Genomic DNA, 53,758 nt, shown 5'->3' on the forward strand with positions numbered 1-53,758 from the left:
GCGTGGAAGCACCGTGAGGTGTGGAGCTTACCGGTACTAATCGGCCGAGAACAACACAAACAAACACCCACCACGCGACTTGTCGTGGACGGGGAACAACAATGAAACGAGACATTGCGAAACCTGCATGTCGCAGATACTCGCTACCGCTATACGAAAACAAACCAACCAGCCAAAGTATACGGCTGGGTTGCTCAACTCAAACTAAATATTGATGGTTTGACGGCCCGCTTTTGTGGCGGCGGTCATAGTAGCAGGGAAACGCCCGGTCCCATCCCGAACCCGGAAGCTAAGCCTGCCCGCGCCGATGGTACTGCACACGCCGGTGTGTGGGAGAGTAGGAAACCGCCGCACTAAAACCTGCAAGCGCCCCGAACCCTTCGGTTCGGGGCGCCATCACTTTTAACCCCGAAAGACAACCGGGAATTTAGCGCCTCCGAACAGATTGCCGCCCCCGCAAGCCTCCTCGGATTTGGTTTTGAAATTATTTTTAAAAATTTGTCTGCACAAATCTCTAATATTTGAATCCAAACTGACGATGACGTTAGATGTAATGGGGACTCTCCATGTACAGACGGGATGAGAACATGAAACTGACAAAGACGTTAGCGGCGGTCTCCGCAACCATATTGACGACGACTTTGCTGTCGGCGATTCCAGCTGTGGCAACTCCGGCTCTGGCTTTTCCGACCTTGCCGAATCGCTCTCACCCTGCGGTTTCGACAGCGCAACCCGCCGAGATTTCCCTCAGCGCCACGGCGCAAACGGCAACTTCCGCTGTCAGTTCCGTCGCGAAAAGCGTCGTGACGTATGACCTGGCGACCAATTCGGGCTGCCGGGCGACTGTGGTGGACTCCAGTGTTTGCGATCCGAACAGCAATACGCTCGTTCCATCCGACGCTAAGGACTTCCCCTCTGTTGCCCAGTATGTCTCCGGCACTGTTTTCAAACACGTCGGCGGCAAACGCGGCGTCTTGGAGAAGTCCTGGTCTTGGGGTGGATGGAAAGACGATAAAGTGCCGGGAGAAGACGGCATTCCCGGTCTAACCGTTTTCGCCCGCTGGTATGACGGTACGACGCGAGCCGGCGCCTGGTCCCCGCGTTTCTATGCCACCAGCGATAGCGAAGGTAACTACAAGATTGCCCTGCGTGACTTCGTGGACTCCAAGGGAATCACTCACCACTTCACCGGGAGTGGTTCAAGCAGCTCCTCCTCGAAAGATCAGTTAGTTCGCGTCGGGGTGCAGACCGATCAGTATCGTCTCGTGTGGTCTCCCAATAACGGCAATTCTTTGTCGAAGGCGGTCGTCAGCAATGGTTTAGCTAATAACGTCAAGTGGGGCAGTGGTCAAGTTACCGGCTACAACTTCGCCCTGGCAGATAAGGTCTTCATCGGCCCAGCCAATCGCGGGGTCAAAGTGACGCAGAAGAACAGTGGGGAAACCCCCGGTTCCTGTAACCCCGCAAGGGCGGCAAACTGGTATAAGATCACCGGAACCGTTTTTTGGGACTACGCGCAAAACAAATTCCGGAACTACGACCCCAGCCCCTATGACGGGAGGACATACTCCTCCGATCTGGACTGGCAGCCGACCATGCAATCGAAAATGGGAGACCAACCCGCCAGAGGCGATGATCTGAACTACTACGTCATCGCCTGGATTCCGGAAACCGAAGGAACCATGGGGCCGGATTACCCGGATCCAGATAATGCCGTTGTGGGCTGGGGCAAAGTGAAGAACGACGGCACCTACGAGTTCTTAGTTGATGGTGGCGGAAAGTTCTCGATTATCACCCGCAACAATCGCATGAACCACGTTATGGTGCAGCTGGTGCAAACTACAGGCGGGGAACCTGTCTTGAACGGCTCCGAAATCGAGAATGCCCAGACCATTGATGCCCAGTATGGTTTTTGGAACCCGACAGCCGAACAGTTCCGTTCCTGGGTGGATTCCGGTGGCACCGGCACCGGCACCGGCATCAAACAGAAACCAGAAGGGCTGTGTGGCAAAGACGCCTACTCCACCATCTACAACGTGAACTTCGCCATGTTCCCCTGGCAGGCTTTCTTGCGAACCAGCCTCGATGGCGCCAGCTGGTCTCAGCGCACCACCGTCATCAAGGACGACATGGTGCACGTGAAGGTCTCGGGTCTCGCCCCGCTGGGAACCTACCGGCTCTTCGCCGACAGCTCCACTCTCTTGGTGGATAGTTTCACCACCGACAAAAACGGTGACTGGATCGGTCAGTTGGACACCTCCGGGATGAGCGAACCCACCTGGGACGATACCCAACACCAACTGAACGTGGTTCTCCCCGGAGTTGATTCCGTTGATCTCACGAAGTCTCCTATCGTCGCCAACGGCATGTTGGAAGTCGTGCCGTATCGCGTGAATGAAGACCCCATCGAACTCACCGTCAACGAGGATCAACCCGGAGTTCATGGTTTAGAGGTGGAAGGCGCGAGGATTCAATCCTGTGAGTGGTCAGGGGGTCAGCCCGAAGGTTTGACTATCAGCGCGGATCCGGCGACGAACTCCTGTAAGGTGAGCGGAACCGCCACCCAGTCCGGGGCGTTCCGCAGCAGCGTCAAGATCTTGACCGACGAGGACAACGGCACTCCGACGACTTGGAACGTTTTGGTGCAGGTTCACCCGAAGGTTCTTCCGCAGCAAACCGGAGATACTGTCGGAGCCGGAGAATCGGCGGTGGCGAGGTTCGCCGGGGTCGGGGAGCAGTTCTTCGGTCAGGTGACGGTCGACAAAGATAAAACCAACAATCCATTTACCTTCGCGCTGACCGACTCGGCGGGAAGACCGATTCCCGAGATCAACGGGGTTTTCGATCTCGGTCACGGACTAAAGTTCCATCAAGGCAACGGGCAGATCCTCGGAACCCCGACCTTGGCGGCGTCTGAGCAAAGCGCCACGGTGAGTTTCCAGGTGAGCGCGACTGATTCCACGGGATTAGCCGCCTGGGAAAACAACCAACCGCAAGCCCCGGTTCCTTTCAACATCAGTATCGCCGCCCCGATCCGGCTCGTCGATCCGATTCTGCCGACGGTGATCGCTGGTCAGGAGATTGTGAATCCGGATGGGAGTCCGATTCAGATTTGGGTTCAAGGCGGAGAGGCTTCGGGAACAACGAATCCGGGCGGGTTCAACACCTATCAGTCGATGGAACTGGCTGGAGACAACACCATTGCCGATCGTCAAACTTTCCAGAATCTGGGATTCAACGCGGCGCCGGATCAGGCGGGGGCGGCTGCGGGGCAGATCTTGAAGATAACCGGCAGCTCGACGGCTGAGGTCAACACACCTACCGTTTTGTACCTTCCGGTCAAAGTGACCGATCGGAGCGGTCGAGTTTTCGACGGCTCTAAAAAATTCACTTTGCCGCAGATCAAGGCTAGAACCTCCGCCCTGAACGGCTCCGAAGGCTGGCTCAGGATGATTGTCCTCCCGAAGATCAGCGCCGGCACCCTGCAAGACGGAACGGTCGGAACAAAATATCCGGCTAATAGCATCGCCGATACCTTGAAATCCGGAGCCGGAGCGGACGGCATCGGGGCGCGGGTCACGGTCTCGGGACAAACCTTCACCTATGACTGGAACAATTTCACCTTTGCGGCTCAGGGGCTGCCCGCCGGTCTCAGCATGGGGTCGGACGGAACCATCACCGGAACCCCGCAGGTGGCGACTCCCTTGGACGGAACTTTAATCAGCATCACCTTGACCGGTAAGGACGGGACTGCGGCGGCGAAGACGAAACTGACCGTCCAGGTTCCGCTGAAGATCGGCAGCAGTTTCAAGGTCGCCACCGAAACTGTTGCGGCTAAAGCGATCGGCGGAACCGCCTACACCGCCGGAACCTCGCTGCAAACCAGTCAAGGAAAGACGCTATCCGCCACCATCAACCCCACCGGGGGGCAGGCGCCTTACACCTACAAACTCCAGGTGAAGCAGGGCGGCACCTGGATCGAGGCGACAACCGAATCCGGGCGTTACCTGATCCCGAACGAGGATGGCTCTCCTTCGGGACTGAAGATTGACTCGAACGGAAACATTATCGGGGAAACTCTGGGCAACTCTCCGTTCCCGGAGCTGCGGCTTGTGGTTAGTGACTCCGACACGGTCAGCTGCGTCAACAGCGGCGCCGCCGCTGCTCCGTGTGCCCGGACGGTCACCTTGAACCTCACTCGCGAAGACACGCGGAAACCGGTTTTCGACACCGATAGAGTGGTTTTGGATTTGAAGTCCAACTCGAGCGGTGCCGTGCCGATTACGGAAGGTTCGGGACAATACACGCAGCTGAGTCTGACCCCGAACGGTAGTTTCCCCGCGGGGCTGAACTTGAAGGTCACCAGCACCACCGCCACCGGCGGCACGGAGGAAATCACCTTGAACAGCTCCACTGTCGGAACTCAAATTCTCGGTGACGGAGTCACTCCCGCCACTTTCCAGTTCGTCGCCACCTACGACTCGGATAAGCCTGAGGTCGGGGATTATCCGGCGGCGTTTAGCGCGGTCGTGAAAGACTTGAACGGGAATGATGGCGATTCGACCGACATCACTGTCGAGATCACCGACACCCGGATGCCCACACAGGTCACTCCCAATCCCGGCGTCGTCACCGGACTTGAAGAGGGGGTTTCTCACGTTCAGAAGCCGGCGAACCGCAGCCTCGCGGATTACTTCGACCAGGACAGCGCCGAGATTGAGTGCTATGTTTCGTTACAGTGGGATTCCTCCAATGGATGCCCCTCCGAGGATGAAGCGAAGGGGATCTCCTTGGTGAATCTTCCGGGGATGTCGATTCTCCCCGACGGCACTTTGAGCGGCACCCCCAATCGGGGGGTGACGGGAACCCAGGCGGTGAGCGTCCGTGCCATCACCTCCACCGGCGCGGTTTCGAACCCGGTTGTTGTCCAGGTTGAAGTGGCGCCTTCCACTCTTGACTTCCGTCCGGGAACTCCGGTCGGGGTTGTTCGCAACGAGCCGCAATACAGTTGGGCTTTCTACCCCGCCACCGGCGGAGCGGACAATAAGACCTATCGCCTGTTGGATTCCAGCGGACAGCCGCTTCCCGGCTGTGAGGTTCATCCCGGAGAGGGCTCCAATGCTGGGAAACAGGTTTTGACCTGCGGAACCGCCGTGCTGATTGACAGAACCGGGCTGGTTTTGGAAGTCTCGACTCAAGACGGTGGAACCGGGAGCCGGATCACCCGCACCTCGGCGGTTGACTTCACTTTCGTGGCTCCGGTTTCAATCGTGAAGAAGCAGCTTCTCCCCGCTTCGGTTGGCGTGAACTACGCGAATACGGACGGATCTACCTTCCGTTTCGCGGTGGACGGGGGACTCGGCCCCTACACCTTCGGTTTCGCGGCGGGTTCTCCTCACGAGAAAGCCTCGGCTCCCGATGTTTGCGCAGGTGGGTGGAGACTGAAGGTGGCTTCCACAGACCCCTCGCAACTCGGCACTTCTCCAACCTTGAGTGATTCCGGGCTGTGCCTGATGCCGGATGGCTCCATCACCGGCAAAGCCACAACTCCCGGGGAAATCGATCTCACCAAGTTGCAGGTCACCGATTCGATGGGGAGAAGCGACGGCATCGACGATTTCACTGACCCGGATTATCCGAAGACCATTAGGATCTCGAGTGAACTCGCTATCGAGAGTCACTTCGGGGACTCGAGCCACGCGTTGCAAAGAGAGAAGAACCAGGTTTTGGCAGACTCCCCGGACTGCACTAATCCGGCGAGCTGCGCGGTGAAAGTCGCCACGATCAGCGGCGGGGCGCGCCTGTTCTCGGAAGTGACGATTCTCGGTTTGGGACAGTTCATGAACCTCGCTGACGGGGCGGATTCCGCCTTGGCTCTGACCCCCAGCGGCGACGCCCTCGGCACCACCGGGTCGTGGAGCGGAACTTTGAGGGATAAGGACGGCAAAACCTTGAAGGTCACTATCGCGCAACCCGATGCCCCCGGGTTACCTCTGGAAGTCAAGTTCTCCGGCGCTTTCACCAAGATCACCTCATCGAATCTTTTCGCCACGTTGAAGGTGAAGGATAAAGCTGGACAGGAGAAAACCGCCTATATCCACATTCAGGTGGACACGGATCTGAAGTTCGTGGAGCCGCAGAGCCCGCCGACGGGTTCAGCGGTTGCGGTGCAGGATCCCCCCGCGAGCCCCTCCGATCCGATCGAGAAACCGGATAGTTTGACGGATCTCAGCGGCGACGAGTGGGATGACATCAAGGATAACTTGGATCCCACTTTGCCGACGATCGGTTTAGGTCTCGACAAGGATTCGGTTGAAGGTGCCCAGACGAACCCGATCACGATTCCGAAACTCGTTGACGGCGGAACTCCCCCGTACCACTTCACGACCGAGCCTTGTAACGCCAAGGCTAATAACCGGGCTGCCGAGCACGCCACGGAACAAGTGGACTGTGCGATCGGGGACACAGGGCTCTATCTGGATTACTACACGGGTGAGATTTACGGCACCCCGAAAGAAGGCGTGGACACCACGGCGATTGTTATCGTCGTGGATTCGGATCAGCCTCCCCAGCATAAGCGCTCCAACCTGGTGGTGAGCATAGCCGACCCGCGCAAACCCAATGTGACGGCGGGGCAGACTGTTAATGCAGATAAGAAGACTCCCAGCGGGACGAGTGCGATCGCGTTGCAGGACGGTTCGGGACAGTACGCTGCCTGTGCCGTGGCGGCGACCAGACCGGAGATAACTGCTCCCGCTTGGCTCTCCACCGAGTTCACGGGAGGAGTGTGCAGCCTGAAGTGGACGAATCTTCCCGAGGACGCTGCCGGGAGCTACACCGTTTCTTTGCGGGTTCAAGACAAGAACGGCAACTGGAACACCGTTGACGGTCAAAAGACCGGCGAGGTTCTGTCCGATCCGGCACAGACCGTCACTTTGAAAGTCGCCGATACTCGCGAAGCCTCGTGGCCGGCGCCTTTCAACGGTCCCGGACCGTTCTCGGTTAACGCCACCGAAGGCAAAAACCTGGGGGAGAATGATTTCCCGACCCTGAAAGCCGGGGCGCAGGCGGATGGACCGACCGTGACAAAGTGGACGGTGGAGGGACTTCCTCAAGGTCTCAGTTTCGATGAGAATACCGGGAAGATCACCGGTTATCCGGAAAACGACCAGGTGGGGCACTTCGGTGTGACGATCACGGCGGAGACGGCGAACGGCGTCAAAACCACGAAGCGAGTCAACCTGGAAGTGGCGGATTCGGGGATGACGATTGTGCTTCCCCACACCGCGAAACCGGTGCAGGGAAGCGCCTACACCGTCGATCAACCTTTGACGGCGGAGATTGATGGTTCTAACTGCTCGGATTGCACCTTCACTTTCACTTCCACCAACAAGATTTTGACGGTTGACTCCAGCGGCAATGTGAGTCTTGCCAGCGGGGCAACTTGGCCGACAGGAGGCGACAAGGTCAGTGACACGTTGACGGTGACCGTCACTAACGGGCGAGGCATCACCGCGCAAACCAGCTTCACGGTTTCCGCCAGTGACGTCATCGATCTGAGCCCGAAGGCTCTCCCGGCGGTGTTCGACGGCGAAACCTTGACCCAGTGTTTCTCGATCAGCAGCGGGGACGGCTCCCAGGGCTATCAGCTTGTCTCCATCAACTCTGCGGAGCCGGGATTCAGCGCCAGCATCGATCCGACGCGGAACAGTCAGGACGCCGGATACTGCGCCACTTTCACCACCCCATCCGGAGCGAGCCCGACGGTGCACACGTTCACGGCGGTGGTGAGAGACGTGGCTACACGAGCCAACTCAGTCGACATCACCTTGAAACTGCCGGTGCGAAACCACATTGTGATGACACTCAACCCCGAACAGGTGATCGTCAAGAAGGGGCAGCAGATGGAGGAGATCACGGCGAGTGTCCCGCAAACGACGTGTTTCCCGGTCTACAGCGGCGACGACGTGACCTGTGAAAATTCCAGCGGATACGACTGGGAGGTGGTGAGCGGACCTGCCGGGATTGATTTCTCGGGACAATCACGTACGGAAGCCACGATTGGCGGCAGCTTCGATGAGCTATATTCCGGGGATGTGACGGTGCGCCTCACCCGAAATCGGGACGGGGTGGATTTGCGACCGACCGCGACTGCGACCTTCCACCTGAAAGTCGTAACCGACCTTGCGGTGCAGGCTCCGACAGACGCGACCGTGGATACCCAGAAGGATGGCACCGGTAAGGTCAGCGGTAGCGCGACCGATAATCCCACGCAATTGCTGCCCGATAAGACTAAAGCACCTGCGGACAATCCGACCGCGTCTACCGGCAAGTATTCGATTCCGAGAGTCACGCCGGACGGGAACGGGAACTATCCGATTACAGTCACGATTGGCGGAGAAGGCAAGCCGACCGGTTTCGCGCTCACCCCGGACGGGAAGATTGTCGGCACCTTGCTGCCCGGAATCGTCACCAGCGACGCCGGAACCAACGTCACTTTCCCGGTGGTGCTGACGGAGACGGATGCGGACGGGAGGACCAGCTCGACGGATCCTGTCGACGTGTCTTTCACCTTGACTGACACTCGTCCGCCCGCCATGGCGAACATGAAGATTTCCGGTCAAGTCGGTCAAAAAGCCACCGGCACCCTGTCCGGGGTGGATCCCTCCAGCAGCACCGGGAAACCGAAGTATCAAGGATTCACCTGTGCCTCCCCGCAGCCGAGCGGCGCGGGAGCCGTGAGTGTGAACGGGACAGATGCGGGTATCGCCATCGATAAAGACACCGGCACCTGGACGGTTTCCGAGAACTTTGTTCCCGCCGCGACGGATGCTTCCGGAAAAGCGACTTGGGAATGCAGCGGAACCGTGGTGGCAGCCAACGGGCAAACCACGACCGGCACCTTCACTCTCGAGGCGAATGACCGCCGCGTCCCGACTTTCCCGAGCGACCGCGAACGCTACGTGTGGGAGGGACGCAACCTGCCGCCGTTCTCGATTGTGGGAACGTGGGTGACGAGCCCGGACGGCAACCCGGCCGTGCCGCCTATCAAATCCATCACGGTTTCGAATCTTCCCGAGGGAATGAAAGTTGTGCGGGCAGACGGCTCTGAATGGCCGGAAGCTATGGTTTCGAACGGAACCAAAGAGGTGAAGAGCTGGACTTGTGCTCTGAACGGCTCTACGGCTGAGGCTTGTAATATCACCGGCTGGCCGGTGCAAGGCAGCGCCGGGAGCTACGTGGTTTCCCTCGACGTCACCGGGACGAACGGGGTCAGTGCCACCACCAACCCGACTGTTGTCAACTACACTGCGGCGCTGCGCTTGGCTCCTTCCGGAGACGCGATTCGTCGCGGGACGGTGGGAGAGAACTACGACCGGGTGGTGGCTTTGGCGGACTACGCCCGTCCCCTGAGTCTCACCGATGACACGGTTTATAACGGTTCAGGACCGGGAAGTCCCGCCCAGAACAACTTCGCAGCCTGGAAGAACACCTATGCTCTCGATGCTGGGGCGAGCGTCACCGTGAGCGGTGAAGACGGCTGGAGTGCCGCGCTTGTTGACCGGAGCGACTCCGCTGTGATTTCAGGATGTGATTCCTCCACATCCAACTATCTGAGCGGTAGCCTCGCGGGGTGTGATGGGCTGGTTCAAAAAGATATTAAGCTCACTCGTAACGGCGCGTTTGGCTCCGGTGATATCGGGGCGCACAGCCTCACTCTTACCTTGACTGACGGTCATGGGGTGAAGCGGACGCTGCCGGTGACGGTTGATGTGTATGCGCCGCTGGCGTGGGCGCGCCAACCGTTCCAGACCGCCGATGCCAACTCGGATGCCGTGTTGAACCCGAACAAGGGCGTGACAGCAGGTAAACCGTTCGTGGATGAATCTGGCGGCGTGATTTACGCCGAAGTGACCGGCGGAAACTCCGCAGACTACACCACGATTATGGCTCCTCACGGAACCTCTCTCACCTATGCGCAAACTCTTGCCGGGCCAGATTATGCCGGAGTGGAACCGATTTGGTGTAAAGCGCAATTCGACGCCAATTTGAAGCCCTCTCGCGCCAAGTGCTATCCGATTCCCGGATTGGTTCCGGTGGGAGCCACTGGAACCAAGGAAGCTCCCTACGAGGGTGAAGGGGTGTTCTTGCTTTCCAACGCGAAGTTCGTCGGAACTGTACCGGTCGGTACAAGCGCTGGGGAATATCGCGGTGCGGTTGTTGTCACGGATGCCAACCAGGATGTTCTCGCCAAGAACTTCTCGGTTAGGGTTTATGCCCCACTCACGGCAGGCTCTGTCAATCAGAGTATCCCGAGTGGGACGCGGATGAGCCCCTACACTGCCGACGGGACTGAACACGGCGGCTCGGTGGAACTCTTCACGGTAACCGGCGGAGCCGGTGCGGGCTACTCCTGCAGTTTCGAACCGGTCATCCCCGGCATGAGCTGCAGTGTTAATCCTGACGGGAAAGTGATTCTCACCGGAACTCCGGAATCGACCTATTCCGGGCCGATTCAAGTCAAGGTGACAGATAACGCCGACCCGACTCGAATCCTCACTCAGGAAGTCGAACTCGAGATAAAGACCGATTTGGCCTTCGTGCCGCCGGATCCGTCCGCCGTTCCGGAGGGGAGCTCGGTGGTTCCGAATACTGATCCCAATGGTGAACAAACCTTGGAGATCACCACTCAAGGTACCGGGAAGCCCCTGACCGACACGATTCCGCTCGACGTCACCGGCGGTGATGTCACGGCGGGCGCGAAACCAGGAACTCCGGAAGGATACGTTTTCCATCTGACTGATGCGCTGGGGAACCCGATTATCGGCTCGGTGTGCCCCGACGATCCGGCGACTCCTAACATAGATGAGAGCAAGATCGTGGACGGCGCTGACGTTTACCAGCGGATGTGCTATCCGATCGGAAACACCGGTCTGTTCCTCACCTCCGATGGGAAGATGATTGGAACGCCCATTCCAGGAACTACCTCGAATGATTTCACTGTGGTTGCCGATCATGCGGTTCCGCCCAATCAGAAGAGCGCGCAGCTCGACATCACGATTAAGGACTTCCGCCAACCCACGGCCTATCCGGTGGCGCTGAACACGACTGTCGGGACGACGGCAGCGAGCTCTCCGGCTTTGAGCGGTTACGTGATCCACAGCAACTTCACTAACCCGACTGGGGTCACGCCAGCGGTGACTTTTGATCAAGATCAGCGACAAGCGGCAACCGACGGGCAAGGCTTCTACAGTTCCTTCGACAGTTTGCATGTGTGGACTCAGGGCAAGGCTCCTGAATCCGCCAAAGCCCAAGCCTGCAGCGCGGAACCGATGCCGAGCTGGCTGGAACTCAACCATGCCACTGGCGAGATCACCGTCAAAACCGGCGAGACCGTGCCGTATCATGAAACCTTGAAACCGGACAAGAGCGGCGCAATGACTCCGGTTGCGGACGCAAGCTGGCCCTATCAGTTCTGTGTCTGGTATGTAGGGGAAAACGGCATGGTTTCCGATCCGGTGACGGTCACGGTCACTGTCGCCGACAAGCGTGAACCAGCCGCAGATCCCGCCAATGCCTCTCACGCTTTGGATCAACTCACGCCGGGAACTCCCGTGGTTGCAGACGACACCAAGATGGGTTGGAGTATCCCGAAGAATCTGCTTTCCAACACCGGAGCGAATATCGCGAAGGTCGGAGGAGACAGCGCGAAATTCGACCCGAATTACGGCACCGGCTTCAGGGACACCTCCATTCCCGGAGTGGAAGCGATTGTAACCTGCGACCGCTCGGGCGACCCGGTGACCTGCGACTTCAAGCTGCAGGGAACCCCCACCCCGGAAGCGGCAGGGAACACTTACAACCTCTCCTATGTCCTGGATCTGGCTAACGGTGAGCAACTGACCATCCATAAGGAAGTTCAGGTCGGCACCTATGACTTGAAGATTTCTACGGCTGCGATGCCGGTGGCGTGGGTGGGTGAGCCCTATACTCCCGGACCGGTGACGGTCACCGGTGGCGGAGCTGCCAACGAAGTGTCCGTGAAAGCGCCGGGTGGAAGCACCCTGGAAGGTTACGATGCGGGTCAGTTCACCACAGCGGGCGGCGACCCGTGGCAGCCCACCGAGGCAGATGCTGCGGCAGCGACCGGAGGGTATCTGCCGGTGACACTCACCGTTACCGACATGGTGGCTTGCGGCACTTGGAGCGGAGCGCAAGGAGCACAAGATTGCCCCTACAAGCGGTCTAATGCGGTGGAAATCCCGGTAGCGAAGCGACCGAGTGAAGCCAATATGACGGTGCCTGACGTGACGGAAGGTGCTGCGGCAACGAGTGGTCCGCTGGTGGATTCCCCGAACCTGGTCAACCAGCCGGGGACAAGCCAGAAGATTGTTTCGGCGCAAAGCGACAGCGGCGAGCCGATCCCCACCGGAGCTATCTCGGTGGACGGCAACAAACTCAAGATTGGACCGAACGTTCCACCGGGGAACTACACCGTCACCGTTGAAACGACCGTTCCAGGTTTCGGGACGTTCTATCGGGTGGTGAAGTTCGAGGTGAAGCCGAAACCGAATGCGGTGCTGAACCCCGGATCTAGCCCCAATCCCAGCCCCAGCGCCACTGACAATTCCGGAGGTTTCCGGTACTTCCCGCGCAATATCGTGACAGAAGACAGTCTCATCGTGCGTCACCCCGGTGCGAATCGAGAGGCAACAGCGCTTTCAGTGCTGGACTTCTTCGATAGGGGCACAGCCGGGGGAGCTGTGAACGGACAGATCGTGGCAGCCTACCCGGAGTATGCGCAACGCGCCAACGCCGACTGGTCGCAAACCGCCGTCTTGGTCAGAGACGATGAATACGCCGACTCTCTGGTCTCCGGTCCTCTGGTCGCCCAGCTCAACGCGCCGATTCTCCTGACCCCCACGCCGGCAATGAATATTGCGACCCTGAATCAGCTCGTGGAGCGTTCGTTTACGAAAGTCATCATCGTTGGCAATGAGGCGGCAGTAAGCGAGAACGTGGCTCAGACCTTGCGAGAAGTCGGCTTCAATGTCGAGCGCATCGGTGGGGCGGATCGGTACTCTACCGCTACCGCTGTGGCTGATCGGGTGTTGGCTGAGCGAGGAGAGGGATCTTCGATGGTCTTTATGGCAACAGGAGAGAACTATCCCGACGCGCTGACGGCTTCCTCAGCGGCCATCAAGCAGCGCGGAGTCGTGTTGTTGACTCCTAATGTTGGAGACCAGGCGGATACCGCCGCGTGGGTGCAGTCAACCAAGCAATCTTCGCAGGTGGCGATTGGTGGCCCGGCATCACGAGCGATCGATTCCTACGGAATGACGGTGGCGGATCGAGTGATGGGAGCCAATCGCTACCAGACTGCTTCGGCAGTGGCGAGGGAATTCTTCCCGGCGGAACCGGCGCGTGTGGTGGTCGCCACGGGAATGGATTTCCCGGATGCGACTATTGCGACGGCGATTACGGCTCGGACGGGAGCCCCGGTCACTTTGACTCCGCCGACAGCCTTAGCGCCGGTCACTAAGGAATATCTCTCCGACTCTCGGGCTAGCCTGAGGAAGGTGGATATCCTGGGTGGTCAGCAGGCAGTCTCCTCCCGGGTTGAGTCTGAGATCGTGGCGGCTGTCTCCGGCAAGTAGCTCCTCGGTGCCAGCCTTGCTAGGCGCCGAGGAGGTCGGCGAGGCGGGTCAGCGTTTCTGAGGCACCGGCCTCGATGCGGAGGTCTGCAGAGCGGTCATACATGGTGCGACCTCGGTTGATGATGACGAGCGGCGCGCCTTTGGCCAAGCCCGCTTGCATCGCGTAGGCCGCTGTTCCCACGACGAGGGAACTTCCCACCACGAGGACAAGGTCTGCTTTTGCTGATGCGGCCCGGGCTTGGCTCATCACGTCCGGCGGGAGTATCTGGCCAAAAAACACGACCGCCGGTTTCAAAAGCCCCCCGCAGTTCTCACACGGCACCGTCTTGAAGTCACAGGCCTCGGCGGCCTTCCGGTCTGCCACCGCGAGAATTGCGACATGCGCGGGGTCGAGATCGAGGGGATAATCCGGGTTGGCTTTGGTGAGCCGTTCATGGAGGGGCTGGCGGTCGGTGACTTGCCCGCAGATGACGCACTCGACTTTGAGGAACGTCCCGTGCATTTCGAAAACATTCTGGCAACCCGCCTTGAGATCAAGGCCGTCCACGTTCTGGGTGGCGATACCGGTCAGGAGGCCGGCGCGTTCGAGTCTGGCCTCGGCTTCGTGGGCGGGGGCGGGCTTGAGGCGGAGCATCGTCTGCCAGGTCTGGTGATTTCGCGCCCACACCCAGCGCTGCCAGACTGGGTCGGAGACGAACTGGTCGTATTCGACAGAAGGAATCTCCGTGTTGCCCTTCCCGCGATAGTCAGGAATTCCCGTATCCGTCGACATTCCTGCGCCCGTCACCATGATGGTCTTCTTGTTCTGCATCCATTCGGCGAGGGTCTGTAACTGCTTTTCGGTGGTTGTATCTAGTGGCTCCATACCCTCAGTCTAGGTCGAGGAATGAGAAATTAGTATTGATTGATGCGGTTAAGTGTGGTTTAATTAGGAGAAAGGGAAGCATTTGCCGCCCTTGCTGTGGAATCACAGAAGCGCTATAACCAGCGCTACTGCGATTAGTAATTCGGCGATGGCTCGGAACATAGCGGTCAGCTCCTTTATCCGCTGGTTCCGAGCCAAAGCTTTATCCACTCTCGCAGCTTTACGCTTTGACATGCGGTCCACCTCCTTTCCGTCTCTTCGTGCCCGGTAACAAATTGCTGTGGCGGCAGAGAGATGGCTTAGGAGCCTGGGATAAGGTTACGTCATTTTTGATTACGTTGTCTAGTGTTTTTAGCGTCCTGTGGATAACTTTTGTTATCGCAGGGCGGTGGTCATTTCGTCGGCAATATCAGTGAAAACGCCGTCTGCGCCGAGGTCTTTGAGCTCGCGGGTGCGGGTGGGGTCATTGACAGTCCAAACGTTAATGGTAAGATTGGCTTGCTTTAGGTGCTTGATGATTTCTGGAGTGAGGCCTTCGTTCTGTGGGTGAATCGTTTTTGCGCCCACGAGTTCGCAAACGCTTAGTGCATCCGGCCAAAGATTATCCTTCGTGTAAAGACAGGCAGTGGCGATTTCGGGGTGCCTTTGGTGAATAATGTAGAGGAGAACGTGGTTGAAAGAACTCACGAGGAGGCGCTCGGGGCTCCGGTCCTTGAGCCGCTGGAAACAGCGTTCTTCCACGGCCTCAAGGAGATTTAAAGACATCTCTCCGCCCGCTTCATTGGATTTGATTTCCAAGTTGCAGCCCATGCCGGTTTCGTTTAGGAAATCGACCAGGTCATCAAGGGTGGGGATGGGTTCCTGGGCGTATTGTTCGGAGTTTGGGCCGTCGAAGTGTACGCCGGCGGAGATTTTCGAAAGATCAGCGGCGGTGAGGTTGTAGATTGAGCCGGTTCGGTTGGTGGTCCGATCGAGAGTCGAATCGTGGAGGATGACAGGCGTGCCATCGCCGAGAATATCAACATCGGTTTCAATCCAGTCAAGACCGCTCTCGTGGGCAAGACGGAAAGCCGTCATCGTGTTTTCCGGGGCTTGGTGATTGAGTCCGCGATGAGCAAAGATTTCCATGTCTTCAGCCTATTATAGAAGTGAAGTCTGGGGGCGGAAATCCTGCGTGCTGCCCGCTACAACCTCCGGGCGGCGACCGGTGGGCTAGGTGGCTGCGCAAATGCGGGGAGGTCGTCGATTCCTCGGTTGTGCGCTCCGCCGAGCGGATTTCCGTTTAGCCGCCAGTCTCCCGTGAGGAAGAATAGCATGATTGCGAAGTATTGGAAGACCCTCGATGACGGGCGGGTGAAGTGTGAACTGTGTCCACGCGGGTGCGCGTTGCGGGACGGGCAAAAGGGATTTTGCTTCGTGCGTTCGGCGCACGATGGTGCGCTGCATTTGGATACGTACGGGCGGTCTTCCGGTTTTGCCATGGATCCCATTGAAAAGAAGCCCTTATTCCATTTTTTACCGTCCAGTCAAATCTTGTCTTTTGGGACGGCCGGTTGCAACTTGAACTGTAGATTTTGCCAAAACTGGGATATCTCCAAGGCGCGGGAGTTTGACCGGCTGGCGGTGGAGGCCTCACCTTCGGAAATCGCCGCGTTTGCGGCGGCGCGCGGGGCGAAATCAGTAGCCTTCACCTATAACGATCCGGTGATTTTCGCGGAATACGCCATTGATACGGCCCTGGCTTGTCGGGAAGTTGGGATTCGCGCAGTGGCAGTAACGGCGGGCTATATCAGCCCCGGCGCACGCGAGGATTTCTTCCGAGTAATGGACGGCGCCAACATTGACTTGAAGGGGTTTTCGGAGGATTTTTATTGGCATCAAACCGGAGCGCATTTAAAGGATGTCCTGGAGACAATTGCTTATGTTGCGGGCGAAACCTCTTGCTGGACTGAGTTGACGACTTTGCTGATTCCCGGACTAAATGATTCCACCGAAGAAATTACCGAGTTGACTCGCTGGGTTAGGCGCGAAATTGGACCGGACGTTCCAATCCATTTTTCAGCGTTCCATCCCGACTGGAAGCTGCGCAACATCCCGCGGACGCCGCCAGAAACATTGGCGCGGGCGCGGGAGATTGCTCTCGGCCAAGGCCTGCATTTCGTCTACACCGGCAACGTGCGGAATTTGGAGGGCGGCGCGACAATCTGTCCGAATTGCGGGGAGATGCTTGTGGCGCGCGACTGGTTCGAAGTGCTGTCTAACAGGGTAAACGTCACCAATGGTGTTGGTTTCTGTTCATCCTGTAATGCCCCCATTCCTGGCGTTTGGTGAATTTTGGTATTGCTTGTATCGGTGCGATGTGAGATAAATAGGAGCGTCGGCAATGCCAGCGCTGTGGGGCTGGAATTAGCAGCGCTACCAAAAGCGCCGCTGCAATAAGCAGTTCGGTTGTGGCTTGGAGCAAAGCGGTGAGTAGCTTTATCCGCTCGTTCCGCTCCCCACCGGTAAGCCAGCGAAAACCCCGAAAATAATGTCCCCAGACGTACAAATTGTCCTCTAACTTTACATTTAGCTTAGATTGCTTTGTATGATTTTCTAAAATGAGATTTATTTACCTACGGATAACTTTAGGTGCGTTTCGTAAAGTTGCTTTGCGGATGAGTCGAACCAGTCGGCGAGAAGTTTGGCGGCAGTTTTGGCCCGCAGACCGTTTTGGACCAGTTGTTCAAGTTTGTCGAGAAGTGCGGGGGGAACGTCTTCGTTTCCGGATAATTCCTTGTTGAACCCGCCAACTACAATGACGATTTCTCCGAGGACTTCGCCTCTATTTTCGAGCGTTTCCCTGACCGACCTCAAAGATCCGCGCAGAACTTCCTCGTGGGTTTTAGTGAGCTCGCGGGCGACAGCAGCGGGACGGTCAGGGCCAAAAACCGTCTCAAGTGAAGCGAGAGTCTCTAAGGTGCGACGCGGAGATTCCAGGACAATTAGAGTTTCCGGCTCGCGCACCATAGATTGTAACGTTTGTTCCAAAGTTATGGTCTTGCGGGGGAGAAACCCGAGAAAACGGAAAGAATCTGTGGGGAGGCCAGAAGCGACCAGCGCCAAGAGAGGTGCAGAAGGACCGGGAAGAACTGTGAAGGGGATGCCGGCGGCGCTCGCCTCGCGGGCTAAGCGGAACCCCGGATCGGAAATGCCCGGCATCCCAGCGTCAGACACCTGGAGAACCTTCGTTCCGTTGCTTGCCACCTCGAGGAGCCTTGCCGTAAGTTCTGACTCATTGTGTTCGTGGTAGGCCAGCAATTTTGCCGAAACCTCGACCTTGAGGCGTCGCGCGAGATCCCGCAGTCGGCGAGTGTCTTCGCAGGCCACCAGCTCCGCTTCGGTCAAGGCTACCCGCAGGCGCGGGGTTGAGTCTCCGACGTTACCAATCGGAGTGGCGGCGAGGACGAGGTTTAGCTTGTCGAAAGGACTTGGTAAATCCATGTTCTAATCTTCTTATGTGTGAGGTTTTTTTGCTAGTCGCTACGCCGTCGGGGTCTGACCCGCCGGCTTCGCTTGACCGCTTCGGCTGCGTCTGACTTGCCGGCTTCGCGCCGGGTGTTTTAGCGACTCACAGAAAACCCACTAGACTGAGAAGGTGCTTTTGAAGAACCCGCCGGTGTTTTTGACCCCGCGGTTTGTGACGCGCCCCGAAATGAAGTCGCCGGAAGCCAAGTGGGCACTATTTGGCCCGCTCGCGGTCATGGTTCTGGCTTTCATCTCTCGCGCGATTCGGCTCGGCTCAATAAAGACCCTCGTCTTTGACGAAACCTACTACGTCAAGGACGCTTATGGCCTCATCAAACGCGGCTACGAAGTCCAATGGCCCAAAGACTACGATGAAGTCTTCCTCTCCGGTCAATTTACGCTCCCTACTCAAGGCTCATTCGTCGTCCATCCCACCGTCGGGAAATGGCTCATCGGGGCGGGGATGGAGCTTTTCGGGAACAATCCCTGGGGCTGGCGCATTGCAGTCTGCCTCGCCGGAGCCGTCAGCGTTTTCCTCTTGGGTCGCATCGTCTGGCACCTTTTTGGAAGCGGCAAAATGGCGACTCTGGCGAGCTTCCTACTGGCCATTGATGGAGTCCAAATCGCCCTGTCCCGCACCGCGATTCTAGACATCATTTTGGAGATGTTTATCCTTCTTGGCGTGCTGTTCTTCGTCCGCGACCAGCTCAGTTACCGACCGAAGCTCCTCGCGGCCCTGCAAGAGATTGATGAACTTCGCCACACTAAAAAGCTCCAGAGCGCAACGCTACAGACCAAGCCCCAGAAACCCGCAAGCTTCCGCGAAAAATTCGGTCCAGTTTTCTGGTGGCGACCCTGGCTAATGGCAGCGGGAATCGCCTGGGGGCTCGCCATGAGCGTGAAATGGTCGGGGCTCTATCTCGTGGCGGTTTTCGGGATTTTCGCTTTCATTCGCGAGCTGACTGCCCGCTGGGCCACCGAACCCAAGTGGCTGGCCTCCTCTATCATCACCGGCGGGATTCCCGCCTTCATCAACCTCGTCCCTATTAGCGGCGTGGTCTACTTGCTTTCTTGGGCGAGCTGGTTTGTCCATCCGCAAGGTTGGGGCCACACTCCGGGCGGGAATGTCCTTAGTGACTGGTGGAAATACCACGAGCAAATCCTCAATTTCCACACAACTCTTGAATCCGACCACCCCTATAAATCAAACCCTTGGGGCTGGCTCCTGCAACTGCGTCCCACCTCCTTCTACTACGAGAAAGTCGCGGGGGATTGCGGTAAGGATCAATGTATCCAGTCCGTGACTTCGCTCGGAAATCCGCTCCTGTGGTGGCTCGGTTTCTTGGCTTTCCTCGCGGTCATGGTCGCGGCTTTCGCCTTCCTAGATTGGCGGGCAGGGCTCATCCTGGCCGGATATTTTGCAACTTACGGGCCGTGGCTGATTTACTCCAACCGGACAATCTTCACCTTCTATACCGTGGTTATCTCCCCGTTTGTGGTGCTGTCGCTGATTTACGTTCTCGGAATCATGATGGGGGCGTGGCGGGTGGCCGCCGACAAAAATTGGACCGGACGTTACAATCTTGTGCCGGCACCCTATCCAGTCAATCAGGGGCTTATCTGGGGAGGGCTCGCTATCGTGGCGGTTATCCTCCTGGCTGCGGTCTTCTTCTTCCCGATTTGGACCGGTATGACGATTCCGCAGGGGCAGTTCTATTGGCGAATGTGGCTCCCCTCCTGGATTTAAGCATAAGATTGAAGCATGACTCATATTCTTTCAGCCGTGGCATGGCCTTATGCAAATGGTCCGCGTCACATTGGACATGTGGCCGGTTTTGGGATTCCTTCGGATGTTTTTTCGCGCTATATGCGAATGTGCGGCCACAACGTTTTGATGGTTTCCGGAACTGACGAGCATGGCACACCGATTCTCGTGGCCGCGGAAGCCGAGGGAGTCACTCCGCGTGAACTCGCGAACAAGAACAACCGCCTCATTGTGGAAGATCTATGCCAACTGGGGCTGTCCTATGACCTCTTCACCCGCACCACTACTGGAAACCACTATGCGGTCGTGCGCTCCATGTTCGAGGTCGTGCGCGACAATGGCTATATGAAAGTCCAGACCACGCGCGGGGCGATTTCACCTTCCACCGGACGCACCCTGCCAGATCGCTATATAGAGGGGATTTGTCCGATTTGTGGCGCGGAAGGCGCACGAGGCGATCAGTGTGACACTTGCGGGAACCAACTTGACCCGACAGATCTCATCAAACCGCGTTCGAAGATAAACGGCGAGACCCCAAAGTTTATTGAGACGGAACATTACTTCCTGGATTTGCCCGCGCTTGCTGACGCTTTGACGAAGTGGCTTGATGACCGCGAGGCGAACGGGAACTGGCGGCCCAACGTCATCAAGTTCTCCAAGAACTTCTTGAAAGACATCAAGCCGCGAGCCATGACCCGTGACATCGATTGGGGGATTCCGATTCCCGGATGGGAAGACCAGCCAAAACGGCTCTATGTGTGGTTCGATGCGGTGGTCGGATACCTCTCAGCCTCGATTGAATGGGCGCGGCGTTTTGGCTCCACGCCGGAGGATTGGCGTCAGTGGTGGAATGACCCCGAGGCTTTGTCCTATTACTTCATGGGCAAGGACAACATCGTGTTCCACTCCCAGATTTGGCCAGCAGAGCTGCTCGGTTACAACGGCGAGGGGGATTTTGGCGGTGAACCCGGGGACATGGGACGGTTGAACCTTCCGACCGAGGTGGTGTCCTCGGAGTTCTTGACGATGGAAGGTAAGAAGTTCGCTTCGTCGCGAGGGATTGTGATCTATGTTCGCGATATGCTTTCGCGCTACCAGGTCGATGCCTTGCGGTATTTCATCAGCGCGGCCGGGCCGGAGAACCAGGACGCGGACTTCACCTGGGGTGAGTTTGTGCGGCGCACCAACGGAGAGCTCGTGGCGGCGTGGGGAAACCTCGTCAACCGGACGGCTTCGATGATTGCCAAACGGTTCGGGGAGATTCCGGCTGCGGGTGACTTGGAGGCTGTTGACCAAGAGCTGCTCGACATGGTCGACGCCGGTTTTGGAACGGTCGGTTCAATGATTGAGTCTCACCATCAAAAGGCAGCCATTGCGGAAGTGATGCGGCTTGTGGGTGAGGCGAACCGATATGTGGCGGTAACCGAGCCCTTCAAGTTGAAAGACGAGTCCGAGCGGGAACGCCTGGGGACGATTCTTCACGTTTTGGCGCAGGTAGTTTCGGACTTGAACCTAATGATGTCCCCGTTCTTGCCGACTTCAGCAAATGCTATAGATCGCGTTTTGGGCGGAGAAGGCCGGATTGCGCCGATGCCGCGAATCGAGGAAGTCGTCGATTTGGATGTCAAGAATGAAGACGGTTCTGAGAGGGCTTATCCCGTGATTACCGGAGACTACACCGGTGCCCCAACCTGGGAGCGCCATCCTGTAACGGTCGGTCAAAAAGTGGAGAAGCCGACTCCCGTGTTCGAGAAACTCGATGAATCCGTGGTAGACGAGGAAATCGCCCGCTACGCCGATCTGTTGAATAAGTGAAACGATGGGGGCGTGCTTTTTCGTCCCACTTTTGGGACGAAAAAGCACGCCCCCATCGTCCCAGGGAGAGAAGATGGGGAAGCATAAGCCGAGGTTGTGGCCACCGGTGCCGGTGGTAGGTTCCGCACTGGAGAAGGGGATGGCTTCGGAGCGAGGGTTCACGCTGGAGGAGGGGGTTGTTCCGGGGCGAGAGCTTTCAACCGAAGAAGAGGGGACTCGCGGGAGTGGGCCGCTGTTTGATAACCACACGCATTTGCCCTTGTTGCCCGGGGAGTTTATCTCCGATTCATCCGGGAAGCGGTTGAGTGCGGAGGAGCAAATATCCCGCGCAGCCCTAGCCGGAGTGGAGCGGATTGTGGTTTCGCAATGTTCACTCCCGGAGGTGCAAACTCTGAGCGAGCAGCGAGAACGCTTTTCAGGAGCGGCATTTGCGACCGTGTATTTTGCGGTAGCCATCCACCCCAACGATGCGCCGCGGCACTTGGGGATTCTAGAAACAGGCCCGGACGGGGTCGCGCAAACTCGCGAATCTTGGCAAGAAACCCCGCTGGAGGAAGCTATTGCCGCAGTGGAATCGGCAGCGCGCCAGAGCGCGGCGCGAGGTAGCGGGAAGGTAGTAGCAATCGGAGAGACGGGGCTGGATTATTTCCGGACTGCGGAAGCAGGAAAAGACGCACAAAAACAGGCTTTTGAAGCCCATGTTGAACTCGCGAAGATGCTGGATTTACCCCTGCAGATTCATGACCGCGAGGCCCATGCCGATTGTGTAGCGCTTTTGAAACGAGTTGGTGCGCCGCGCCGCACCGTGTTTCACTGTTTTTCCGGGGATGCGGAGCTTGCGGGGATCTTAGCCGAAAACGGATGGTACGCGAGTTTTGCGGGAAACGTGACCTATCCGGCAAACACGGATATTCAAGCGGGGGTTCTGGAGATGCCAGCGGAGTTGCGACTTATAGAAACTGACGCTCCGTATTTGACTCCCGCGCCGTATCGGGGGAGGCCGAATGCCTCGTATTTGATAGGATATACGGCCGATTTTTTGGCGGACCTGGTCGGGATTGAACCGGACGAGTTGCGGGCGCAGACTTTTGCCAATGCGCGAGAGGTCTATGGGATTTAGGGTGATATGGCTTCGCCGGCGGGTCAGACCCTTCCGGCTTCGTTCGCTTCGCTCACTACTCCGGAGAGGTCTGACCCGCCGGCTGCGCGTTTCGTCAAGAGGTCTGACCCGCCGGCTGCGCCTGACCCGTGTTGGCTGTGTATCGGAGCTTTCCAGGTCCTAACCCAGGAGAGTATCGCACTGTCACTATTTCCAGTGCGTGCGATATTCTCCTGGGTTAGGACCAGACCGCAGATTGCCACCGATGCTGTCCCAACCGAAAACTATGAATTTTTGTGAAAGATGTGACAACTGTTAACTGATGTGACAGAATATATAACGAATTGGACAACTTTATAACGTTTCGATAACATTTTCACCTATGGGGAAGTTGACTCAATTGATGAAGAAAATCACGCATCGCGCGCCGCGACATGCAGCATCTGTAGAGGTAGCCGTGGATTCGCGGCGTTTCCTGGTTCCACTAGCGGCGGTAATTATCGCCATTGCCATGGTTGCGACCGGCATTGGAACCGCTTTTGCGCTGGCTTACAAGACCGCTGACGTGACCTTTGACGGGAAAACCCGCACCATCTCATCCTGGGGAGCAACAGTATCTGACCTCTTGAAAGATAATGCGATAACCCTTGATGACAAGGACAAAGTCACCCCCGGACTTTCCACCGAGTTGAAAACCGGCATGGACATCGAGATTCTGTCCTCCCGCGAGGTAACCGTGATTCTAAATGGTCAGGAAATCACTGTTGACACGACCGAATTGAGCGCGGCGGCGGCCATCAAGAACAACTGGCCAGACCAGTCGGTACTGTTCAAGAATACTTTCGGAAAAGATCATTACGGGGTGGAACTTCCGCTTTTTGCTCCGGGAGATGAATTCCAGCTCGTGCACGATGGGGTTACCGATTTGGCAAAGGCCCAGAAGGGCGAGGTGGCTGAGGATATCCTTGAGCGAGTCAACCTCAAGATGGGGGATAAAGACCTCCTCAACATTACTTTCAATCCCGGCGCGCTTCCCATCATGCAGGTTCAGCGCGTGACCGAGGAAGACGTCACCTCTCAAGAAGTCATTCCTTTTGAGACGGAAACAACCAATGATGCCAATAAGTACCAGGATGAAAAAACCGTGACCCAGGCTGGCGTCAACGGTTTGAAAGAAATCGTGAAGACAATCCGCAAGGTTGACGGTCAAATCCAATCCGAGAACGTGAAGAGCGAAAACGTCATCACCCAGCCGGTGACAAAGAAAGTCACAGTAGGAACAAAGGCACGTCCCGCCGGAGCTGCCATCGCGGCTACTGGAGATGTGTGGAGCAAGCTCGCCTTCTGTGAGTCGGGCGGTCGTCCGGGCACCAACACCGGTAACGGCTTCTACGGAATGTACCAGTTCACCTTGTCTACCTGGCGTTCAGTGGGTGGAACCGGGCTTCCGAGTGATGCCAGCGCCGAAGAACAGACTAAGCGGGCGCAGATCCTGCAGGCACGCGCGGGATGGGGGCAATGGCCAGCCTGCTCGCGGAAACTCGGCCTGCGGTAAACCCACAACTGTTTATCATCTGTCGCGCGTTGCCGCGCTCAGTTCTGTTAAACTTTGCGGTTTTACAGGCGAGTAGTTTAAGAGGTAAGAATTAGGCTAAATTTCAAATGTGAACTTGTTGGGAACAAGAGATATTCGCCAATTGTGCGGGGAGCTGGGGATAAGGCCGTCGAAAAAGCGGGGTCAGAATTTTGTGACTGACCCGGGGACGGTGCGCCGGATTGCCGCTTTGGGGGTTGTAGAAGGCGAGGAATCCCCGACAGTGCTTGAAATTGGGCCCGGTTTAGGGTCTCTCACTTTGGCGCTGTTGGAGCGTGGCGCAAAGGTTGCTGCTGTGGAGATTGATCGACTTTTGGCTCAGTCTTTACCGGAAACTGTGCGCGCCCACGGGGGAAACGTGGAGAGCCTTCGGGTGATTCAGCAAGATGCTCTGCAGACTGCTTCCGGGGCGCAACTTGTCGAGGGAACCGGATGGGAAGAGCCGCGGCTTCTCGTGGCCAATTTGCCCTACAATGTCGCCACACCTCTGCTTCTGCACGCTTTGGAGGTGATGCCGAAGCTGCGTCGCGCAGTGGTTATGGTGCAAGCCGAGGTGGCAGACCGCTGGGTGGCGAAAGCAACCGATGAGGCCTACGGGGCGCCAAGCGCGAAACTGGCTTGGTGGGGCAGAGCCCAACGCGCTTTTGCGGTGTCTCGGCAAGTGTTTATCCCGGTTCCGAACGTGGATTCGACCGTATTGGAGTTTGAACGAGAAGACATTTTGGACCGACTGATTCAAAATGGTTTGAGTGGCTTAGAAGACGCTTCTAAAGGTCAGGTAGAGCGGTTACGCCAGGAGACCTTTGACGTGATTGCCCAGGCTTTTGGACAGCGGCGCAAAACGCTGCGCCAAGCGCTAGCTCTTTATGCTGGTTCACCCAATGAGGCGGCCTCACTGGTAGAGAAAGCGGGACTCGATCCCAGCCTTCGCGCCGAGAGACTAGAGGTGGTTGATTTTGCCAAAATCGCTGGGGTAAAAATGAATCGTGACGGAGAATGGCAGTGAGAATTACCCAACATCGAGACGGCCAGTGGCGGCGGGTGGAAGTTAGCGCTCCGGCGAAAGTGAACCTGTTCCTAGCGGTTGGAGGCGTGCCAGAAGGGGAAGCTCGTCATCAATTGTTGACGGTATTCCAGTGCCTTGATCTGTCCGAACAGCTCCGACTCAGCACAATTGGAACAAGTGGTACAGAATCTGGTGGCGCTCGCGCGAGTGAGCCAGGGGAAGTCAACAACGACGACGAGGTAATTACTCGTCTGGCTCCGGGTTTAACCGCGCCAAGTGACCTCGATGGAGAGGGAAACCTTATCCGCCAGGCGCTTAGAAAACTTCGCGAAGTCACCGGCGCCCCGATTCCCGCCACTCGAGTCGAAGTAGAGAAAAATATTCCGGTAGCCGGCGGTATGGCCGGAGGCTCGGCGGACGCAGCCGGAACTCTCGCGGGTGCCAACGCACTTTACGGGCTTGGTCTCACGAATCCTGAGCTCGAAGAAATCGGGGCCGAAATCGGGGCCGACGTGCCCGCAATTTTGCGCGGCGGTAACGCTCTAGGGCGGCGTTTTGGAGACGTGATGACTTCTTTACCGAGTGGTCCAAAACGCCACTGGGTTCTCGCCATCTCGAGCGTGGGGCTGTCCACTCCGGAAGTGTTTCGCGAGTTCGACCGACTCGCACCGAGCCCCGTCAAACTTCCTGATAACCCGCCGGATAGTTTCCTCTCCGCGCTCACCGGAAGCGCGGAGGTGCTTGCTGAAACGCTGCAAAACGACCTGGAAGATCCGGCACTTCGCCTGCGGCCAGAACTCGGTGAGATTAAAGCTACCGCTATCGAGGCTGGCGCTTTGGCGGCGATTATCTCCGGTTCGGGCCCGACGATTGCTTGTCTTTGCGCTGATGAGGCTACAGCTAGACGCGTTCAAGCAGCCTTGCAGCACCATCCCCAAGTCGCTCTCGCTTTACCGACCTTTGGCCCAGAGCTCTAAAATTCAAGCGCGTGTACTGGAACAGTCAGTCCACTTTACAATCGCAAACGAATTTTACGAGGCAACCGAAGCATTTACTCGCTTTTAACGTTTCTCAAAACGACCCTTTACATCTCTTTCCTATTCTGATTACGTCATGCAATCTCACTAGGAAAGGATCACCTTGAAACAGCGAATCTCCGTTTTTACCGGTTTGGCTCTCTTTGCCAGCGCGTCTTTGGGTTTGAGCGCCTGTGGCAGCTCCGCAGCCAATGCTGAAAGCGCCGAGAACAAGGCAAAATACCAGGCTGCAACCTCTATTGATGACTTCGATGGCATGGAGGGGCTCGAGAAGGCAGCCATAGCGGAAGGACAGTTGAACGTCATCGCCTTGCCACACGACTGGTCAAATTGGGGCGGAGTACTGGAGTCTTTCAAGAAGAAGTACCCCGAAATCAAGGTAAATGAACAGAACCCGAACGCTTCTTCCAAGGAAGAAATCGACGCCATAAAGACCAACCAGGGAACCGACAAGGCTCCGGACACGGTTGATGTGGGGATTGCGGTGGCCACTGAATCCACCCAATATTTTGCCGCGTACGAAACTCAGGGTGCGAAAAACATCGACCCCGCTTTGAAGCAAAAGGACAATCTTTACACTCCGGATTACACCGGCGTCATGTCTGTGGGCTGGAATAAAACCAAGTACGGCGACATCTCCAAGATTGAGGATCTGAAGGATCCGAAGTTCAAGGGCGTGGTTTCTTTGAACGGTAAGCCCGCCGAAGCAGGCGCGGCCTTCAACGGCTTCTTGATGGCGAACCTTGCCAATGGTGGCGACTTGAACAATCTCCAGCCCGGACTCGACTTCTTCACCGAACTCAAGAAGCTCGGCAACCTCAACACTATCGACGTCACCTCCGCCACGATTGACTCCGGTCAAACTGCGGCCATCTTTGACTGGTCCTACAACCAAGCCTCAACTCGCGACCGACTAAAGGCGCAGGGAGTGGAATGGGGGATTATTGTTTTCCCCGGCTCGGAAGTTGGTAGCTACTACCAACAGGCCATCAACAAGGAAGCACCTCACCCCGCGGCGGCTCGCCTCTGGCAGGAATTCCTCTACAGTCCGGAAGCTCAGAACCTCTGGATGAAGGGCGGGGCTATGCCGGTTTTGATGGCACAGATGGAAAAGGACGGCACTATTGATGCCGAGGCCAAAGCCACCTTGGTCGAGACCTCGCAACCCCCGTTGACCTACTCGGCGGAAGATTCTTCTCGCATCACCAAGTGGCTCCAGGAGAATTGGGACAAGGCCATTGGAAACTAAGCCTCAAAACGTAACTGCGGGGACTGGGGAGCTCACAACCACGGCTCCCCAGTCCGGGGGTGTTAGCGAAACCAACCGCATCGATTCGCGCAACGCCACCGCCGACAACCTCAAATCAAAATCCGGACTAGCCCTCGGCAGATCCACGGATTTCGTCACGGTACCGTTTTTCCTCTATGTGGCAGTGTTCTTATTGACCCCGACACTAATCGTGGTCATCGGAGCCTTCACCAGCGCCACCGGCGGATTCACCTTGATGAACCTCAGTAAGCTCGGGGAACCGAACACGCTTTCTTCCCTGGGGACCTCGGTCTTCGTCTCGGTGGCCTCGGCGTTGATTGGCTCGATTGTGGGTGCGCTGGCCTGTTATGCGCTTGTGTCGCGTTCTTCCCAAACGGGGTTGGTGAGAAGGCTCATCAATGCGGTGTCCTCTGTTCTGGCGCAATTCGGCGGCGTCATGCTGGCATTCGCCTTCATCGCCACCATCGGCATCAACGGGATTGGAACGCAGCTTCTTTTTGCTGCCACCGGATACCAACTCGACCCGAACTGGCTCGCATCCTTGCCCGGTTTGGTCTTGATTTACTGCTACTTCCAGATTCCCCTCATGATTATCGTGTTTCTTCCCGCCATGGACTCGCTGCGTCCCCAGTGGAAGGAAGCAACCGTGAATCTCGGCGGGACGACCTGGGATTACTGGTCGAAAGTGGCCGGGCCGATCCTGTGGCCGCGGTTTTTGGGGGCATTCCTGCTGCTCTTTGCCAACGCGTTTTCCGCCTATGCGACGGCCGCGGCGCTGTTCACCCAGCGTGCCATCCTCTTGCCGTTGATGATTCAAGGGGCTCTTCGCAACGAGCAAGACATCGGCCAAAACGGATTCGCCCAATCGTTGGCCTTGCTGATGGTCGTGGTCGTGGCGCTGGTCATGACAGGCTATGCCCAACTACAGAAGAGGACGGCGCAATGGGAGTAAAGGAAGAACACAGCCTCGTCACGCCGGCGTGGGATGCGGGGGAGGGGGTGGCTCCCGTAAACACCTTGGACGGCGTTGCTCACGCCTCCGCTGACGCCTCCGCTGACGCTCCGCGTTCTCGGCGCACGCATCTGGAGGGCGAACACCCGATGCTATTTGCCGCCTATCAGTGGGGGATTTTGGCGCTAGTGCTGGCGTTCTTGTTCATTCCGCTGTTGGGGATGCTGATTTTTTCGGTTCGCTTCCCCCTGACCGGCGCGTGGACGGCGGGAGCCTGGGAAACGATCTTCAGCTTCTCCGGCACAACTGCTTCGGGAACGGATATGTCCCTGTTGTGGGAAGGGCTGTTCAACTCGCTGGCGTTGAGTCTCTTCACCGTGGTTTTGATGCTGGCGCTGCTGTTGCCGACAATGTTGGCTCTAAAGATTCGTCCCTCGAAACTGTCGCGGGTTGTGGAATTTATTTGTCTCTTACCGCTCGCGATTCCAGCCATCGTGTTGGTCGTGGGGTTGGCGCCGATTTACCGGTTTATCTCCATCCATGTTTTCAACACCCACCCGATTTGGCTCGGTTTTGCCTACACCATCCTCGTGTTGCCTTTTGCCTATCGGGCTTTGGATGCGGGATTCTCGACAATACCGGTGAAAACCCTGGTAGAGGCCTCGCGCTCTTTGGGAGCTTCGTGGCCGACAGTCATGCTTCGGGTCATCATCCCGAATCTTCGTGGAGCAATCGGGGCGGCCTCCTTCATCACGATTGCGGTGGTCCTCGGGGAATTTACGATTGCCTCTTTGCTGAATCGAAACAACCTCCAGGTCGCCATCTTCCAACTGGGACAAGACGATTCGATGACCGCGACGGCTCTGGCGCTCCTCACGATGGTTCTGGGCATCGTGTTGCTGATGGCGCTGGAAATTGTGAGCTACGAACTTAAGAAGAAACGAGAGAAAAATGGAAAATGAAAACGTGGGAGCCGAGGTCAAGCTCATTGACCTCAACAAAAAGTATGGGGAGACGAAGGCTCTGGACCACTTGAGCTGTGAATTCCACCGCGGAGAGATGATTGTCCTCTTGGGGCCGTCTGGATGCGGGAAAACCACCGCTCTTAGGGCCTTGACGGGCTTGATGCAGGTAGACAGCGGCCAGATTATCGTCAACGGCAGGGACATTACGATGATGAATCCGGCCAAGCGCAATATGGCGATGGTGTTCCAGCAATACTCGCTATTCCCGAATATGACCGTCCAGGAAAATGTGGAATTTGGCCTGCGGGTCCGCAAAATGCCCGTCGAGCAGCGCACAAGAAAAGCGCGGGAAGCCCTGGAGATGGTGGGGCTCGCCGACCAAGCCTCGAAGTACACGCATCAAATGTCTGGTGGCCAGCAGCAACGAGTGGCCTTGGCGCGGGCTCTGGTCTTGAGGCCCGAGGTTTTGGCGCTGGATGAGCCTTTGTCGGCCTTGGACGCGAAAGTTCGAGTGCAGTTGCGTGAGGAGATTCGCCGTCTCCAACAGCAGACTGGTTCGACCGCGCTTTTCGTCACCCACGACCAGGAAGAGGCCCTGGCGGTGGCCGACCGGATTGGGGTGATGAAAGACGGGAAACTTCAACAGCTAGCCGAGCCGTGGCGGATTTATAACGAACCCGCCAATGAGTTTGTGGCGACCTTTATCGGGGAATCGAGCCGGATTCCGGCGGTGATTAGAGACGGGGTGGCTCTGGTGGGGGACCAACAAGTGCCAGTGCTCGGGACTTCCTCAAAGCGTAGCAACGGAAAAGCCACGATTCTCGTCCGTCCGGAAGCGGTACAGCTGCAGTTGGCGGTCGAAGAAACTCGCAACGCGGAGAATTGTGGCACCGTGAAAGAGATACAGTTCCTCGGTTCCACCGCGAAAATCCAAGTTGAGATGGTTTCCGGAACTGCTTTAACCGCACAGATTAATCCTTCCGAAGCGATGGTGTTGGTTCCGGGCCAGCGGGTTTCTATCCAGATAGAACCCAAAGCGGTGTTGGCTGTGGCTCGCGATGAGAATCCGGCGCGGGCGAATCCCATCAAGATTGTGAAGAAGGGCTCTGCGCTGGCACCCGCGGCGGTTTAGCGGGTGGGGTTGTCGAAGGGACGCAAAATAGTTCGTAAGTGGTTCGCGAGGATCTCGACATCTGCTTGAGGCATTTCTCCTAGCCACTGTCTTTCGGTCTGCATCAGCTCGGTGATTGCCGCGTCGGCAGCCTGCTTCCCCGCTTCGGTCAAGATCACCAAGATAGCGCGACGATCTTCCGGGTGGTCGGTGCGACGAACCAGACCTCGTTCCTCCAATCGGTCGATGCGGTTGGTCATAGTGCCGGAAGAGACCAGCGACAGCTGCATCAAGGCGCCAGGGGTCAACGCAAATGGCTCTCCAGCGCGGCGTAGTGCCGAGAGCACGTCAAAAGACCACGGTTCCAAATCCACCTTGGAGAAAGCCACGCGACGAGCAACATCCAAGTGACGAGCCAAGCGCGAGACTCGCGAAAACACGGAGAGCGGAGTGAGATCAGCCTTTGGGAGCAGGGCGCGCCAAGCGGCGAGAATACCGTCAACCTCATCTGGGCTCGGCTGCGCTTGGAGTTCTGAAGTCATGTTTTGCCACCTCCTGAACTGGCTAATTATCAACCATAATAATAGTCGATATCGAGATTCTTTGGTGGCGAGATTATTTATGACTTGGGAAAACTGGGGATAAATGGCAAAATAGTGGGGCGCGGTGACGCGATTGAGTTCGCGATAACAGCAATCCGCCCTGGTGTAATGGCAGCACAGAGGTTTTTGGTACCTTTAGTCTGGGTTCGAATCCTGGGGGCGGAACTTTTTATGCCTTTGGAGGCGGTAGGATAGAACCTGTCAGGCCGGTATTCGGCACAGCACTTGCGAGGGGGAATCACCTTTGACCCAGGTCAGTACCATTGTCATCTTGGCGGCAGGCCAAGGCACCCGAATGAAGTCCAAGAAAGCCAAGGTTCTCCACTCTTTTGCGGGTCGCACCTTGCTCTCACACGCCATCCACACTGCTCTCGAGGTGGAGCCGGAGCGAATCGTTTTGGTCGTTCGTCACCAAAGAGATGCGGTGGCCGAGGAAGCGAAGATCGTCTATCCCGATATCATCATTGCTGACCAGGATGAGGTTCCCGGCACCGGACGGGCAGTTTGGTGCGCCTTGGAGAAGCTGAAAGAAATCGGCGAGGGCCAGACCGGAACCCTGGTCGTCACCTCTGCGGACGTTCCCTTGATGGAATCTTCTACCATTTTGTCCCTAGCGGAAACGCGAGAGGATGAAGGCTCGGCGCTGTGCCTCCTGACTACGGAGATTCGCAATCCCTTCGGCTACGGGAGAATCCAACGTGTTGCTGGACAGGTCGCGGGGATTATCGAGGAGCGCGATGCGACATACGCCCAGAAGCAGATTAAAGAGGTTAACGCGGGTATTTACGCCTTTGACGCGGAGTTTTTGGCCACCGCCTTGCCGGAACTCTCCGCGGACAACAGCCAGGGGGAAATCTACCTGACCGACACGATTAAAGTGGCGCGAAACCAAGGCCGCAAGGTCTCCTCGGTGCTTTTGGCGGATACTGCCCAAGCGGAGGGCTGCAACGATCGCGCGCAATTGGCGGAGCTCCGCGCCGAATACAATCGACGTCGCACCCGCTACTGGATGCTGCAAGGAGTGACGATTATTGATCCCACCTCCACCTGGATTGACGCCGATGTGACGATTGGGATGGACACCACCATCTATCCCAATACTCAGCTTCGTCGAAACACGGTGATTGGAGAGGACTGCCGAATCGGGCCGGACTCGACCTTGATTGATGTCACGGTGGGTGACGGGGCAGAAGTCCTGCGAGTCCACGGGATTTCCTCCAGCATCGGACCGCGCGCCACGATTGGACCATTCACCTATCTTCGCCCGGGGACGAACCTGGCCGAAGAAACCAAGGTCGGCGGTTTTTGCGAGACCAAAAACATCGAGGTGGGACGCGGAACCAAGATTCCTCACCTGTCCTATGTGGGGGACGCTACCATCGGAGAAGGTACCAACATCGGAGCTGCGACGATTTTTGCGAACTACGATGGGGTGCATAAACATCACTCCAACGTGGGTTCTTACTGTCGAACCGGAGCCGATAATGTCTTTATCGCTCCGGTAAATATCGGAGACGGGGTCTACACCGGCGGCGGAACCATTGTCCGCCACGATATTCCCTCCGGTGCTTTGGCGGTAAACCAGTTTGACATGAGGATTATCCCTGATTGGGTCGTGAAGCATCGCCCCGATACGGACGCAGCGCGGGCAGCACAAGGAGAATTTAAAACGACCGATACAGAAAATTCTGGAACCGGCGGTACAGAAATTTCCGGAACGACCGATACAAAAACAGGGCAATGATTTTCTCCTTAACTCTACGGGGTAAACTGTGGAGAGTTAAGGTTAGTCGGAACGAAGCAATCACTAATAGACAGGATAAAGATGGCAGACTTGTTTGAAACGCCGCGGAAACGACTGGTAATTGTGTCTGGGAGGGCTCATCCTCAGTTGGCAGAAGATGTAGCAAAGGCTCTCGACACGGAGGTCTTGCCTACGAGCATTTACGACTTTGCTTCCGGTGAAATTTACGTGCGTTACAACGAGTCGGTCCGTGGCTGTGATGTGTTTTGCATTCAATCTATTGCGGGGGATGTCAACAAGTGGCTCATGGAACAGTTCATCATGGTGGACGCCTTGAAGCGAGCCTCAGCAAAGCGGATTACCGTGGTAGCGCCGCTCTATCCCTATTCTCGCCAAGACAAAAAACACCAGGGGCGCGAGCCGATTTCCGCGAGGCTGATGGCTGACCTCTACAAGACCGCCGGCACCTCGCGCATGATGAGCGTGGATATGCACGCCTCCCAGGAATCTGGTTTCTTCCCCGGTCCGGTCGACCACCTCCAAGCCATGCCAGTCTTGATTGACTACGTGAGGACTCGGGTGGATTTGTCCAACGTCACCGTGGTTTCTCCCGATGCCGGGCGGATTCGGGTCGCTGAGAAGTGGGCTAACCGCTTGGGTGGGTACCCTTTGGCTTTCATCCACAAGACGCGCGACACGACCCGACCCAATGTGGCGGTAGCAAATCGCGTCGTCGGAAACGTGGAAGGGCGGACCTGTGTTTTGGTCGATGACCTTATCGACACCGGCGGGACAATCGCCGAGGCAGTCGGGGTTCTCAAGACCGCGGGAGCGAAAGATGTTCTCGTTGCCGCCACCCACGCGGTGTTTTCCGATCCGGCAGTAAAGCGCCTGAGCGAATGCGGGGCGCGGGAAGTCATTGTGACCGATAGCGTGCTGGTTCCTCCCGAAAAGCAGTTCCCGCAATTGACGGTGCTTCCGATTGCGCCTTTGTTGGCGCGTGCAATACGCCAGGTATTCGAAGAGGGGTCCGTAGCGGCGCTGTTTGAGTAATTGGCAAGGCTCGCTGGAGATTGTACCGTTCGGTTTAATTAATTGTACCGGTCAAATTAATTGTACTGACTGGTTCAAAACTATCAGATGCGTTTCCTAGAGTAAGAATCCTTGGGCCCTGATGGCCTCCAAGAGTTGCGGTCCTTTCGGATTGTCGCCCATTTTCTTGAGAATCTGGTTCGTAAAGGTATCCTCGCGTTGGTTTTTCGTTCGTAGGTCATAGTAGTTGTGCATTTCCTGGTCGTATTCGGCCAGAGCCTCGACCCAAGAATCAGGAGCCTGGTAAGTGTCGGTCATTACCCGCAGTCCCGCTGGGATCCGTGGTTTTAGTTCCGGTTCCTCATTGGGGTAGCCCATGATAAGACCGATCGCGGGAAAGGTCAGGGGAGGCAATCCGAGAATCTCAATCGTCTTCGCGGGGTTGTTGAGGATGCTTCCGAGAATCGTGGTTCCCAGTCCGGCACTTTCAGCCGCTACGACCGTGCTTTGGCACATGAGGATAGCATCGGTGAATCCCTCGCGGAAATAGTCAATATTTCCGGCAGTTTCGGGGGTGGCCCCCAGCTCGGAGCGAATCGAGGCCGCGCGGGCGCAGTCGACGAGAAAAACGAGATACTCGGGTGCTTCCGCGGTGTAAGCCTGGTTGGAAACCTCTGCCAAGGCATCCCGCTTGGCCTGGTCTTTTACGCGAATTACGGAAGCATTTTGAGTGGCGCGAGAGCTTGCGGTGTGGATAGCGGCTTCGAAAATATCATCCATCAGCTTTTCGGGAACCAAAGTGTCCTGGAACTGACGAATAGTGCGGTGATTCTGGAGATTTTGGATGGTTTCATTCATGGCTTTATCTTTTCATAAAAAGTAGTTTCCAGGTAGAGATGAATGCGCTACGGCTGAATTGGCGAATCTGGAGGGGAGTCGCTAAACTTGTAGGGTTGCCTCGGCGAGGGGGAGCGAATGGCGCAAGCAGACGCTTGCTGAAAAGCATCGAAAGCCCAGTCGCAAACCGTTATCGACGCGGCCCGAATTATCTACGGGACTGTCAGCCTGCCGCAACACGGCAGGCTATTTTTGTACCAGGCGTTACAGACTTTCTCAAAATGATTCAGCGGTCCAGCCGAGAATACGAAAGAAACATGAGCCGGAAAGGACTGAAATAATGGCTGAAACCAATACTTTGAAAGTTGAAAAGCGCAGCGACTTTGGTAAGGGATTTGCGCGTCGCGCTCGCGTCGACGGAAAGATTCCCGCCGTGGTCTATGGTCACGGAGTGGATCCGATTCACCTCGCGTTGCCCTACCACGACACCTTCCTCTTGGTGAAAGATAACCCGAACGCGGTTATCTCCTTGGAAGGACTGGAAACACCTACCATGGTTCTCGTGAAAGACATTCAGCGTCACCCCTTGAAGCGCACGCTGATGCATATGGATCTTCTCATCGTGAAGGCTGACGAAAAAGTGGACGTGGAAGTGCCGGTCGAACTGGTTGGTGAACCGTTGCCGGGCTTGGCTGCCAACCACGAGTTGTTGAATATGGAAATTTCGGCTCCGGTTATCAACATTCCGGAAAAGATCGAAGTCAGCATCGAAGGTTTGGAAGAAGGCACTGTTATCAAGGTCTCCGATATCACTCTTCCGGAGGGCGTCGAAGCCAAGACAGATGCGGAATCCATCGTGCTTTCGATTATCGTTCCGCAGGAAGTGGAGATTCCGGAAACTACCGGCGAAGAAGAAGCCGGTGAAGAGGCTGCTGGCGAGGAAGCGGCCGGAGAAGCCGAAGCCGAGTAAGTTCGGCTCGGTAGCTTGACTACTGACCGAGTGGAACGACCGTTACACAATGAGTCCAGCACACGAAACCCGCCTCGACCCTTCCCGTCTCGATGACGGGAAGGGTCCCTGGCTTGTGGTTGGTCTGGGGAATCCGGGTCCGGAATATGTCAATACCCGTCACAATTGTGGGTATATGGTTACGGATCGCTTCGTCCAGACTGCCTCCGGAGCCTACCGGAATCAAGCTTTGGGGCGGAGCGGCACCGTAGCGAGAGTGGCGGACGTGAGACTCGGTTACGGCATAGGCACGCCCCAAATTATCGTGGCCCATACGGGAACCTATATGAACACCTCCGGCCCCGCCACGGGAGAACTCCTGAAGTTCTACAAGATCGGAGTGGAGCGGCTCCTCGTCGTTCACGATGATATAGACCTCGAATTTGGCGTGGCGAAGCTCAAAGTTGGCGGGTCAGACGGAGGGCACAACGGGTTGAAATCCATCCAAAAAACCCTCGGAACCAAGGATTTTGCGCGCTTGCGAGTCGGGGTGGGGCGGCCCGTGAGGGGGCCTCTCGGAGGTGACGTCATCAACTGGGTGCTAGGTCGTTTTCCCAAATCCGAAATGGCCGACCTCAAGCAGGTTATTGACCGAGCGGTACAATGTATTTACGATGTCGCGGAGGGTGGTTTGGCTAAAGCACAGGCGCGGCTCCATCTGGGGAACCCCAAGAAGTAAAGCTTGTGAGAAGTGGTTTTAGCGAGGAGCCAAATAGTCAGTAGGCTAGAGCTATGAGTTTGCGGGGGTTGCTGGGTTCCATTGAGACCTCAGATTTTGAAGGTGCCAATGAAATTGTGGCACCGAGCGGGTTTTATGCCCCACTGATCGCGGCACTCCCAAGACAAGACCTCACGGTTATCTTGACGCCGAGCGGGAGGGGAGCCGAAACCTTAGCGCGCGAACTGAGAGTCTTTACCGATGGGGTTGAGGTGTTTCCGGACTGGGAAACTCTTCCGCATGAGCGTTTGTCCCCGCGGACAGACACAATGGCACGCCGGATTTGGGCCCTGCATCGATTGACGAATCCCGAATCATTTGTAACAGTCGATACAAAAAATTCTTTACCGTCCTCGAAAGCGTCTAAGTCGCAGTCTTCGACAGTCAGTAATGAGGTAACACCAGGCCATTTGCGAAACACCTTCACGATTACTCCGCTGGAGCCCGTTCACTATCTAGTGGTGCCAATGCGAGCCGCCTTGGCGCCGGTAAATGTGAAGATTCTCGACTATCCGATTTTCGAAGCGGAGGTTGGGAAACTCTATGACCGAGATACAATGGCGCAAGATCTGTCATCTCTGGGCTATGAACGTGCGGAATTGGTGACCGCCAGGGGACAGTTCGCCTTGCGTGGAGGGATTGTGGATGTTTTTCCCGCAGTTAGCCCCCATCCAGTGAGAATCGAGCTATTCGGAGATGAGATAGACTCTATTCGCCCGTTTACGGTGGCGGACCAGCGTACTTTTAACCAGTCGTTACAAAAAATTGTAGCGCCGGCCTGTCGGGAGCTTCTGCTTGATGAAGTGGCCAAAGAGAAAGCCGCTGCTCTCGCCTCCGAGATGCCTCAAGCCGCCGAAATCCTCAATCTCGCCTCCCAAGGCATCTATGCTGAGGGACTGGAATCGCTGGCTCCGCTGTTGGGAGCCGAACTCAAACCCCTATTTGAGCTCCTGCCTCGCGGTGCACGCCTGATTGCTACCGACCGGCCTCGTTTGGAGGCCAGAGCAGCAGAGCTGGGAGAAACAACCCAGGAATTTCTGGCTGCATCCTGGTCTGCGGCTGTGGAGGGCGGAGAAATCCCCCTGGAGGTCCGCAGCGCTTCCTTCTTGAATCTGGAAGAGCTCCAGGTTGCCGCGGCGAAGGCGCGGATGAAGACGCTTTTCGTCTCGCCCTTTGCGACCACGGATGATGCCATCCAATCCGGGGCGGAGATTATTGAACCCGCCACAGCGGGTGGTGATACTGGACTGATTGGTCAAATTTCGGAGCGGTTCCGTGACGGGTGGACCGTCGTTATTGCCGTATCTGCAAAGGGGATGGCGGAGAGGCTGAAGGCGCTCCTGGAAGAGCACGAGGTTCCGGCGAGGGTGGTTGCGGAGGTGGCTACGCAATCTGGGTACGGTTCCGCAGTAGTCCAGGTGACGGTGGCGCCGTTGGAGGAAGGCTTTGCTCTCCCCGCAGCCAAACTCCTCGTCATCTCCGAAGCTGAGGCGCTTGGGAAACGAAAGTCCCGTCACTCCGGCCAGAAGCAAAATCTGCCGAGCCGGCGGCGAAAAACCATTGACCCGCTCACTTTGAGTAAAGGTGACTTCGTCGTCCACGTCCAACACGGCATCGGGCGCTTTGTGAAACTGGAAAAACGCACTATCGGGCGCGGTGACAAGGCCACCTCCCGCGAGTACGTGGTTCTTGAATACGCGCCTTCCAAGCGCAACGGCCCGCCGGATCAACTCTGGATTCCGACTGATTCTCTTGATCTCCTCAGTAAATATGTCGGCGGAGACCAGCCGACACTCTCCAAGATGGGCGGATCTGATTGGGCAAAAACCAAGCAAAAAGCCCGCAAAGCAGTAAAGGAAATCGCTCGCGAACTCGTGAGACTCTACGCGGTTAGGCAGGCGTCCAAAGGCTTCGCTTTCAGCCCTGACACCCCTTGGCAGCGAGAGCTCGAGGATTCTTTTGAATTCGTGGAAACTCCGGATCAACTGACGACCATTGATGAAGTCAAGTCCGACATGGAAAAACCCATTCCCATGGACCGGCTCATCTGTGGGGATGTGGGATATGGCAAAACTGAAATCGCGGTGCGAGCGGCCTTCAAGGCGGTCCAAGACGGCAAGCAGGTAGCGGTACTTGCCCCGACGACACTGCTGGTGAGTCAGCATTTAGAGACTTTTCAAAACCGTTTCGCCGGTTTTCCGGTCACCGTGGAGGCGCTGTCGCGTTTTACTACCGCGAAAGAAGCCGCGCGCATTAAGGAAGACCTGCAGGCCGGAAAAATCGAGGTGGTTATCGGCACCCATTCCCTGTTGTCCGGCAAAGTGCGGTTCAAGGATCTCGGTCTCGTCATCATCGATGAGGAGCAAAGATTTGGGGTGGAACACAAGGAGGCCTTGAAAGCCTTGCGGGCGAATGTGGACGTGTTGGCCATGAGCGCGACGCCGATTCCGCGAACTTTGGAGATGGCCATTACTGGCATCCGCGGACTTTCCACCTTGACGACACCGCCGGAGGATCGCCACCCGGTTTTGACCTATGTCGGAGCCTATTCCGATAAACAGGTCGCCGCCGCAATCAGGCGCGAAATGCTTCGCGACGGCCAAGTTTTCTTTGTCCACAATCGCGTCCAAGACATCGGGCGCGTGGCCAAGCACCTCCAGGAACTTGTCCCCGAGGCACGCATCCGCGTTGGCCACGGACAAATGCCGGAGGCCCAGCTCGAAAAGGTGATGGTGGATTTCTGGAACCAGGAGTTTGATGTTCTCGTTTCAACCACCATTGTGGAAAACGGTCTGGACGTCACGAATGCGAACACGATTATTGTCGACCGTGCGGAGAGAATGGGGTTGAGCCAGCTTCACCAGTTGCGGGGGCGTGTCGGGCGTGGAAGAGAACGCGGATACGCGTATTTCCTCTATCCCAGTGACTTGAGCTTGAGTGAAACTGCATTTGAGAGGCTGAAAACTATCGGAACCAACACGAGTCTCGGATCGGGGATGGCCATTGCCCAAAAGGATTTGGAAATTCGTGGGGCCGGAAACTTGCTGGGTGGAGAACAGTCCGGCCACATTGCCGGAGTCGGCTTTGACCTCTATGTTCGCATGGTGGGAGAGGCCGTGGCGGCATACAGCGGCAAGGAGCAGCCCGAGGACACGAGCGTCTCCATTGAACTTCCGATTGACGCCTATATCCCCGAGGATTACTTGGACGTCCAATCTCTGCGTTTGGATGCCTACACTCGCTTGTCGAATGCGACTCGGGACGAGGAAATCGACCAGTTGCAAGACGAACTGAGAGACCGGTACGGGGAACTTCCCGAGCCGGTGGAGCGCCTCGCGCAACTGGCGAAACTGCGGAATCTCGCGAGAGCCCAAGGCGTACACGAGATTACGGCGCGCGGGAAGTTTATCCGCTTCACTCCCGTGGAACTTGCTGATTCCCAATTGGCGCGGTTGAAACGGCTCTATCCCGCGGCGCGCATCAAACTTGCCACCCGCGAACTTTTTGTTCCCGCTCCGGTGAAACGAGACGGGCTTGCCGAGGCGTCGGTGGTGGATCTTGAATTGATGGAGTGGATTGAGAAAATCATTAAAACGATTATTAAGCCGTTTTGATAGGATAGCCATTGTTGGCTCTCTGAAGGAGAAAAAGTGAAACACAGCAAGTCTTTTCGGGTAATAACAGCAGGTGCCACCCTCGCCATGGTGGGGATGGGTTTGGCCGGCTGCGAGGCCAAACCGGGAATCGCCGCCTACGGTGATGATGTGGTCGTTACGGAGCAGGAACTGGGTCAGGTTACCGCCGAAATGGGGCAATACCTCATGGTAGATCGGGCTAGCATCCTGCAGCTCCTTTTGGTTCTCAACAGTGGCGGGCGCGAGGCCCTGGATGGCTGCCCGACGTGGGAAGATATACCGGTAAAGGATCTCAATATTCCGGCTGATGCCAAGTTGTCCCAGGATTCGAAAGATGCTCTGACCTTGAGCCTCTGTCAAGCCCTGGCGGATCCTGCTCAGGCGGAGAACCTGGGATTGCCGGTAACATCCCCAAGTACCGTCGAAGCCATTGCTGCCGCCGGAGAGAAAGCACAAAACGACGCCTCCATACGGTATTCCAATCGGGAACAGGCGGCGCTGAATTATCTCCGGCAACAGCAAGCCCAGCAACAAATGACGATGCCACAATAAAAACTCTCACTTTTTTACACTGAACCTAGTGACAAAACAGGGAAAATGCACAAGAATAGAAGTGTGCCGGAGAAAATCTGGACTGAAGATAAACCCTGAAAGCTAGGAGTTAAATTGGCAATCATTGAAAGCATTTATGGCCGCGAAATCCTCGATTCCCGTGGCAACCCCACGGTTGAAGTTGAGATGGAACTGGAAGACGGCACCTTTGCTCGCGCCTCGGTTCCATCCGGCGCTTCCACCGGTCAGTTTGAGGCCGTGGAATTGCGTGACGGCGATAAGGGTCGCTATCTCGGCAAAGGAGTTTTGAACGCGGTCAAGGCCGTGAATGAAATTATCGCCCCCGAAATTATTGGGCTGGATTCGCTCGACCAGCGCGCTATTGACCAAGCCATGATTGACTTGGATGGGACCGACAACAAGGGCAAGTTGGGCGCTAACGCGATTCTGGGCGTTTCTTTGGCTGCGGCTCACGCTTCCGCGGCTTCGCTAGACCAGCAACTCTTTGCCTACCTGGGCGGCCCGAATGCCCACGTCCTGCCGGTTCCGATGATGAACATTTTGAACGGCGGATCCCACGCGGATTCCAATGTGGACATTCAAGAGTTCATGATTGCGCCGATTGGGGCGCCTTCCTTCAAGGAAGCGTTGCGGATGGGCGCGGAGGTCTACCACTCGTTGAAGGCTGTGTTGAAAGACAAGGGTTTGGCTACCGGTCTTGGCGACGAGGGCGGCTTCGCACCGAACCTCGACTCCAACGCCGAGGCCTTGGACTTGATCGTGGACGCGATCTCTAAGGCGGGCCTCAAGCCCGGCAAGGACGTGGCGTTGGCGCTCGACGTGGCGTCTTCCGAGTTCTTCAAGGACGGCAACTACCAGTTCGAGGGCGAAGGCCGCGACACCGCGTTCATGGTTGATTACTATGAGAAGCTCATCTCGAAGTACCCGATTGTTTCTATCGAAGACCCGCTCTCCGAGGAAGAATGGGATGCTTGGAAGAAGCTCACCGACGAGATTGGCGACAAGGTGCAGTTGGTCGGCGACGACTTGTTCGTCACGAACCCGGAGCGTTTGAAGAGGGGCATCGATAACGGTGTCGCTAACGCTTTGCTTGTGAAGGTCAACCAGATTGGCTCCTTGACCGAGACCCTGGAAGCCGTCGAGATGGCTCACCGCGCGCAATATCACTCGATGACCTCGCACCGCTCCGGTGAAACCGAGGACACCACGATTGCTCACCTCGCGGTGGCTACCAACGCCGGCCAGATTAAGACCGGCGCTCCGGCTCGTACCGAGCGTGTCGCGAAGTACAACGAGTTGCTTCGCATCGAGGACTTCCTCGAGGACGCTGCCGTTTACGCCGGTCGCGGCGCCTTCCCGCGCTTCCAAGGCTAGTCTCCAGCCGCGATAACTTAATCAGTTTGGGCCGCGGGAATACCCGCGGCCCAAACTCATTTAGCGGGCTTGAGATCGTAGATGACCGCGAGATGGTCGGAAATCGGCATTCGTATCGTGCGCGGTTCGGCGGCAAAGGTCCAGCCGCGAGCCAGAAGCTGGTCTAACGGAATCCAAGCCTTCTCGGAAGGATAAGAGGCGACCAGGCCGTGAATCTCGGGCAGCATGGCTTCATCGAGAAGCTGCAGAGCCTCGGTCGAGGTATCTTCGCGAAGATTGAAATCTCCCACCAAAACGCAGTTGTCGTGATTGAGGTCGAAAACCGATCGCCAAGAGCGACGCAGTTGGCTTTGCGCCACCCCACGATGAGTCTCGAGATGGATATTTCCAATCGCGACCGTCCCAAACGGGGTCAGCACGCGAGCCGCCTGGAGGACGCGCATCTGGCCAAAAACCAGTTTGACTCCGGCAATCGCCTGAGGCAGGGAACGCAAGCCGGCGAGAAGTCCCTTCGAGAAACCCGTCCAGGTTCCGCGTCCCCAACGCAGTCGGGGACGGGCCTTACCGAGCCGCTTGAAGTGCCATGACTTCACCGGCCAACGCGACATCATCGCCAGCCCGTAGCCATTCTCGCGCGTGATATGGGCGTGAAGCGGACGGCGATGGACGGTATAAGCCGGACCAGCCCAGGCAGCCGCCATACGCCAGTAGGGCATTCCCAGGGCCTCAGACAGAAACTCGGCTTGGGGAATGTAGCCGGAACGGCGTTGGCCCTTGTCGACCTCTTGGAGACAAACCACATCCGGATTGAGTTTCCGGATGATTCTAGCGGTGTCCTCCAGAGCCTTTTTCGCCACCGCGGCACGCGCACTGAGCGAGCGGGGACCGAGCAGTTGCGCGAGACCGCGGGTGAGCCAATAGACCCCCAGCTCCTTGTCGTTCCAAGGAAGCTTGAGAGAACCCACATCGGGGTCTGACCAGCCGGCTTGGGGAGTGCCGTGTTCGATATTGAAAGTCACCAGGCGGAGAAAATCCCGCGGCGGCGCTGGTTCCGTCTCAGTCTTAGCTCGAGAACGGGGAGCTTGGCGGGGACGGCGGATTTTTTCGCTGAAGCTCGAGGAGATTTTTTGAGCGAGCGGTTTAGTGGCCTTGGATTTGCTCATGAGGCGGCCTCGCTGTTCGTGGAGTCGGATTTGGTCTTGGCGTCCTCCTCGGGAAGGCTATCGCTCGGGGTTTTGCCGGTGGTTTGGGGGAAATCGTTCGCAGGGGCCTTTGGTGATTCCTCCTGGTTGGCCTTTGGTGAATTCTCCTTAGTGGCCTTTGTTGAATCCTCCTTCGCGGAATCATTTTCGGGCTCAGCAGCCGCATCCTCCGCCTCCCGCTTCGGGCCGACAACCTTCTCGCGCCGGGCATCCGCATCAGGGGAACCCGAATAGAACCTGTCTGAAGAAATCGTCGCGGTGGTGGACAGGAGCTTCGTATCCGCCAAAGAATCCCGTCCCGAGGGTAGGGTTCCCGCGACGTCGTGCTGAGCCTCTTGAGAATCCAACTCTTGAACTTTCTCGCGCCAAGAACGGCGCCGATCCATTAGTTTCCGAGCATATTGGTCCAAGATGGGCTCCCCGTAGGGGTTCGTGGAAGTCGCGGAGGCCTCGGAGGCTGAAACCGCCTTCTCGCGTCGCCTCGCGTTTTCCTGGTGGGCTTCGGCAATGACTGAATGGCGCAGTTGGCGATCCAAATCGATTTCGTCAAGAGGCAGTCGGACGGTCTCGATTTCTTCCGGCTCGAGGCGCTGGCGAGGCAGGGCATAGGGAGTCTCGGATTGAATCCAGTCAATCAGATGTTCACGCATATAGCAGCGCAAGTCCCACAAATCGCCCGAGTTGGGGGCGCTCACCACGAGCCGCACCACCATGCCTTCAGGCGAGGATTGAGTCACTTGGACGCTGGCGGTGCGTCCGTCCCACAAATCTGTGTCGTTCAACAAACGATCAACTTCGGTTCGAAGCGAGGCCATGGGAAGACGCCAATCGGCGTGGATTTCCACCGTGCCGAGAAGTTTCGAATCCCGTTTCGTCCAGTTCTCAAACACGTCTTCCGTGAATTTCTTGGAAGGAAGGATGAGACGGCGACCGTCCCACAGCAACACCACGACGTAGGTCAAGGTGATTTCTTCGATATTGCCCATTTCTTTTTCGACCACCACCAAATCGCCGACGCGAATGGAGTCGGAAAAAGCAATCTGGAGGCCGGCAAACATGTTGGCCAATACACCCTGGGCAGCGATACCGGCTATCAAAGAAATCAGACCGGCGGAGGCGAGAATCGAGCCCATTGCGGTGCGGGCCTGGGGGAAAGTCAAGGCAATAATGATTATCCCCGTTACTGCAAGGAAAACTTGGAGTACGCGATGGAGAACTTGGGCCTGAGTCACGAGCCGGTTCGGTTTTTTCGGGTCTTCCCGACGGGCGCGGGTCAGATCCTCCAACACGGCGCACAGGCTCATTAGCCACCAGGTAATGGCGGCTATGGCCGCGATGAGTAGACCGTGAGAAATAGGGCCATACCAGTCGCTGGCAGGGTCGCTAACGCTCCACAGCCAGCCGAAATTGATTCCCAGAATGGCGGAGGCAAAGCCCCCGGAAATGCGGGAGCGGCGTTCAAAGTATTTGATGAAAGGGTGGAGTCTTCCGATTCGACGCAGGAAAAACCCCAGCACCTGGGACAATATCAGCATGGCTAGGGCGCCAACGGCGCAAGCTGCCACAATCGCCACCACGTCGATAGAAGTCTCGATAACCGCCTCCACCCCATTGCTGGGGTTCGGGGACGGGGACGGCGGGGGCGCGGGATCGGTGCGGCCCTGGGGCAGTAGCGAACTGATAGCGAAAGCCGGTAGCGGCAACTTGGTCATAGTGAAATCTTACCGTTTTGGAGGGACAAACCACCGCTGAAAGGATTTTATGGACGACGGAGACGGGTGAAGTTTGGGGTGGGATTCCGAATAACCCCACCCCAAACTGATTTAGTTAGGAGTCGCTGGCAGCAACTTAGTTGCCTAGACTCTAGCGACTTGGTGACCTGGTTACTTGGCGGTCACCAGGGCCGACAAGGCATCGGCAACCACATTCGAAACCGATCCCGTTCCACCAGCAATCACACCATTGGCAGGAGCAAGACGCTTCAACTCTGCCGAGACACTGCCTGGCAAGGCGTTCGGAGTGGTCAGCAACACTGGGCCGCCCTTAGCGCCCGCTGCTGCGCCCGCACTCAAAGCATCCGGGAAGTTCACGCCAGTAGCCACGTAGGCCACCGGAACCGCGGGAGCGAAAGCTTGGGAGATAGCCACGGAGGTGCCGTAACGATCCGCGCCGCTAACCCGCTTGGCAGAAACTCCGGCGGCTTTGGAGACTTCGGCCAACGTTGCGTCAGAAACTGCACCAGCGCCACCGACAACGAAGACCTCGCTGGGAGCCAAACGCTTTAACTCGGCCGCTACGGTTGTCGGAAGCTGGTTGGAAGCCGTCAACAGCACCGGACCAGCCTGTTTGGCGGCCGCGGGCGCCGCGCTCAGGGCGTCAGGGAAGTTCACGCCGGTGGCCACGTAGACGGCCTTGGTCTTTGCGGGGAAGTTCTTGGCGGACAAATCCGCGGAAGTCGCGAAGCGATCCGCGCCGGCAGCGCGGCTCGGGGCCACTCCGGTCAGCGCCTTGGCCTGGTTCAAAACTGAGTCGGCGACGGCTCCAGGCCCACCAACAACGACGATTTCCTTCGGGTTCAGCCGAGACAGTTCCGCGCCAATCTCGCGGGGAATGTAGCTGGGGCGAACCAACAGGACGGGGGCTTTCTGGTTTCCGGCCACCGCGGCAGCAGACAGCGCATCGGGGTAGTTCTCACCGCTCGCAAGGAAAACTTTCGCAGCGCCCGAGGGGAAAGCCTGCTTGGAGAGGGCTGCGGAAGTGTTGTAACGGCTGAATCCGGCGGCTCGATCCAAACCGTTGGCAACCTTGGTTCCAAACCACAAGTCGTCGAGCAAAACGCGAGCCATCTCGGTGTCATCGTAGAACTGGCCACGAACCGGATCGTTTCCAGCAAAGCGCAGCTTGTCGGCACCCGCGCCTTTCATGAACCACGGCACCAACTGGTTGGTGTGTTCATCGTGCAACCAAGTGGCTGCGGGAGTCTCTCCGGCTTTGCCGGTAATCGCGCGGAAGTCTCCCGGGGCAGCCCCAGCACCCATCAGATAGCCGGTTTCGTGGTCAGCAGTGACCACCATGAGCGTTTCGTTCCAGTTGGAGTTCTTTTCAACCCAGTTGATGACCGCTTCGACAGATTTCACGAAGTCGGTGGTTTCCTCGATGGAACGGGCGGTTTGATTGGCGTGACCGGCCCAGTCAATAGCGCCGCCTTCCACCATCAAAGCCACGCCGTTAGCGTTGTTATCCAATACGTTCAAAGCCGCCTTGGTCATGGTTTCCAAGCTCGGAACATTGGCGTTCAACGGGCTCGCGCCCACGGTCGGGTCATCTTTGCCGGCTGCAAAAGGACGGCCCTGCTGTAAGGTGGAGGCAACTTGCGGAATTCCGAAAACCTTGGCCGGAGTATTGCCGGAGGTCAAAGCCTCAAAATCGGCCTTGGTTTCGATGAACTTGAAGCCATTAGCGCTTTGGCGCAGAGCATTGAAATCCGCCTCGGAAATGTAACCGTAGTCGGGAGCGGAGAGTTGCTTCCCACCGTCATCAAAGAGGGGGTGTCCCGGACCCATCACCACATCCATCTGAGAGTAGATTTCGGAGTGGGCGATGCCGTGGTAGTCCTTGCGGGTGGCGTTGTGGACGGCGTAGCCAGCCGGAGTCGCGTGAGAATAGGGAACCGAGCTAATCACGCCGGCGGATTTCCCGAGAGACTTGGCGCGCTCGAGGATGGTCTCGGTGGACATCTTGTTGTTGTCCACGCCGATAGCTGCATTATAGGTCTTGACTGCACCGGAAAGAGCGGTGGCTGCGGCTGCCGAGTCTGTCGGATTGTCCTTCAGATAGTCGCCCTTAGCCCAGGCTTTGGTGGAGTCGTAACTGCCATCAACGGAATAGGTCGAGACTGCTTTCAGATTCCAGCCTTGGAATCCGGGACGGGGCTCGGTGGAGTTCGAGGCAGCCATCTTCGCTTGACCACTGGTGGAATCGACCTGGTAGTAGGTTTTCCCAGAAGTGAAAGCGTTGTACAAGTCGAGCTCGTTGTAGCCCATGCCGTCACCAATCATGACGAAAACGTTTTTAGGGCCGGTAACTGCTGGAGTGGTTACGGCAACTGTGCTGGGGATGGCGACGGAACCGATGAGTGCAATTACGGCGGCTCCAGCGCCAGTCCTGATGAGAAAACTACGAGACATGATTCTCCTTGCTACTTGAATTTGAGGATCTGCCAGGTGGCAGAATCCCCCTCGCAGTTTTGACTTTAATTCGTTGGAACGCGGGCAATCAAGGCAGTTTTGGCCAATGCGGGAAGTCTTGACGCAATCCTAAACTCGTCTTAACAATTGACCGAAAAGACTTAACCGGATTTTCATAAAAACGGGGTAGGGTGACTCTAGTTTTTACTTAGGAATCTGGGGGCTTGGCGGTCTCTCAAATACCGAATAATCAAGACTTTAGAAGGCAGAGAAACCCAGGTTTTGCGATTCTCGCGAATTTACCCTAAACTATTTCAAGTCCCAGCCCACGGGTTAGGCGACGCTCCTATCGTCTAGCGGCCTAGGACTCCGCCCTTTCACGGCGGCAACACGGGTTCAAATCCCGTTGGGAGTACTGCGGTTCTTCGGAATCGCCACGGCCCTGTAGCGCAGTTGGTTAGCGCGCCGCCCTGTCACGGCGGAGGTCGCGGGTTCAAGTCCCGTCAGGGTCGCAGGTTTGGGTGCGATCCACTCGAACCGTTGGCTCTGTAGCTCAGTTGGCAGAGCGAACGACTGAAAATCGTTAGGTCACCGGATCGACGCCGGTCGGAGCCACCAAAAGTCCCGCGAGACGGGGCTTTTTTGGTTTTTAGAGATTCGCTCTCGCCTCCGGCGACTCCGCCGCATCTGAGTCGAATCCGGCAAAGCCTCCAAAGCGTTACTGCCCCAGGCACTATCTAGATAGGATTGTGGTGTCGAAAGGAAGAAGATGCGGGCTTTGATAATTGTCGATGTACAACCGACTTTTTGCGAAGGCGGGGCTCTCGCAGTGGCGGGAGGCAACGAGGTTGCCGAGAAAATCGCCGATTTCGTGACGGAGAACCAGGAGGAATATGACCTGGTGGTAACGACTCAAGACTGGCACATAGATCCCGGCGCGCATTTCTCGGAGACACCGGACTTTGTGGATACCTGGCCGCCTCACGGGGTGGCGGGAACTCCCGAGGCTGAGCTCCACGACGCCATCGCCGACTTGCCCATTGACGATTCCGTCAAAAAAGGACAGCACGCGGCGGCCTATTCGGGATTCGAGGGCGTCAACAAAGCGGGACAGACTCTAGAAGAGATTCTTCGAGCCGCGGGGATCACCGAGGTCGACGTGGTGGGATTGGCTGAGTCGCATTGCGTGAAGGACACGGCTTTGGACGCGATTGATTTAGGCTGGTACACCAGGGTTTTCGAAGACCTCACCGTTCCGGTGACGGCGGAGCTTGGCAAGGCAGCGCGCGAAGAAATGGCGCAGGCTGGCGTCGAAGAGATACCTAGCGAGGATGCCTTCAAAGAAGAGGACTGACCGGGTTTGGGGCGCGCAGTGCTCCAGACACGAGTAATCTCAGCAGAGGACTGCGGGCGCCGGAATCACGCTCGGAAATTTATGCCTGCAACAGCGTGACCTTAGTGCGAAAATGCCCGGCTACCCGGCGCATGAGCAGCAGACTCAACGAAAGAAGGGCGAGGGCAACGAGATAATCAGAGAGGACAAAGACGGGTGCGCCTGATTCAATGCTCTTGAGGCTACTTGCGGGTGGGACGAAGCGCAGAAATCTTTCGATGGTACGCGGATATTCCGAGAGAGGAACTAGAACCCCGACTGCTAGCGGGAGAAAGGGAATGAGGAAATTCAGCGCCGCATAGGGGTCTTGTAAAACGAGAACGGCGATTGCGCACAGTATTCCGAAAGCCGTCCCTGTGAGCAACACGAGGGGAAAGATATCAACTACGCTGATAATCGCTGACCAGACAGGGAATATTAGAGCGAGACAGCCTAAGTTTATTATTCCCGAGGCCGTCGAAATCGCCACTGCCGCAAGAATAACACCGGTGAGGTATTGCGAATCCAACGGGCGATGAGAGATAACCTGCGCTAGAACTCCTGTTTCGCGGTCGTGGGCGAAAGCGGCGACGATGAATGTCGCCGTCATCAACAAGATTGAGAGGAGAAGTCCGCGCAATGCAATATTCGTCGGACTCGGAGAATCAAGGACACGTCCGAGAAAATACGAGGTGCAGACCTCAAAAATCGGAGCGGCAAAGAGCGAGACGAAAAGGGTTTTACGATTCGCAAACATCGCCGAAGAGCGGCATGATAACTTGAAAGTCGTTATCAAACGTCGTCCTAGCATGATGACACCCCTCTCACGCCGTAAACTCTGCTAACTGTGCGGTACGTGTCATCCGTGTGAAGCGACCCATGAGAAACAATCCAAGAAGAATCCACGCAGCGGCTGATATAACAGAGAGACACGCGGAGAATGTCAGTAATCCCAGGTCACTCCCAGGCGTCGACATGACATCGAGGATACGCATTGTCGGCGATACAAACTTGAGGATCCATCCTGCGATTCCCGGCGGCGTGCCGAATACGCCCGACAGGAGAAAAAGCGGCATCAGGAGGAGAGGCTCATAGGCGCCAGCATTCGGAGTCAACACGAACAGTGCGGCTACAACCAGCGCGACACCAAAGGCTCCAGCACAGGTTACGACTATGCCGAGCAGAAGGATTGGAGCGCGCGAAAATACGAGTTCAAATGGTAAGTTTCCAGGACCTGGGGGCAACCAGATTACGAGGGCGATGAAGTACGCGAGTATAGACGAAATCGCGACGGCAAGAACGAGTGCCGCCAGGGAGAGACGCGCGCCGATTCGGGAGATGAAGTGATGCACGAGAGTGCCTTTGAAACGTTCGTAGCGAATAATTCCCCCGGCAGCTGTCACGGTAGTCCACATGCCGATGGCACCTGTTCGGATGAAGGCCGCGTACGGGTCAGAGTCCCACGCATATACAGCGAGACGTTGTGCAATCCCCGAAACCACCGTGGAGACCGTCATTAGTTCGATGAAATACGTGACGCGCAGGAACTGGCGGGTGTGGAAAACTGAGAGGCGCCACAGACGCGCTATTGCGTGCGGAATCCTTGTCATTCCGCGTCCTCGCGCGATAGAAATAGGAAAGCGTCCTGGAGATCTGGTTCGCGATGACTGTGCAACGCGACGGATTGCGGTAGCGGCGTCCTGAGGATGGACAGGTATTGCTTCTCCGCTTGTTCACAATAGTCGCTCCAGTAAGCGCTCAGCAACCATCTGCTTCCGTGGGGACGACGATGAACGTAAGATATTCCTTCCACTTTGAGTAATGAATCATAATCGGGTTGCGCCTTGGCACCTAGTACGGTTTCACTGACTTGCTTCAGACCGGCAGCTGTAACGATATCTGCGACGCTTCCGCGCGCAATAATCCGCGAAGATCGCATTAGGAGCACCCGAGTGGCAAGCTCCGCAACTTCCTCCATCGAGTGACTGGACATGAGGATAGCAGTACCGGTTGCTGCTATCGAGGCGATGAGAGAGCGTAGTCGCAGTGCTACGTTCGGGTCGAGTCCGCTGGTCGGCTCGTCGAGAATAACGAATTTCGGTTCTCCCAACAAGGCGCGGGCGATATGAAGTCGCTGATATTGTCCTCGCGAAAGGGTATTAGCCGCAGATGAAGCCTTTGCCTCCAAATTGACGAGGGAGAGAACCCGAGAGACCTCGGAGCGAAGCTCGCGGTGAGGCACCGCCGCTAAATCGGCAAAGAACAGCAAGTTTTCCGAGACGGAGGCCTTGGGATAGAAACCCCTATCACCTCCAAATGAAAGACCGATACTGCGTCGTGCCCGGTAGGGATGCGAACGGGCATCTATCCCGTCGATGTGTAAAGTTCCAGAAGTTGGCTCCAGTAGCGTGGCACACATTCGCAATAGTGTCGTCTTGCCTGCTCCGTTTAAGCCCACGATGGCAAGGATCTCGCCCGGTTCTACAGAAAAGGAGACGTTATCCACGGCTTTGATTTCTGTCTTGGCGGACGGAAAGGTTCGCGTCAGTCCCTCGGCGTAACACACTGCGTTCATGGGCGGTTAATTTCGAGAAGGGGGAGCGTAAGTCCCAGGGGGTCAGTCTTGAGCAAATGTAGTGTTCGGGTAGCTTCTTGAATATTTCCAATTTTTGATTGTGAAGCAATAAAGACTCTTCGAGATGCAGCAAGAGCGGATATCGCTCCGATTTCAGACAATTTTATAATAGCATATATTGAGGTTCTTGAGGCACTAGGGTAATCTTTTGAAAGATAGTACGTTAGCGCCAACGAAGCGGCTGCCTCACCAATGTACTCGTGTGAATGTTGCGCAGTGTAGTGTAAATTGTTCTCAAGTAGCGTAGCAGCTTCCTGTTGCTTTCCTATCTTTAGCAGAAGTTGAGCCTTGTTGATGTGTACCTGGCTGCGATATCGGTATAGTCGTGATAGCGAGTCGTCACTGTAACTTTGATTGTTTATAGCATACTCAAGCATTTCAAGAGATGAGTTTACCAATTCCATCGCATCAATTATGTTTTTATCTCTCATCAAGACAGCGAGCGCTTTAAGATTAAAAAGCAGGGCAAGCTCTTTTTCAACATTGTTGCGTTGATTACATATTGTGAATTGTGCATCGAGAATCTTTATCGCGTCGTTAATGCGATGCTGCCGCTTGATGAGCGTTGCTGCTAATCGGTGCGAGTAAATGTAACTATCTGAATAATTAGCAGCTAAAGAGACTGCCTTTGTAAAGAATAGCCCAGAATCTTGAGTTGAAGTTGCAGCGCTAATGGTTCCAGCCGCAGATAGGAGTTCAGGATTATGATCCTCTAGTATCTCATTTTTTCTTGTTGTGATGGCTGTACTTGCAGCGTCATAGTTACCGAAAAATAGGATTGCAGCATCAAGTGCTTCCTTAAGGCGATTTATAGGTGTTGAAACAAGACCCGCAGTAATCTCGGTGTCTGTCGCAGGAGTAATTGAACAAATCTTGCAGTGTGCCTGGTAAAAAATTTTAGGGTCAACGATGCGACGAATACCCAAATCTGTGATGTAGATGGGAGCGGCCAATGAGCGCAGGCTCATTGGCGACAATCTTCCCTCAGGTAACCTCTTGACGACATGTAAGCGCTCAGGAAGAGCCGGAGAAAAGTGATGAAAGCGGATTGCGCTTTCTAAAGTTTCGACTGCCTTACCCAGTTGCATTTGAGCTCTTCGGCATCAAGGTTTTTGAGCCGGTGTCTCTGTACCGCCGTAATCCAGCTTCTTTAGCCGTGTGACCATACGACCATTGTTGCACCGTACTGCTTGTCAATCTGCTTCTCAATAGTGGTTGACATATTTGTATCCTCCTATCTGGCAACATTATAGCAGCTCATAATTGTTGTCAAGGGGCTCGCGTACCTGCATATTTAATTCTCGACTTGTACAGGCAAGATGCCGTTGGGATACACGTGTAAAAATATCATCCCGTGCTCTCGGCGGTACACGAGTGTTAGTAAGGCAGCTTGACGATAGTTTCACTGTGATGGGCTGTGTGTTGAGTGCAGGGTAACAAGTAGAAGTCACTACTCAGCATTAGTGCTTGTGGCGCGAAGTGCTCCAGGCACGAGTAATCTCAGCAGAGGACTTCGGGAGCCGGAATCACGTTCGAACCTGTCAACGCAGATAGGGGGGCGTCCCAAGCGATGCTTCTCAGTTACTCATCGGATTTCACTGGCAACGCAGCTTGATTAAGGCGCTTTTTCAGCACGTCGCGCAGAGCCTCGTTGACACTATTTTGGTTTCGCTGAAGCATCTGCGTCCAGAAGTTTCCAGCATCGGCGGCATTCGGTGAGCTTCCCACCATCTTGTTCATGTAGTTCAGTACTGCCATAGCCCCGGTCAGGTGGCATACCTTCACCGAAGCCGTGAACAAAAGCTCTTACACGGGCTATGTGGATGTGCTCCCGATGCTAAACGTGCTCTCAAAACAAACGCCAAAGATGGTGTCATACATGGTGTCAAGCGTCATATAAGGTTTTTAATTCTGCAAACGTGCAGGTCAAGTAGGCCCAGAGGGGCTTTTTCTGTTTGGTGCTTCGGCTAAAACGGCACATCGGTGCCGTTTTTTAACGCCTTCGCGCTGTAACGCGCTGGCTCACGCTCCCTGCGGTTGCTGCCAGCGCGCGACTGCGTCGAGGGTGGGTTAAAGGACAAATTGTGTGTCTGGGGGGTTAGTCCCATGTGTTGTTGTAGGGGGTGGTGTGGTGGAGTTCGTTCCAGATGATTCCGTCGCCCCATCCGGGGAGGCTTCGCCTGGTGATGTGCTG

34 protein-coding genes, 4 tRNA genes and 1 rRNA gene are annotated in these 53,758 nt (G+C 56.5%); 25 read left to right on the plus strand and 14 right to left on the minus strand.

The features are described 5' to 3' along the window. Positions 1 to 237 precede the first annotated feature (237 nt). A 5S ribosomal RNA gene (rrf, locus tag FYJ63_RS09185) occupies positions 238 to 354 on the plus strand. A gap of 233 nt (positions 355 to 587) precedes the next feature. Further along, positions 588 to 13,658: a cell wall-binding repeat-containing protein gene (locus tag FYJ63_RS09190; RefSeq protein WP_195839377.1), complete on the plus strand. Its 13,071-nt coding sequence runs from the start codon at positions 588 to 590 to the stop codon at positions 13,656 to 13,658. A 19-nt stretch (positions 13,659 to 13,677) separates the two neighbouring features. On the opposite strand, the gene FYJ63_RS09195 is transcribed toward FYJ63_RS09190, so the two are convergent. From FYJ63_RS09195 to FYJ63_RS09200, 3 genes are all read right to left on the minus strand, one after another. Beyond that, a complete protein-coding gene (locus FYJ63_RS09195; RefSeq protein ID WP_154545994.1) occupies positions 13,678 to 14,523 on the minus strand; it encodes a Sir2 family NAD-dependent protein deacetylase in 846 nt (281 codons plus the stop codon). 102 nt (positions 14,524 to 14,625) lie between these two features. Next, positions 14,626 to 14,757: a hypothetical protein gene (locus FYJ63_RS11380; RefSeq protein ID WP_268233722.1), complete on the minus strand. Its 132-nt coding sequence runs from the start codon at positions 14,755 to 14,757 to the stop codon at positions 14,626 to 14,628. Positions 14,758 to 14,898: 141 nt separating this feature from the next. Then, on the minus strand, positions 14,899 to 15,651 hold the full coding sequence (locus FYJ63_RS09200) for a glycerophosphodiester phosphodiesterase family protein (RefSeq protein ID WP_154545996.1): 753 nt from the start codon (positions 15,649 to 15,651) through the stop codon (positions 14,899 to 14,901). A gap of 186 nt (positions 15,652 to 15,837) precedes the next feature. Here FYJ63_RS09200 and amrS point away from each other — a divergent pair, with 186 nt between their 5' ends. Beyond that, positions 15,838 to 16,854: an AmmeMemoRadiSam system radical SAM enzyme gene (gene amrS, locus FYJ63_RS09205; RefSeq protein ID WP_154545998.1), complete on the plus strand. Its 1,017-nt coding sequence runs from the start codon at positions 15,838 to 15,840 to the stop codon at positions 16,852 to 16,854. Between the two features lie 276 nt (positions 16,855 to 17,130). Here amrS and rsmI read toward each other — a convergent pair whose 3' ends face one another. Then, entirely contained in the window at positions 17,131 to 18,006 is an 876-nt protein-coding gene (rsmI, locus tag FYJ63_RS09210) for a 16S rRNA (cytidine(1402)-2'-O)-methyltransferase (protein ID WP_154546000.1), read from the minus strand. A 154-nt stretch (positions 18,007 to 18,160) separates the two neighbouring features. On the opposite strand from rsmI, the gene FYJ63_RS09215 reads away from it, so the two are divergent. From FYJ63_RS09215 to FYJ63_RS09260, 10 genes are all read left to right on the plus strand, one after another. Next, positions 18,161 to 19,777, plus strand: a complete 1,617-nt coding sequence (locus FYJ63_RS09215) for a dolichyl-phosphate-mannose--protein mannosyltransferase (RefSeq protein ID WP_277027844.1) — start codon at positions 18,161 to 18,163, stop codon at positions 19,775 to 19,777. Between the two features lie 15 nt (positions 19,778 to 19,792). Then, positions 19,793 to 21,610, plus strand: coding sequence for a methionine--tRNA ligase (metG, locus tag FYJ63_RS09220; protein WP_154546002.1), 1,818 nt, complete (start codon positions 19,793 to 19,795; stop codon positions 21,608 to 21,610). Positions 21,611 to 21,683: 73 nt separating this feature from the next. After that, positions 21,684 to 22,730, plus strand: a complete 1,047-nt coding sequence (locus FYJ63_RS09225) for a TatD family hydrolase (RefSeq protein ID WP_154546004.1) — start codon at positions 21,684 to 21,686, stop codon at positions 22,728 to 22,730. Between the two features lie 382 nt (positions 22,731 to 23,112). After that, entirely contained in the window at positions 23,113 to 24,264 is a 1,152-nt protein-coding gene (locus FYJ63_RS09230) for a resuscitation-promoting factor (RefSeq protein ID WP_229770102.1), read from the plus strand. A gap of 109 nt (positions 24,265 to 24,373) precedes the next feature. After that, positions 24,374 to 25,309: a 16S rRNA (adenine(1518)-N(6)/adenine(1519)-N(6))-dimethyltransferase RsmA gene (gene rsmA / locus FYJ63_RS09235; protein ID WP_287847961.1), complete on the plus strand. Its 936-nt coding sequence runs from the start codon at positions 24,374 to 24,376 to the stop codon at positions 25,307 to 25,309. Continuing rightward, positions 25,300 to 26,286 carry a 4-(cytidine 5'-diphospho)-2-C-methyl-D-erythritol kinase gene (gene ispE, locus FYJ63_RS09240; RefSeq protein ID WP_154546011.1) on the plus strand — a complete coding sequence of 329 codons (987 nt, stop codon included), beginning with the start codon at positions 25,300 to 25,302 and terminating at the stop codon, positions 26,284 to 26,286. The genes rsmA and ispE overlap by 10 nt, the downstream gene beginning before the upstream one ends. Before the next feature lie 163 nt (positions 26,287 to 26,449). After that, positions 26,450 to 27,595, plus strand: coding sequence for an ABC transporter substrate-binding protein (locus tag FYJ63_RS09245; protein ID WP_229770103.1), 1,146 nt, complete (start codon positions 26,450 to 26,452; stop codon positions 27,593 to 27,595). Then, on the plus strand, positions 27,585 to 28,568 hold the full coding sequence (locus tag FYJ63_RS09250; RefSeq protein WP_154546013.1) for an ABC transporter permease: 984 nt from the start codon (positions 27,585 to 27,587) through the stop codon (positions 28,566 to 28,568). The genes FYJ63_RS09245 and FYJ63_RS09250 overlap by 11 nt, the downstream gene beginning before the upstream one ends. Then, positions 28,559 to 29,530: an ABC transporter permease gene (locus FYJ63_RS09255; protein ID WP_154546015.1), complete on the plus strand. Its 972-nt coding sequence runs from the start codon at positions 28,559 to 28,561 to the stop codon at positions 29,528 to 29,530. The genes FYJ63_RS09250 and FYJ63_RS09255 overlap by 10 nt, the downstream gene beginning before the upstream one ends. Beyond that, on the plus strand, positions 29,520 to 30,665 hold the full coding sequence (locus FYJ63_RS09260) for an ABC transporter ATP-binding protein (protein ID WP_154546017.1): 1,146 nt from the start codon (positions 29,520 to 29,522) through the stop codon (positions 30,663 to 30,665). The genes FYJ63_RS09255 and FYJ63_RS09260 overlap by 11 nt, the downstream gene beginning before the upstream one ends. Here FYJ63_RS09260 and FYJ63_RS09265 read toward each other — a convergent pair. Continuing rightward, positions 30,662 to 31,186: a MarR family winged helix-turn-helix transcriptional regulator gene (locus FYJ63_RS09265; RefSeq protein ID WP_154546019.1), complete on the minus strand. Its 525-nt coding sequence runs from the start codon at positions 31,184 to 31,186 to the stop codon at positions 30,662 to 30,664. The two genes, FYJ63_RS09260 and FYJ63_RS09265, sit on opposite strands and share 4 nt — an antisense overlap. Positions 31,187 to 31,340: 154 nt before the next feature. On the opposite strand from FYJ63_RS09265, the gene FYJ63_RS09270 reads away from it, so the two are divergent. The 3 genes from FYJ63_RS09270 (at position 31,341) to FYJ63_RS09280 (ending at position 34,043) form a co-directional block, all read left to right on the plus strand. Next, positions 31,341 to 31,411 (plus strand) — tRNA-Gln (locus FYJ63_RS09270). Between the two features lie 79 nt (positions 31,412 to 31,490). After that, positions 31,491 to 32,990, plus strand: a complete 1,500-nt coding sequence (glmU, locus tag FYJ63_RS09275) for a bifunctional UDP-N-acetylglucosamine diphosphorylase/glucosamine-1-phosphate N-acetyltransferase GlmU (protein WP_154546021.1) — start codon at positions 31,491 to 31,493, stop codon at positions 32,988 to 32,990. A gap of 81 nt (positions 32,991 to 33,071) precedes the next feature. Continuing rightward, positions 33,072 to 34,043, plus strand: coding sequence for a ribose-phosphate diphosphokinase (locus FYJ63_RS09280; protein ID WP_154546023.1), 972 nt, complete (start codon positions 33,072 to 33,074; stop codon positions 34,041 to 34,043). Positions 34,044 to 34,139: 96 nt separating this feature from the next. Here the strand turns inward: FYJ63_RS09280 and FYJ63_RS09285 are convergent, their stop codons facing one another. Beyond that, positions 34,140 to 34,880: a nitroreductase family protein gene (locus tag FYJ63_RS09285; RefSeq protein WP_154546025.1), complete on the minus strand. Its 741-nt coding sequence runs from the start codon at positions 34,878 to 34,880 to the stop codon at positions 34,140 to 34,142. 319 nt (positions 34,881 to 35,199) lie between these two features. On the opposite strand from FYJ63_RS09285, the gene FYJ63_RS09290 reads away from it, so the two are divergent. The 5 genes from FYJ63_RS09290 (at position 35,200) to eno (ending at position 42,168) form a co-directional block, all read left to right on the plus strand. Next, positions 35,200 to 35,829, plus strand: a complete 630-nt coding sequence (locus tag FYJ63_RS09290) for a 50S ribosomal protein L25/general stress protein Ctc (RefSeq protein ID WP_154546027.1) — start codon at positions 35,200 to 35,202, stop codon at positions 35,827 to 35,829. A gap of 49 nt (positions 35,830 to 35,878) precedes the next feature. Continuing rightward, the gene (pth, locus tag FYJ63_RS09295) at positions 35,879 to 36,547 is read left to right on the plus strand and encodes an aminoacyl-tRNA hydrolase (protein WP_154546029.1); all 669 of its coding nucleotides are present in this window, start codon (positions 35,879 to 35,881) and stop codon (positions 36,545 to 36,547) included. A gap of 53 nt (positions 36,548 to 36,600) precedes the next feature. Then, positions 36,601 to 40,200 carry a transcription-repair coupling factor gene (gene mfd, locus FYJ63_RS09300; protein ID WP_154546031.1) on the plus strand — a complete coding sequence of 1,200 codons (3,600 nt, stop codon included), beginning with the start codon at positions 36,601 to 36,603 and terminating at the stop codon, positions 40,198 to 40,200. A gap of 36 nt (positions 40,201 to 40,236) precedes the next feature. Beyond that, a complete protein-coding gene (locus FYJ63_RS09305; protein WP_277028310.1) occupies positions 40,237 to 40,773 on the plus strand; it encodes a hypothetical protein in 537 nt (178 codons plus the stop codon). Between the two features lie 114 nt (positions 40,774 to 40,887). Beyond that, positions 40,888 to 42,168, plus strand: coding sequence for a phosphopyruvate hydratase (gene eno, locus FYJ63_RS09310; protein WP_154546033.1), 1,281 nt, complete (start codon positions 40,888 to 40,890; stop codon positions 42,166 to 42,168). 56 nt (positions 42,169 to 42,224) lie between these two features. Here eno and FYJ63_RS09315 read toward each other — a convergent pair whose 3' ends face one another. The 3 genes from FYJ63_RS09315 to FYJ63_RS09325 all read right to left on the minus strand — a co-directional run bounded on the left by FYJ63_RS09315 (position 42,225) and on the right by FYJ63_RS09325 (position 47,557). Further along, the gene (locus FYJ63_RS09315; RefSeq protein ID WP_154546035.1) at positions 42,225 to 43,331 is read right to left on the minus strand and encodes an endonuclease/exonuclease/phosphatase family protein; all 1,107 of its coding nucleotides are present in this window, start codon (positions 43,329 to 43,331) and stop codon (positions 42,225 to 42,227) included. Further along, on the minus strand, positions 43,328 to 45,082 hold the full coding sequence (locus tag FYJ63_RS09320) for a mechanosensitive ion channel family protein (RefSeq protein WP_154546037.1): 1,755 nt from the start codon (positions 45,080 to 45,082) through the stop codon (positions 43,328 to 43,330). The genes FYJ63_RS09315 and FYJ63_RS09320 overlap by 4 nt, the downstream gene beginning before the upstream one ends. A 171-nt stretch (positions 45,083 to 45,253) precedes the next feature. Beyond that, positions 45,254 to 47,557: a cell wall-binding repeat-containing protein gene (locus FYJ63_RS09325; protein ID WP_154546040.1), complete on the minus strand. Its 2,304-nt coding sequence runs from the start codon at positions 47,555 to 47,557 to the stop codon at positions 45,254 to 45,256. A 342-nt stretch (positions 47,558 to 47,899) separates the two neighbouring features. Here FYJ63_RS09325 and FYJ63_RS09330 point away from each other — a divergent pair. The 4 genes from FYJ63_RS09330 to FYJ63_RS09345 all read left to right on the plus strand — a co-directional run bounded on the left by FYJ63_RS09330 (position 47,900) and on the right by FYJ63_RS09345 (position 48,911). After that, positions 47,900 to 47,972, plus strand: a tRNA-Glu gene (locus FYJ63_RS09330). Between the two features lie 23 nt (positions 47,973 to 47,995). Beyond that, positions 47,996 to 48,069: transfer RNA gene (locus FYJ63_RS09335), tRNA-Asp, on the plus strand. 30 nt (positions 48,070 to 48,099) lie between these two features. Then, positions 48,100 to 48,175 (plus strand) — tRNA-Phe (locus FYJ63_RS09340). 151 nt (positions 48,176 to 48,326) lie between these two features. Beyond that, the gene (locus FYJ63_RS09345; RefSeq protein ID WP_154546042.1) at positions 48,327 to 48,911 is read left to right on the plus strand and encodes an isochorismatase family protein; all 585 of its coding nucleotides are present in this window, start codon (positions 48,327 to 48,329) and stop codon (positions 48,909 to 48,911) included. A 79-nt stretch (positions 48,912 to 48,990) separates the two neighbouring features. Here the strand turns inward: FYJ63_RS09345 and FYJ63_RS09350 are convergent, their stop codons facing one another. From FYJ63_RS09350 to FYJ63_RS09370, 5 genes are all read right to left on the minus strand, one after another. Continuing rightward, positions 48,991 to 49,740: a hypothetical protein gene (locus FYJ63_RS09350; RefSeq protein WP_154546044.1), complete on the minus strand. Its 750-nt coding sequence runs from the start codon at positions 49,738 to 49,740 to the stop codon at positions 48,991 to 48,993. A gap of 13 nt (positions 49,741 to 49,753) precedes the next feature. Next, on the minus strand, positions 49,754 to 50,539 hold the full coding sequence (locus FYJ63_RS09355) for an ABC transporter permease (RefSeq protein WP_154546047.1): 786 nt from the start codon (positions 50,537 to 50,539) through the stop codon (positions 49,754 to 49,756). Then, positions 50,536 to 51,504, minus strand: a complete 969-nt coding sequence (locus tag FYJ63_RS09360) for an ABC transporter ATP-binding protein (RefSeq protein ID WP_154546049.1) — start codon at positions 51,502 to 51,504, stop codon at positions 50,536 to 50,538. The genes FYJ63_RS09355 and FYJ63_RS09360 overlap by 4 nt, the downstream gene beginning before the upstream one ends. Then, positions 51,501 to 52,652, minus strand: a complete 1,152-nt coding sequence (locus FYJ63_RS09365; protein WP_154546051.1) for a hypothetical protein — start codon at positions 52,650 to 52,652, stop codon at positions 51,501 to 51,503. Before FYJ63_RS09365 ends, FYJ63_RS09360 begins: the two co-directional genes overlap by 4 nt. A gap of 493 nt (positions 52,653 to 53,145) precedes the next feature. Continuing rightward, positions 53,146 to 53,322, minus strand: coding sequence for a hypothetical protein (locus tag FYJ63_RS09370; protein ID WP_154546053.1), 177 nt, complete (start codon positions 53,320 to 53,322; stop codon positions 53,146 to 53,148). Positions 53,323 to 53,758: the final 436 nt, after the last annotated feature.

This window comes from Mobiluncus porci (assembly GCF_009695935.1).
Classification (GTDB): Bacteria; Actinomycetota; Actinomycetes; order Actinomycetales; family Actinomycetaceae; genus Mobiluncus; species Mobiluncus porci.

Bases quoted from the DNA above. Each gene is read 5' to 3' on its own strand.
- FYJ63_RS09280 (WP_154546023.1), top strand. From the start codon at position 33,072: ATGGCAGACTTGTTTGAAACGCCGCGGAAACGACTGGTAATTGTGTCT.
- FYJ63_RS09260 (WP_154546017.1), top strand. From the start codon at position 29,520: ATGGAAAATGAAAACGTGGGAGCCGAGGTCAAGCTCATTGACCTCAAC.
- FYJ63_RS09360 (WP_154546049.1), bottom strand. From the start codon at position 51,504: ATGAACGCAGTGTGTTACGCCGAGGGACTGACGCGAACCTTTCCGTCC.
- FYJ63_RS09355 (WP_154546047.1), bottom strand. From the start codon at position 50,539: ATGACAAGGATTCCGCACGCAATAGCGCGTCTGTGGCGCCTCTCAGTT.
- mfd (WP_154546031.1), top strand. From the start codon at position 36,601: ATGAGTTTGCGGGGGTTGCTGGGTTCCATTGAGACCTCAGATTTTGAA.
- FYJ63_RS09315 (WP_154546035.1), bottom strand. From the start codon at position 43,331: ATGAGCAAATCCAAGGCCACTAAACCGCTCGCTCAAAAAATCTCCTCG.
- FYJ63_RS09325 (WP_154546040.1), bottom strand. From the start codon at position 47,557: ATGTCTCGTAGTTTTCTCATCAGGACTGGCGCTGGAGCCGCCGTAATT.
- FYJ63_RS09290 (WP_154546027.1), top strand. From the start codon at position 35,200: ATGGCTGAAACCAATACTTTGAAAGTTGAAAAGCGCAGCGACTTTGGT.
- FYJ63_RS09365 (WP_154546051.1), bottom strand. From the start codon at position 52,652: ATGCAACTGGGTAAGGCAGTCGAAACTTTAGAAAGCGCAATCCGCTTT.
- rsmI (WP_154546000.1), bottom strand. From the start codon at position 18,006: ATGGATTTACCAAGTCCTTTCGACAAGCTAAACCTCGTCCTCGCCGCC.
- FYJ63_RS09350 (WP_154546044.1), bottom strand. From the start codon at position 49,740: ATGCTAGGACGACGTTTGATAACGACTTTCAAGTTATCATGCCGCTCT.
- FYJ63_RS09370 (WP_154546053.1), bottom strand. From the start codon at position 53,322: ATGGCAGTACTGAACTACATGAACAAGATGGTGGGAAGCTCACCGAAT.
- ispE (WP_154546011.1), top strand. From the start codon at position 25,300: ATGGCAGTGAGAATTACCCAACATCGAGACGGCCAGTGGCGGCGGGTG.
- FYJ63_RS09255 (WP_154546015.1), top strand. From the start codon at position 28,559: ATGGGAGTAAAGGAAGAACACAGCCTCGTCACGCCGGCGTGGGATGCG.
- FYJ63_RS11380 (WP_268233722.1), bottom strand. From the start codon at position 14,757: ATGTCAAAGCGTAAAGCTGCGAGAGTGGATAAAGCTTTGGCTCGGAAC.
- FYJ63_RS09190 (WP_195839377.1), top strand. From the start codon at position 588: ATGAAACTGACAAAGACGTTAGCGGCGGTCTCCGCAACCATATTGACG.
- FYJ63_RS09200 (WP_154545996.1), bottom strand. From the start codon at position 15,651: ATGGAAATCTTTGCTCATCGCGGACTCAATCACCAAGCCCCGGAAAAC.
- FYJ63_RS09195 (WP_154545994.1), bottom strand. From the start codon at position 14,523: ATGGAGCCACTAGATACAACCACCGAAAAGCAGTTACAGACCCTCGCC.
- FYJ63_RS09320 (WP_154546037.1), bottom strand. From the start codon at position 45,082: ATGACCAAGTTGCCGCTACCGGCTTTCGCTATCAGTTCGCTACTGCCC.
- FYJ63_RS09265 (WP_154546019.1), bottom strand. From the start codon at position 31,186: ATGACTTCAGAACTCCAAGCGCAGCCGAGCCCAGATGAGGTTGACGGT.
- amrS (WP_154545998.1), top strand. From the start codon at position 15,838: ATGATTGCGAAGTATTGGAAGACCCTCGATGACGGGCGGGTGAAGTGT.
- FYJ63_RS09230 (WP_229770102.1), top strand. From the start codon at position 23,113: ATGAAGAAAATCACGCATCGCGCGCCGCGACATGCAGCATCTGTAGAG.
- metG (WP_154546002.1), top strand. From the start codon at position 19,793: ATGACTCATATTCTTTCAGCCGTGGCATGGCCTTATGCAAATGGTCCG.
- FYJ63_RS09225 (WP_154546004.1), top strand. From the start codon at position 21,684: ATGGGGAAGCATAAGCCGAGGTTGTGGCCACCGGTGCCGGTGGTAGGT.
- FYJ63_RS09345 (WP_154546042.1), top strand. From the start codon at position 48,327: ATGCGGGCTTTGATAATTGTCGATGTACAACCGACTTTTTGCGAAGGC.
- pth (WP_154546029.1), top strand. From the start codon at position 35,879: ATGAGTCCAGCACACGAAACCCGCCTCGACCCTTCCCGTCTCGATGAC.
- FYJ63_RS09285 (WP_154546025.1), bottom strand. From the start codon at position 34,880: ATGAATGAAACCATCCAAAATCTCCAGAATCACCGCACTATTCGTCAG.